This is a genomic window from Paenibacillus chartarius, from assembly GCF_042432825.1.
GTDB classification, from domain to species: domain Bacteria; phylum Bacillota; class Bacilli; order Paenibacillales; family NBRC-103111; genus Gordoniibacillus; species Gordoniibacillus chartarius.
This window is the reverse complement of the sequence record NZ_JBHLWN010000030.1, coordinates 1-44,036: the sequence shown is the minus strand read 5'-3', so window position 1 is coordinate 44,036 and position 44,036 is coordinate 1. Positions and strand designations below refer to the sequence as shown.

The 44,036-nt window shown below is 48.7% G+C and carries 39 protein-coding genes and 1 pseudogene; 8 read left to right on the top strand and 32 right to left on the bottom strand.

From position 1 onward, the window contains the following. A partial coding sequence (locus ACFFK0_RS08105; protein WP_377469582.1) for a DDE-type integrase/transposase/recombinase occupies nt 1–457 on the top strand: 457 nt, incomplete at its 5' end. Beyond that, nucleotides 399–584, top strand: a complete 186-nt coding sequence (locus tag ACFFK0_RS08100; protein WP_377469581.1) for an IS3 family transposase — start codon at nt 399–401, stop codon at nt 582–584. The genes ACFFK0_RS08105 and ACFFK0_RS08100, both read left to right, overlap by 59 nt. Nucleotides 585–660: 76 nt before the next feature. On the opposite strand, the gene ACFFK0_RS08095 is transcribed toward ACFFK0_RS08100, so the two are convergent. The 20 genes and pseudogenes from ACFFK0_RS08095 to ACFFK0_RS08000 form a co-directional block, all read right to left on the bottom strand. Then, a complete protein-coding gene (locus ACFFK0_RS08095; RefSeq protein WP_377469580.1) occupies nt 661–1,119 on the bottom strand; it encodes a dTDP-4-dehydrorhamnose 3,5-epimerase family protein in 459 nt (152 codons plus the stop codon). Further along, nucleotides 1,109–1,978 (bottom strand): dTDP-4-dehydrorhamnose reductase, encoded by an 870-nt coding sequence (gene rfbD / locus ACFFK0_RS08090; RefSeq protein WP_377469579.1) that lies wholly within the window; start codon nt 1,976–1,978, stop codon nt 1,109–1,111. Before rfbD ends, ACFFK0_RS08095 begins: the two co-directional genes overlap by 11 nt. A gap of 21 nt (nt 1,979–1,999) precedes the next feature. Further along, nucleotides 2,000–2,992, bottom strand: a complete 993-nt coding sequence (gene rfbB, locus ACFFK0_RS08085; protein ID WP_377469578.1) for a dTDP-glucose 4,6-dehydratase — start codon at nt 2,990–2,992, stop codon at nt 2,000–2,002. Then, nucleotides 2,989–3,717, bottom strand: a complete 729-nt coding sequence (locus tag ACFFK0_RS08080; RefSeq protein ID WP_377469577.1) for a sugar phosphate nucleotidyltransferase — start codon at nt 3,715–3,717, stop codon at nt 2,989–2,991. Before ACFFK0_RS08080 ends, rfbB begins: the two co-directional genes overlap by 4 nt. 281 nt (nt 3,718–3,998) lie before the next feature. Then, nucleotides 3,999–4,472 (bottom strand): hypothetical protein, encoded by a 474-nt coding sequence (locus ACFFK0_RS08075; protein ID WP_377469575.1) that lies wholly within the window; start codon nt 4,470–4,472, stop codon nt 3,999–4,001. Between the two features lie 68 nt (nt 4,473–4,540). Then, nucleotides 4,541–4,795 carry a hypothetical protein gene (locus ACFFK0_RS08070; protein WP_377469574.1) on the bottom strand — a complete coding sequence of 85 codons (255 nt, stop codon included), beginning with the start codon at nt 4,793–4,795 and terminating at the stop codon, nt 4,541–4,543. 171 nt (nt 4,796–4,966) lie between these two features. Further along, nucleotides 4,967–5,527 (bottom strand): GNAT family N-acetyltransferase, encoded by a 561-nt coding sequence (locus ACFFK0_RS08065; protein ID WP_377469573.1) that lies wholly within the window; start codon nt 5,525–5,527, stop codon nt 4,967–4,969. A gap of 269 nt (nt 5,528–5,796) precedes the next feature. Beyond that, nucleotides 5,797–8,775 (bottom strand): Calx-beta domain-containing protein, encoded by a 2,979-nt coding sequence (locus ACFFK0_RS08060; RefSeq protein ID WP_377469572.1) that lies wholly within the window; start codon nt 8,773–8,775, stop codon nt 5,797–5,799. A 293-nt stretch (nt 8,776–9,068) separates the two neighbouring features. Continuing rightward, nucleotides 9,069–9,659, bottom strand: coding sequence for an FkbM family methyltransferase (locus tag ACFFK0_RS08055; protein ID WP_377469570.1), 591 nt, complete (start codon nt 9,657–9,659; stop codon nt 9,069–9,071). Between the two features lie 388 nt (nt 9,660–10,047). Beyond that, entirely contained in the window at nt 10,048–10,896 is an 849-nt protein-coding gene (locus ACFFK0_RS08050; protein ID WP_377469569.1) for a carbohydrate ABC transporter permease, read from the bottom strand. A 5-nt stretch (nt 10,897–10,901) separates the two neighbouring features. Further along, nucleotides 10,902–11,795: a carbohydrate ABC transporter permease gene (locus ACFFK0_RS08045; RefSeq protein ID WP_377469583.1), complete on the bottom strand. Its 894-nt coding sequence runs from the start codon at nt 11,793–11,795 to the stop codon at nt 10,902–10,904. Between the two features lie 89 nt (nt 11,796–11,884). Next, nucleotides 11,885–13,219, bottom strand: a complete 1,335-nt coding sequence (locus tag ACFFK0_RS08040; protein ID WP_377469568.1) for an ABC transporter substrate-binding protein — start codon at nt 13,217–13,219, stop codon at nt 11,885–11,887. Nucleotides 13,220–13,450: 231 nt separating this feature from the next. Then, nucleotides 13,451–15,019, bottom strand: coding sequence for a response regulator transcription factor (locus ACFFK0_RS08035; RefSeq protein ID WP_377469567.1), 1,569 nt, complete (start codon nt 15,017–15,019; stop codon nt 13,451–13,453). Next, nucleotides 15,012–16,766 carry a cache domain-containing sensor histidine kinase gene (locus ACFFK0_RS08030; protein WP_377469566.1) on the bottom strand — a complete coding sequence of 585 codons (1,755 nt, stop codon included), beginning with the start codon at nt 16,764–16,766 and terminating at the stop codon, nt 15,012–15,014. The genes ACFFK0_RS08035 and ACFFK0_RS08030 overlap by 8 nt, the downstream gene beginning before the upstream one ends. A 131-nt stretch (nt 16,767–16,897) precedes the next feature. Continuing rightward, complete coding sequence (gene argC / locus ACFFK0_RS08025; RefSeq protein ID WP_377469564.1) at nt 16,898–17,842, bottom strand: N-acetyl-gamma-glutamyl-phosphate reductase; 945 nt, start codon at nt 17,840–17,842, stop codon at nt 16,898–16,900. Between the two features lie 179 nt (nt 17,843–18,021). Beyond that, the gene (locus ACFFK0_RS08020; protein ID WP_377469563.1) at nt 18,022–18,411 is read right to left on the bottom strand and encodes a carboxymuconolactone decarboxylase family protein; all 390 of its coding nucleotides are present in this window, start codon (nt 18,409–18,411) and stop codon (nt 18,022–18,024) included. Nucleotides 18,412–18,616: 205 nt separating this feature from the next. Then, a pseudogene (locus ACFFK0_RS08015) lies at nt 18,617–19,109 on the bottom strand (helicase C-terminal domain-containing protein); the annotation flags it as partial. A 56-nt stretch (nt 19,110–19,165) separates the two neighbouring features. Next, nucleotides 19,166–20,584 carry a M23 family metallopeptidase gene (locus ACFFK0_RS08010; RefSeq protein ID WP_377469562.1) on the bottom strand — a complete coding sequence of 473 codons (1,419 nt, stop codon included), beginning with the start codon at nt 20,582–20,584 and terminating at the stop codon, nt 19,166–19,168. 150 nt (nt 20,585–20,734) lie between these two features. Then, nucleotides 20,735–21,193, bottom strand: a complete 459-nt coding sequence (locus tag ACFFK0_RS08005) for a hypothetical protein (protein ID WP_377469561.1) — start codon at nt 21,191–21,193, stop codon at nt 20,735–20,737. 407 nt (nt 21,194–21,600) lie between these two features. Then, nucleotides 21,601–22,548 (bottom strand): aldo/keto reductase family protein, encoded by a 948-nt coding sequence (locus ACFFK0_RS08000; RefSeq protein WP_377469560.1) that lies wholly within the window; start codon nt 22,546–22,548, stop codon nt 21,601–21,603. Between the two features lie 266 nt (nt 22,549–22,814). Between ACFFK0_RS08000 and ACFFK0_RS07995 the strand changes: the two genes are divergently transcribed. Continuing rightward, nucleotides 22,815–23,684, top strand: coding sequence for an NAD-dependent epimerase/dehydratase family protein (locus ACFFK0_RS07995; protein ID WP_377469559.1), 870 nt, complete (start codon nt 22,815–22,817; stop codon nt 23,682–23,684). Nucleotides 23,685–23,910: 226 nt separating this feature from the next. Here ACFFK0_RS07995 and ACFFK0_RS07990 read toward each other — a convergent pair whose 3' ends face one another. The 3 genes from ACFFK0_RS07990 to ACFFK0_RS07980 are packed head-to-tail and all read right to left on the bottom strand — an operon-like array spanning nt 23,911 to nt 27,793. Further along, on the bottom strand, nt 23,911–25,152 hold the full coding sequence (locus ACFFK0_RS07990) for a Ger(x)C family spore germination protein (RefSeq protein ID WP_377469557.1): 1,242 nt from the start codon (nt 25,150–25,152) through the stop codon (nt 23,911–23,913). After that, nucleotides 25,149–26,240, bottom strand: a complete 1,092-nt coding sequence (locus ACFFK0_RS07985; protein ID WP_377469556.1) for a GerAB/ArcD/ProY family transporter — start codon at nt 26,238–26,240, stop codon at nt 25,149–25,151. The genes ACFFK0_RS07990 and ACFFK0_RS07985 overlap by 4 nt, the downstream gene beginning before the upstream one ends. A 2-nt stretch (nt 26,241–26,242) precedes the next feature. Then, nucleotides 26,243–27,793: a spore germination protein gene (locus tag ACFFK0_RS07980; protein ID WP_377469555.1), complete on the bottom strand. Its 1,551-nt coding sequence runs from the start codon at nt 27,791–27,793 to the stop codon at nt 26,243–26,245. A 191-nt stretch (nt 27,794–27,984) separates the two neighbouring features. Here ACFFK0_RS07980 and ACFFK0_RS07975 point away from each other — a divergent pair, with 191 nt between their 5' ends. Continuing rightward, nucleotides 27,985–28,695, top strand: coding sequence for a YczE/YyaS/YitT family protein (locus ACFFK0_RS07975; protein ID WP_377469553.1), 711 nt, complete (start codon nt 27,985–27,987; stop codon nt 28,693–28,695). A gap of 70 nt (nt 28,696–28,765) precedes the next feature. Here the strand turns inward: ACFFK0_RS07975 and ACFFK0_RS07970 are convergent, their stop codons facing one another. From ACFFK0_RS07970 to ACFFK0_RS07960, 3 genes are all read right to left on the bottom strand, one after another. Further along, entirely contained in the window at nt 28,766–30,439 is a 1,674-nt protein-coding gene (locus tag ACFFK0_RS07970) for an ABC1 kinase family protein (RefSeq protein ID WP_377469551.1), read from the bottom strand. Between the two features lie 6 nt (nt 30,440–30,445). Beyond that, nucleotides 30,446–30,742 (bottom strand): phasin family protein, encoded by a 297-nt coding sequence (locus tag ACFFK0_RS07965; RefSeq protein ID WP_377469550.1) that lies wholly within the window; start codon nt 30,740–30,742, stop codon nt 30,446–30,448. Nucleotides 30,743–30,903: 161 nt separating this feature from the next. Continuing rightward, nucleotides 30,904–31,824, bottom strand: coding sequence for a peptidoglycan DD-metalloendopeptidase family protein (locus tag ACFFK0_RS07960; RefSeq protein ID WP_377469548.1), 921 nt, complete (start codon nt 31,822–31,824; stop codon nt 30,904–30,906). Between the two features lie 282 nt (nt 31,825–32,106). On the opposite strand from ACFFK0_RS07960, the gene ACFFK0_RS07955 reads away from it, so the two are divergent. After that, nucleotides 32,107–33,606: a serine hydrolase domain-containing protein gene (locus tag ACFFK0_RS07955; RefSeq protein ID WP_377469547.1), complete on the top strand. Its 1,500-nt coding sequence runs from the start codon at nt 32,107–32,109 to the stop codon at nt 33,604–33,606. A 78-nt stretch (nt 33,607–33,684) separates the two neighbouring features. Next, nucleotides 33,685–34,092 carry a DoxX family protein gene (locus ACFFK0_RS07950; protein ID WP_377469546.1) on the top strand — a complete coding sequence of 136 codons (408 nt, stop codon included), beginning with the start codon at nt 33,685–33,687 and terminating at the stop codon, nt 34,090–34,092. Nucleotides 34,093–34,337: 245 nt separating this feature from the next. Here the strand turns inward: ACFFK0_RS07950 and ACFFK0_RS07945 are convergent, their stop codons facing one another. Continuing rightward, nucleotides 34,338–35,384 (bottom strand): LacI family DNA-binding transcriptional regulator, encoded by a 1,047-nt coding sequence (locus tag ACFFK0_RS07945; protein ID WP_377469545.1) that lies wholly within the window; start codon nt 35,382–35,384, stop codon nt 34,338–34,340. Between the two features lie 153 nt (nt 35,385–35,537). On the opposite strand from ACFFK0_RS07945, the gene ACFFK0_RS07940 reads away from it, so the two are divergent. Together ACFFK0_RS07940 and ACFFK0_RS07935 are read left to right on the top strand one after the other, a co-directional pair. Continuing rightward, on the top strand, nt 35,538–36,947 hold the full coding sequence (locus ACFFK0_RS07940; protein WP_377469544.1) for an FAD-dependent oxidoreductase: 1,410 nt from the start codon (nt 35,538–35,540) through the stop codon (nt 36,945–36,947). A gap of 17 nt (nt 36,948–36,964) precedes the next feature. After that, nucleotides 36,965–37,414 carry an SGNH/GDSL hydrolase family protein gene (locus tag ACFFK0_RS07935; RefSeq protein ID WP_377469543.1) on the top strand — a complete coding sequence of 150 codons (450 nt, stop codon included), beginning with the start codon at nt 36,965–36,967 and terminating at the stop codon, nt 37,412–37,414. On the opposite strand, the gene ACFFK0_RS07930 is transcribed toward ACFFK0_RS07935, so the two are convergent. From ACFFK0_RS07930 to ACFFK0_RS07910, 5 genes are all read right to left on the bottom strand, one after another. Beyond that, nucleotides 37,395–37,547 (bottom strand): hypothetical protein, encoded by a 153-nt coding sequence (locus ACFFK0_RS07930; RefSeq protein WP_377469542.1) that lies wholly within the window; start codon nt 37,545–37,547, stop codon nt 37,395–37,397. The two genes, ACFFK0_RS07935 and ACFFK0_RS07930, sit on opposite strands and share 20 nt — an antisense overlap. Nucleotides 37,548–37,935: 388 nt before the next feature. Continuing rightward, nucleotides 37,936–38,541, bottom strand: a complete 606-nt coding sequence (locus ACFFK0_RS07925) for a hypothetical protein (protein ID WP_377469541.1) — start codon at nt 38,539–38,541, stop codon at nt 37,936–37,938. 352 nt (nt 38,542–38,893) lie between these two features. Then, a complete protein-coding gene (locus tag ACFFK0_RS07920; RefSeq protein WP_377469540.1) occupies nt 38,894–41,728 on the bottom strand; it encodes an AAA family ATPase in 2,835 nt (944 codons plus the stop codon). Nucleotides 41,729–41,739: 11 nt separating this feature from the next. Next, entirely contained in the window at nt 41,740–42,255 is a 516-nt protein-coding gene (locus ACFFK0_RS07915) for a hypothetical protein (RefSeq protein ID WP_377469539.1), read from the bottom strand. A 4-nt stretch (nt 42,256–42,259) separates the two neighbouring features. Then, nucleotides 42,260–43,771 carry a hypothetical protein gene (locus ACFFK0_RS07910; RefSeq protein WP_377469537.1) on the bottom strand — a complete coding sequence of 504 codons (1,512 nt, stop codon included), beginning with the start codon at nt 43,769–43,771 and terminating at the stop codon, nt 42,260–42,262. Nucleotides 43,772–44,036: the final 265 nt, after the last annotated feature.

Here is a 44,036-nt window from a genome sequence, read left to right as displayed (position 1 = left end):
GTCGATTATACGCCGTAAACGCAAATCGAAGCCACAGGGAGATGGTTCTGTTCCTCGGGTAACTGAAAATCTACTGCAGCGTGACTTTACAGCGGAAGTACCTGACCAAAAGTGGGTGACCGACATCACGCAATATGCGGTCGGAGATACGTGGTTGTACCTGTCTGCCATTAAGGACTTGTGTACCAAAGAAATCGTAGCGTATCAAATGAGTTCCCGCAACGATACGACGCTTGTTTTAGAAACCTTTAAACAAGCATTAGTGAATAAAGAAGACGTGACTGGTTTGATCGTTCACAGCGATCAGGGATGCCAGTACACGTCTCGTGCATACCACGACATGCTGCCACAGGTTGGCGCCCAAATCAGCATGTCTCGCCGCGGCAATTGTTTTGACAATGGCCGCTATGGAGAGCTTTTTCTCGCATCTCAAAGCGGAAGCGCTCTATCCCTATGATATACGAACCGTGGACGAAGCACAAAGAAGAATTGAGGAGTTTATCCGGTTTTATAACGAAGAACGGATTCAATTGGAATTAAACAAGCTGACGCCGTTAGAGTACCGACGCCAGCTCGCAGCCTAGGGCTTTTTTCAATGTCTACAAAATTGGGGCTTGACCAATATGCCTTGCGGAGTCTTGTCATCGTTTTATTCAACCGTTACCGGAACTTGGTTCTCCAGTCAAAGCCGATTTCCGGATCGTCGTACGCGATACGGTACTCATCGGGATTGCCGGGATCGTAGGCCTCGTTCGTAAAATAAACAATCGTTGCCGGCCTTGCCCCAAGAACCCGGTAACCGTGCGCAACGCCGCGAGGGATGAACAGCAAATACGGATTATCTTCCCCCATATAATACACATTCGTCTCTCCGAACGTAGGCGAATCCGGCCTTTTGTCATGAAGCACGACCTGCGCGTTACCAACCGGGAAATACCAAATATCGTCTTGACGCTCATGATAATGAAACGCTTTAATGACTCCCGGATAGCTCATCGACATCGAAGCTTGCCCGAAACGGCCGAATATCGCATCGTCCTCACGCAGCAGCTCCATAAAGAAACCTCTGTCATCGCAATGCTTGATCAGCTTCTTGATCGCTACCCCTTCAATGGGCATACGAATCCCCCTTAGCTTCATAATCGTTGCGGATAAAATCGTGCAGCGCCGACCTCCAGTCCCGCAGCCTGGGCAGTCCGCGAAGCTGGGCTTCCCTATCGGCGAATGCCGAGTGCTGCGGACGAGAGGCCGTCTCCTTCAAATCGTTCACGCTGACGGTCTTGATCTCGATACCGGATAGACCGAGCGCCTTCACGATTTCCAAACCGAATTCGTATCGGGAGCACCAGCCCCGGTTCGAGGCATGGTAAATCCCGTAGTGCTCGGTTTCCAGCAGCCGGCCGATCCATTCGGCCAAATCGAACGTATATGTCGGCGAGCCGAATTGATCGTTAACCAAAGTCAATTTGCGTTCCTGTAGTGCCTTGGCTGCAACCTTGGTGACAAAATTGTTTCCGTGCTTGCCATACAGCCACGAAGTTCGCACGATGTAATGACGCGCACAGATCGCCTTCGTAATTTGTTCGCCCAGCAGCTTGGAGCTTCCATACACGTTCAGCGGGTTCGGCTTGTCGGTCTCCGCGTACGGCGAGCCCTTTCGGCCGTCGAACACATAGTCCGTGCTGACATACACGAGCTTGGCTCCGGTCTTGTGCGCCGCCACCGCCAAATTCCACGCGCTGTGCGCATTGACCCGGTAAGCGCTCCAGGCATCGCCCTCCGCTTGATCCACGTTCGTGTAGGCGGCCGAGTGGACGATGGCGTCGGGCCGAAGCCGGTCCACGGCTTCTCGTACCGCTTCTTCATCCGTTACATCCAGCGCCTTCCTGTCCATAGCACTCAGTTCATGCTCAGGAGACAGTACACGTGTCAAATCTCGACCCAGCTGCCCGCCGGCTCCGGTAATCAACAGCTTCATGGAACCTCTGCCTCCCTTCGCTTATGGCAGCAATTGCCGGTATCGTCCGCTCAAAATATCCTGCCACCAATCCGTATGCTTCACGTACCACTGCAGCGTTTTCTTCAGTCCGGTATCGAAGTTCTCCACGGCGCGCCAGCCGAGCTCGTTCTCGATTTTCGCCGCATCGATCGCATACCGCCTGTCATGACCAAGCCGGTCCGGTACGAATTTGATTAAGCTGTCCGGCTTGCCGAGCTCCCGGAGTATTCGCCTTGCGATATCGAGATTCGTATGCTCGTTGCGGCCTCCGATATTGTACACTTGCCCCGGCTCGCCTTTGAGCAGAACCAGCTCGATCGCGCTGCAGTGGTCTTCCACGTACAGCCAGTCGCGAATGTTGCGTCCGTCGCCGTAGATCGGAATGTCTTCATTGCGCAAAGCGCGCGTAATAATGGTCGGGATGAGCTTCTCCGGGAATTGGTATGGGCCATAGTTGTTCGAGCAGCGGGTGATCAGAACGGGCAAACCGAACGTTTCGAAATAAGCTCTCGCAAGCAAGTCTGCGGATGCTTTGCTTGCCGAGTACGGGCTGTTCGGCGCAAGCGGCGTCGTTTCGCTGAACAAGCCTTCCGGGCCAAGACTGCCGTATACTTCATCCGTCGAAATTTGCACATACCGTTTGATCCGGTGATTCAGCGACGCTTGCAGCAAGTGCTGTGTGCCCGCCACATTCGTCTTCACAAACCGGCCGGGATCGCGAATGCTGCGGTCTACATGCGATTCGGCGGCAAAATGCACCACGTAATCGAATTGCTCCGTCTCAAACAACCGGTCGATCCATCGGCGGGCTGCAGCGTCCCCCTGGATAAACCGGTGCTGCGGACGATCCCGCAGATCCTCTACATTCGCCGGGTTCCCTGCATAGGTCAGCTTGTCGAGATTCACCACCTCATCTTCCGGGTGTTTGTCCAGCCAGTATCGCACAAAGTTGCTTCCAATAAAGCCCATGCCGCCTGTCACCAATAGCTTCATCGGCCGTTCCGCTCCTTGCCTTGCAAATAATTGGATGCATCAAGCAGCGAAGCGAATGTACCGGCGTCCGTCCACCAGCCCTGTAAAATTTCGTAAGTCAACGAACCTTCGGCGGCATAAAGATTGTTGACATCGGTAATTTCCAGCTCTCCACGGCGCGAAGGACGAATGCTCCGGATTTTCTCGAACACAGTCCCGTCATACATGTAAATCCCTGTCACACAATAGGACGATTTCGGCTTGGAAGGCTTCTCCTCAATAAGCTTGATCTTGTCGCCCTCCAGCTCCGGTACGCCGAATCGCCGCGGATCATCCACTTGCTTGAGCAGCACCTTGGCTCCCTTCTCTTGACGGGCAAACGCCGCCAAATAAGCGCCAAGCGAGTCGTCGAACAGGTTGTCGCCAAGCAGGAGGACGAATTTATCCTGCGGCTGAACAAAGCCTTCCGCCAAGCCTAATGCGCCGGCAATGCCGTCGGCGTCCTCTTGGACACGGAAAGTGATGCGAACGCCAAACTGATCGCCTGAACCTACGTAATCGCAATATAAACCGGCCGACTGCTTGGAGATCAGCAGCAGAATATCTTTCACGCCGGCTTCCGCCAGTCTCTCAATCCCATAATGGATCATAGGATATTTTCCTATTGGCAGCAGATGCTTGTTCATGATCGACGTCATTGGAGCTAAGCGAGTTCCTTTGCCCCCCGCAAGAATAACCCCTTTCACAACGGCTTCCCTCCCAAAGTGAACATATATATATCGACTGTGCTAGATTATGCAAACTCTCTGGGAAGGAACCCGACGAATAGCCCTTACTTTCTATAAAATGAGACACATATCTTGATAGAGAAATAGAAAAAATCCTTTTCCTAGGATTGAAGGCCGTGCTTCTTCATATCCGGGGAAAAGGATTTGAATTGTTGAATTCACCTCATGGCAGCTTCTTTCGTATTCGGTTCACGCCGATTGATCTTTAAAAGTACGTTAAAGCTTTCCAGACCGCCCACCTATCCTTTCCGTCTATATCTCAGGATCAGAATCGCCCCAGCAAGGACGAAAGCTGACAACAACAAGATGAGAGAAGCCGGCAGGACGACCCATGCAATTGAAGCCCATGCGAATAGTAAAGCGACTGGGCTAACGGATCTAAGCAAAAGGTATAAGATTCTTCCCGACCCTCTGCGATGAATCGGCGTTGCCTCGATTAACAGCAGCAAAGGATTACAAACCGTACCAAAGATCAAAGGAACGATAATATACAGCGGGAATGCGGCATGCTGCGCATATTCAAGCAAATACACAAACGCAGCCGCAAAGGCTTGAGTGAAAAAATCGAGATGCGCCGATTTCAATTTCCGCGGATTCGTAAATATTTTCGTCCATTGCGGCGAGCTTTGATAATGCACCGCAGCAAGCGGAAGAGACAAAATCAGCCCCAGCATAAATGAGAATAAGCCCCATTGTAAAATTTGCACGTTCATTGTTGTCCTCCTAAACATCGATATGATGCTGTAAGCATGATGTCCTGCCCTTTCATGTCTTTCGTTATCTACCACTTATCCATAACTTCTCGGTCAAACCAGCATGCCGCCCCGGCAGAAAGAAGTACGCACAGAAGAAAGCCGCTATAGGCTTCCGTTGGGATCGGCGAGCCTTCCAGGTTTACATCGCTTCCCCGAAATTCGATGCGTTGAACAGCATGCTTCGCAGTTAATACGTCCTCATGCAGCGCCAAATCCTCGAGTTGACTTTCAAAAATAAAACGTTTTGCATGGCGAGTGCCGCTGCCGATAAGAGGAAACATAACAAGACCAACTCGATCACCATGGATAGCGCGCTGCTTTTGGTTTCTATAGGAATAGTAACCCAGCTGGGGTCATTGATTTCCGCAAATAATGACGTACGCCCACGCAAAAATTTGCGTGCCCTGCGCAAATAAAAAAAACTGCCAGATTATTGGCAGTTTCACTTAACCTTACACCGAAACGTTCCATTCTGTTCTTAGTAACGAAAAACATCGCTGATCGGCATATTCCCCGTGTATTAGCGAATATCCGCGCAATATCCCTTCCTCGGTAAAACCCAAGCTTTGCAAGAAATTGATCGAAGGTGCCGCATCTACATTCGTAAACGCCTCTATGCGGTACAATCCTAATGTATGGAATCCGAAATGGATGACACCCTTCAGAACTTCTGTCATGTAACCTTGCCGCCAATACGGCTTGCTTAAATCGTAAGCAATTTCGCCGCGTGAACCACGATTCACTTCCCAGCTATTGAAGCCGCAAGTTCCGATCAAAGCATGATCGTCTTTTTTTACGATCCCCCAACGAAATGCCTTTCTTTCTTCAAACAAGCCGTTCATATAATGAATTAATTCCAAAGCCTGATTTGTATCCGTAAATGGCTCGATTCCCATATCCTTCGTAACTTCGCCATCGGAGAAATGCTCGAAAACCGCTTGTGCATCGGATACGGTCATCTTCCGTAAAATAAACCGCTCCGTCTCAAGTGTTGGAAAAGTATCTAGTTTCACCCAATAGCCTCCTGAATATAAATATATAGTTGTTTACACAGCAGTTCATCCGACTCCTAGCCTCCCGGCGTGTGGCTCCTTCGAGCCAGCCTTGAATAACTCCTGCTCTATTCGTCCATCGTCCCGGGGGTAAGCGAGTCTATTATAATACATTTTCATCGACAAGAGGAAAAGAACGTGACCAAGCTAATTTTATTGCATCCTGAACAAAACAAGCACCGGCCATCAACGCATCGACGGCGGGTGCTTTGTTTTGACTTCATATCGCGTTATTCTACATCTTCATCCGATAAAAATGGATAGTGCGTGCCGGGTCTCCCCCGCCTGTCATCATCCCTGATGATCACGTTGGCCTGATCGGCAGGACCTAATTTCGCCCCGTTGGATGGAGCGGAAAGCCGGATGCTGAAACGCTTCAACGGTTCTATTTTGTTATCGTCGATTATATGGACCTGAATGGCTTTGCGGACCTCCCCGGCGCCAAATGTCAACGTTCCTGATGCGGCTATATAATCTTTGCCCGCCAGAGCGGAGCCGTCTTCCGTTGCATATTGAACCGTCAGCTCGCCCTGAGTGCTGCCGGAGCGCTCCACAACCAGCGAAACAGCCGCACCTTCGTTCTCTGTCACGGTATAAAGCGGCTTATCGAACTGAAGCTTCGTATTCCGGCTATACCAGCTGTCATTATCTGCAATACGTACGGTTGCCTGTGCGATAGCGCCTAACACCGCGCCGTTCGTAGGATGGCTAAGGGAAATCGTGAAATACTCCGGCAGCTCGAGAGTCGCATTGTCCCGAATCGGAATCGATATCGTCTTGGACGTTTCCCCTTCGGCATAATACAGCGTACCGGTTGCCGCTTCGAAATCTGCGCCAGATTCGGCCGTACCGTTGATTGTGGAATAATCCACGCTGACCTCCCCATCCGAGCCGTTCGTACGGTTAATGGTTAAGGTTAATGCACCTTCTCCTTCTATAATGTCATATATAGAATTGTCAAATTCGAACTGACCCGGGTAACGCTCAGGCTGAGGATCGTTGTCGATAATCGTTACTTCCGACGAAGTAATAGCGCCCAGCTCGGCTCCGCCTGTCGGTGTGCCCAGCGATACGTAGAACGTTTCATTTCCTTCATATTCACTATCGTCCAGGATCGGAACCTCGATAATCTTTGCAGTTTCCCCCTCAGCGAAGCTTAGTTCCCCGCCCGCGCCGATAAAGTCGGAACCTTCAGCAGCGCTGCCGCCGCCAATCCCGTAAGGAACCGTCACCGTGCCGCCCGCTCCGTTCGTTCGGATTACCGACAAGACTGCGTAGGAGCCGGTCTCATCTACGGAATAGGAGGAAGCTTCCAGCTGCAGCTGCCCCGGCGGATCAGGGATCCATTGATCGTTATCGAGCACGGTCACATCGATACTCGGAATCGAGCCTAACGCCGCGCCGTTGGTCGGGTTGCTCAAGGTTACCGTGAAATTCTCGTTATTCTCGATTTCCGAATCGTCGTAGACCGGTATTGTAACCGTCTTGGACGTTTCCCCGGACGCAAAGCGAATGGTACCGGTCGCAGCTTCGTAGTCGCTGCCGCTGGAAGCCGATCCGTCGCTTGTCGAATACGTAACGGCTATGTCACCGTCATAGCCTTCCACCCGGTTCACGATTAGCGTAACTGTTCCTTCCCCTTCCTGGACCCCGGCATTATCGCTGTCAAACTCCACTTTCCCGTGCAGCGGAGCAGGCGTGTCATTATCGGCAAGTGTAATTTGTGCCGTTTGCCATTCGCCTAACGTCGCGCCGTTGGTCGGATTCGTAATGAAGACGAAAAACTTTTCTTCGGCCTCGATTTGGTTATCGTCGATGAGGTTAACCGTAATCGTTTTACTCGTTTCACCGTCCGTAAACGTTAAGGTCCCGCCGTTAAGCCCGTAGTCACTGCCGTTCATGGCGGTATCGTTCGTCGGATAATAGTCCACGCTGACTTCACCGGCAGATCCGAGCTCTCGCTTTACCGTTAACGTTAACGTACCGTCACCCTCGCCTGCTTGATAGTATACCGTTTCAAACTGGAGTTCACCGGCGCCGCTTGGCGGCGGATCGTTATCGGTAATCGTTACGGTCGAGCTGGTGATCGAGCCGAGACTGCCGTCGGAAGGCGGTCCGAGTGAAACATGGAACGTCTCGTCGCCCTCGTACTCCCCGTCGTCGTAGATCGGAACGTCGATAGCTTTCCAGGTCTCTCCTTCGTTAAAAGTCACCGAGCCGCCTACACTGCCGTAATCCGACCCTTCCGACGCGCTTCCGCCGCTGACTCCGTAAGGTACCGAAACCGTTCCGCCTGCTCCGTTCGTCCGGGTAACGATCAGCGTCGCCGACGTTCCTCCTTCGTTCACCGTATACGTTTCGGACTCCAGTTGGAATTGACCTGGAGGATCCGGCATCCAATTATCGTTGTCGATAATTTGGAAATCCGCAGACGGTGAATCTCCCAATATTGCTCCGTTCGTTGGATTGCTCAAAGCGATCGTAAAGCTTTCGTCGCCTTCGGTTTCACCGTCGTCGTAAATGACGATATCGACCGTTTTACTGATTTCCCCCGGAGCGAAAGTGACCGTGCTGTGAAAGGACTCGTAGTCGGACCCTTCGGTTGCAGAGCCGCTGACGGAATTCATTTCGACGCTCACTTCCCCGTCGGAACCGTCCGTACGAAGGATGGTGACGCCAGTAGAGCCGATATCTTCACCCGCGCTGTAATAAGAATGCTCAAGCGACAACCGGCCAGGTCCAACCGCAGCATCATTGTCGGTGACGGTAACGCCCGCCTTCGCGATCGAGCCGATGACAGCATTGACCGGATTGCTGAGTTCCACTTCGAACGACTCCTCCGATTCGTGCTGGGCGTCATTGATAAGAGGAACGACAATGGATTTCGAGGTTTCACCTGGCCCGAAGGTAAGCGTGCCGGAGGAGGCAATGAAATCGCTCCCTGCCACTGCGGTACCGCCCTTTGCTGCAAAATCGACGCTGACCGATCCGGATGTCGGATTGGACCGGGTCACGGTCATCACGACCGCTTCATCCGATTCGTCAACCGTATAATGAGGGACGTACAATGAGATCACATCGACTGCCTCGGCAGCCTGCACCGACGCAGCTCCGATTGAAGCCGGAGCAATCGACAGCAGGACTGTCAGCATCGACGTCAACGTCTTGCTGGCTCGCCTCTTTGTCGTAGGCGAAAGTGTCTTGCGCATAGGAAATGCCTCCTGTTTTGTGATTGATACATTATGTATCATAATGCTGTCAAAAAAATAAAACCCCTTTGATCAAAGGATTTACTACCATGATAATCCTTTTTCCCATTTATCCAATAGCTCAAGAATCGTGAATATTTTTCTACATCATCTGGATATTTAGTTCTAAGCCCAAGTGACTTGTCACGGTACATCTTGCCATTGCAAAAAAACTTCCTGCATTTCGAGACATGCCTTCATGCAGGAAGCCGATATTCGCAACGAGCGCCAGACGATCAATTGACCCCATAGACCTACGCCCAATTCAAATCGATATGAGTAATTCCTTTGGCCTGTATTTTTTTATTGATATTATCCAGTTTTTGCTGCATGTCGGGCATGAGCCACTCGTGGGTCTCTACAACGATTTTATCGATAGTGGTATGCAAATTCAGATCGATGATTTTGTCCAGCAGCTCAAACTCCGCCCCTTCAATGTCTATTTTTATCAGTTTGACTCTTCGATGAAGACTTTTGATAAATTCAGTTAAATCAATCACTTCAATATCTACATAAAAATTCGGATCAATGATGGGGTTATTGCCAAAAATCGAGGATGCAAACGCATACCCTGCCCGATCTATGATGGACCCGGGATGCAGATATAAGCGCATATGTCCATTTCTGTCCCAGACCCCCTTGTTCATGCAAACTACGTTCGGATACTGCATATATCTGTTCTGCAGGATTGCAAACATAGCCGGATTCGGTTCAAAAGCAAAGACGGTTGCGCCCCGCTCTGCCATTTTCCAAGTAACGTCCCCTGCATTGGCTCCGCAATCGATGGCGATATCTCCGGGTCCAAGGTTTTCAAACACTTCTTTGCTGTCCGGGGTCAGCTTCATCTTCAGGCATACCTCCTGTCCATCTCAATGACTTATTCATCAGTATGTCTGCTATGAACGAGATGGAACGGTATTTGACTTAACGTAGCGCCCGATCATCAGCACCCCATCAAAATTATTGATAAACAATCTCATGTAACCATTGTTGACACGTTTCGTAAATGGATCTATAATTTGACTTAACAGCACAACGTGGTGCTCACAATAATCGAGGCAAAGACGCCTATCCGATGCGGATAGGCGTTTTCTGTCTTTATGGGGAAGGAGAGAGCTCACATGAAATGGTTGTCCGAGTTAGGTAAGTTCCTCTTGTGTCTTCCGCTCGTATTGCGCTGGTACTGATAGGTTTTCTGACATGGCTACAAAGAGGGGGACTGAAGACCACGCCTTATCCCTTCAACCCGGTTGTACTGATTCCATCGACAATATATCTTTGGAAAATAAAAAATACGATAATCGGCGGCAGCAAAGAGAGGCTGGCCATGGCGAACATTGCGGACCAATCGGTTTGGGAGCTGGGGTCCGCAAACAGCCGCAGCGCTACGCTGACCGTGTACAGCTTCGGCTTGCCCAAATAAACCATGGCTTCATAAAACTTATCCCACGTCCAGTAAAATTCAAAGATCGCCGAAGTCACAAGCGCCGGTGTAACCAGGGGAATGATGATTTTGCTGAAAATACCGAAGCGGCTGCAGCCGTCGATCTTCGCCGACTCATCCAGCTCATACGGAATCGTTCGGATAAACTGCATGATGAGAAAAATAAAAAATGCGCTGCCGAAGAAGGTCGGTACCACTAAGGGCAAAATCGTATTCACCCAGTTCATTTGGTAAAAAATAATATATTGCGGGATCAGTACGATTTGCGAAGGCAGCAGCATCGTCACCATTACGGTCGCAAACCAAAACCCTTTGAAACGAAATTTGATTCGCGCGAAGCCGTAGGCGATCAAGGAGCATGATAATAAAGTGCCTAACGTAGAAAGCAGTACAATGAAGACCGTATTTGTAAAGAACGTTGCGAATGAAATTCCCGCAAAGCCTCTCCAGCCCCTTGCGTAATTCGAAAAGTTCCATATTTGGGGTATCAGGGAGTGGGCTTCGGCAAAAACCCGGGAAGCTTCCTTAAAGGAGCTGGAGAACATCCACACCACCGGATAGAGCGATAGCGCAGCGATGAGAGCGCATATAACGTGGAACCCGATTCCAGGCAGTAACGATTTGTGAGCTGTTGTCATATCCCTTACCCCTTCGACTCGTAATGAACCCAAGCATTCGACGTTTTGAATACGATTCCCGTAAGGATCGCTACGATCACGAGCAAAATGCAGGACAAAGCTGAGGCGTAGCCCATTTCGAAAAATTCAAAGCCTCTTCGGTATACATACAGCTGGTAGAACAACGTTTGGTCTAAAGGGCCGCCTCCGGTGATAATCAGACCTTGTGTAAACGTCATAAAACCGCCGATCGTTTGCATAACCAGATTGAAGAAAATGACCGGACTGAGCAGCGGAATCGTAACGCGAACAAATCGCTGCCAGCCGTTAGCGCCGTCCACTACCGCCGCCTCATAGTACGAGGAAGGAATATTTTTCAAGCCGGCAAGGAAAATCACCATCGGAGACCCAAATTGCCAGATAGCAAGCAGCACGATCGAGCCCAAAGCCGTATCAGGGTCCGCTACCCAAGATATGTCGGGACTCCAGCCAAACAGCCAGCCGAACAGCGAGTTGACGGCCCCCGTTCTGGAGAACAGCAGCCCCCACATGACGGCAACGGCGACACTGCCCCCGATAATGGAAGGAATATAAAATAGCGTGCGATACACGCCGATCAGCCGATGCTTCGTATTGAGCAGCAGCGCAATACCGAGCGCGACGACCAGACGGGCCGGCATCGCGACGAGTACGTAGAGGAACGTAACTTGTAAAGCTTGCCAAAACTTCGGGTCATTCGTCAGGATAGCCGTATAATTGTCTAACCCCAGCCATCTGGGGGAAGATAACAAATCGTACTTCGTGAACGAGAAATAAAGCAGACAAAGCAGCGGTATCAACGTAAAGGATACGAATCCGATAATCCAAGGCAAAATAAACATGTAGCCTGACGCATTTTCGAAATCCGAGCGTACCGTCATTTTTTTCATGACTCTCTCACCTCTTCCGACTTGCTTAGGTAAAGCGGGAGTCTCGGCTTCAAAGCCGAAGCCTCCCGCACCTCTGTTGATTATTTTTTATTTTTTTCCAGAATTTTCACCGCTTCGCTCTTCAGCGTTGCATAGGCTTGCTGAGGCGTCGTCTTGTTGTACAGGATTTGCTGCTCCAAATCCAGCATCAGCTTTTCGATTTCCGTTGAGCCGGATGGAGGCTGCGGATCCATAGGCGAGCTCGCCTTGGATACCTTATCGATATAATCCGCTGCCACCTTCTGCTCAGGCGTAAATCCGGCTTTGATGGCCTCTCTCACTTTGCCGGCTACCGGCATCCCCCGCTCGGCATTCAGCACTTTATTCGCCTCAACGTTGTTAATAAAGTAACTGATGAATTTGGCCGCTTCTTCCTTGTTCGCCGAGCTGACCGGAATCGAAAAATGATTACCCGGCCGCAAATCCATCGCTTTAGTCGCGTTAGGCCCCGGAAGAGGGATCAGCTTCAATTCTCTGCCCGCCGCCTTGGAAATGCTCGGAAATTGGTTCGTATAGACGATATTTATCGCGGATTTCTTCTTGACGAGATTCGATTCTTCCGGCGATTTGATCGAAAGGATGACATCGATAGGCGGGAGCAATCCCTCTTGGATCCAATTTTTCTTCATCGTATAGAAATCGACGTACGTTTTCTCGTCGAAGCCGATTCCGGTTTGGTCCGCATATTGAACTTGACCGAACTGCCTTGCGTAGTAGGGGAAAGTGAAGTTTTCGCCCAAGAGATCGTCTGCTCCGTAAGCCCCCGTAACCGACTTCAGCTTGGCCAAATCTTTCCCTAGCTCCTCCCACGAAGCATATCCGTTCTCCGGAATGGTCAAGCCTGCCTTTTGGTACATTTCGGGGTCTACTGCCATGGCTTTCGCGTTCACGCCAAGCGGGATTCCGTACAGCTTGCCGCCAAGCTTGCCGGTAGACAGCGCACTTTCGCTAACATCGCTGACATCGATCAGCTTCTTCGCTACCAGATCGTCAAGCGGAGCAATCAAATTTTTGTCCATGAACTGCTGCGTGTCTCCCGAACCTACGTAGAATTGCAGCACGTCAGGCATATTGTTGGTAGCGGCTTGCAGCGTAAACTTCTGCCAATAGCCGTCAAAGCCCTGAAATTCGGGCTGGAATGTCACGTGGGGATTTTCCTTCTTATACATCTCCAGCACTTTATTCGTAGCATCGTGTCTCGGCTGGGAACCCCACCAAAATACGCGTAAATTCGCCGGTTTGTTGCCCCCTGCCGTGTCCGTCGTCCCCGAAGACGGCGCGGGCGAACCGGTGTCCGGGGTTCCCCCTGCACAGCCCGCAAGAGCCAGCGCTGCTGCCAAGCTAACGATTATCGGCGGTATGGCTTTATATCTCATCTAGTAACCCTCCTGTACTGTTCCATTCCCAATCGTTGGCGACCGATTGCTTGCTCCCGGGCCCTGGAAACGTTAATCGGCTTGTTCTCATCGTACCTCTACAGAGCTTCGGGAACAATGGAATAACTCGATGACCTCCATGAAAAAAATCGACTTTTTGCCGTGCAAAAAAAAGACTGCCGGAGCCGGCAGCCTGCGATCTATTATGAACTTCAGCATTTCTGCAGCGTTTCATGCGAACCCTCTTTCATCATAATTCCGCTTATATTCGGAAGGCGTGAAGCCCGTATATTTTTTAAACACTTTGCTGAAGTACTGCGTATCTTCCCGAAACCCTGTCAATTTGGATATCTCGTAAATTTTCATTTCCCCATCTTGTTCGATCAAGCCGATTGCCTTCTCCATTCTACGCTCCAGAACATATTGCGAAAATTTCACACCGGTCTCTCTGGAAAATAATCTGCCCAAATAATCTACGTTCACATAGAGAAGCTCTTTTCCGATCCAGGTTAGCGACAGGTCAGGATTGGCAAGATGTTCGTCGATGATGCGAAGCACGGACGAAATCATTCTGTTTTGTTGATTGGACGATTCCTGATAATTCGATAAGGCGACTTCTTCCGCTACCGTACGCAGGAACGCAAGCGTAGCATGCAGCGTATCCAATTCTTGAAATTTGACGACTTGGAACAGCTTTTCCGCCGCCGGAGCCTGCTGTCCTTGACGAATGACGATCATATACAATTCCATGCAGTGCGACTTCACCTCGTTGATCTCCATCCGATGTTCCTCAAAGAGGTTGAACAACGACTGAAGCCTATAGGTGACATCGCTCACATCCCCCGCCTTCACCGATGAAGCGATGGCTTCAAAGATCGCGTTGAAATCGACCTGCCACGCTGCCTTCTCATAATCCTGGACATCTTCCCGGGTGAGAATGCATCCTTCTGAAAAATAGAACCGATACCGTAAAATATCATGAACCTCTCTATACAACCTCCGGATATCCTTGAAGCCCCCGACACCGCTGACGCCGATAAATAGTTCGAGCTTATAATAGGACTTATATATATTTCTAACCTCATCTAGCAGGTTTGCAAGCTCGCGGAACTCCATGCTTTGCCCGAGGAGCAGCACGCTTTCTTCAACAACGGTGCTCAAATACAGCCGGTCCGAAGTAAATAGATCTTCGGCAATATTTTTCAAAGCGAACCTCTCCAAGTAACCGCAGCGGTCGCCAAACTGTACGAGCACAAGCTGAAACGATTGCACGCTGATTTGAAACATTCCCATAAATTCTTCAAAATCCCGCTGATTATAGGCGCCGGTCAGCGCGATATCCCTAAGAAACTGTTCCTTCACCTGCGGCAGCACGCGATGGAAATTGTGATTCAGCTTGATGAAGAACTCCCGCTCCTTGCTGGCACTCGCAATCTCCCGCTTGATTTCGCTCAAGATCTCGATAATTTGGAGCTCGTTACAAGGTTTAAGCAAATAATGCTTGATGCCGTAACGCATCGCTTCGCTCATATACTCATACTCGTCGTAGCCGGAAACAACGACAAATACGGTGTCGCTCCGGATTTCTTTCACCTTGCCGATCAGCTCAAGACCGCTCATCATGGGCATCTTGATGTCGGTGATAATAATATCCGGCTGTTCGGCTTCCACCCGCTGCAGAGCTTCGAATCCGTTCTTGGCAGCTCCCACTAAGTGCAGACCGTGGTCTTCCCAATGGATTAAGCTGGCTATGCTGTCTCTGGATAGCTTCTCGTCATCAACCAAAAGAACTTTATACATTCGTCTCTCCCACTTTCGGAAGCTTGATGGTAACCTGCGTTCCTTGCCCTAACGAACTATGGAAGCGAAGTCCCGCCGACTCGCCGAACATCAGCTGCAGGCGTTCATGAATATTCTTCAATCCGATTCCCGATCCCTTGGATGGAATCGTAAACGCTCTTAATTGTTCCAAGGCTGCCTCATCCATGCCGGGACCGTTGTCCGCAACAGTAATTTCTATAGATTCATCCCCTGTAACGGCAGTGACCGTTATCGTACAGTCTCCCAGCATATTTTCCAAGCCATGGATGATCGCATTCTCAACGATGGGCTGCAAGGACATCTTGGGAATCCGGTACGAATGGATGCGCTCGTCCATATCGAGTACAAAGTGCAGCTCGCTCTCAAATCTCATCTGTTGAATATGCATATAATCTTGGAGCAAGCCTATCTCTTCACCGATGCTTATGACGTGCACCTGATTGCCGATCGCATTGCGCAGCAATCTGCTGAGGGCTTCCACCATACCGGAAATAGCCCCTTGCCCGTTGACCCGAGCCATCCAATTGATTGAAGTCAGTGTGTTGTATAAGAAATGGGGATTAATTTGCGCCTGCAGCGCCCTGTACTCCGTATCTTTTAACATCAATTGCCGGGTATAGTTCTCCTCGATTAAAGAGTCTATTCTTTGGATCATAATGAGAAACCGTTTTTGCAAATACCCGACTTCATCGGACCGGTCCGTCTCCGGCGCCCCTGTAACAATCTTGTCGAAATCGCCTCTTTCCGCGTGCTTCATCTGGAGCGTCAACCGTTCGATCGGCTTCGTAATGCCTCGGGCCAACCAGTAAGCGACCGCTACAACGGTAACAAGTAAAAAAATGACAACAACGAGAAGCGCAAAGCGCAAATCATTCTTTTTCTTGAAAATATCGTCATAGGATAAGACACTGTAATACGTCCATCCTGTTTCTTTCGAAGTCGTGTATGCGATAAAACGGCTCGTCCCCTCGATTTCTTGGATTTGGTACCCTTGGCTCGAGCCTATGATCGAGCTTCCCGGCTGAAACCGGCTATCAGGTGCATAAATCGGTTGATTGCGCTTCCATAAATACAGCTCCCCGCCATCCGTGGTGAACGCTTGATGCTGCCGTACGACCGATTCCAAATTCACCTGAAACATTAGCGTACCGAGAGGCTCCAGCATATTCGCACCGGTTGAGCGGATTTCTCTTGCAGCCAGCAAGTAAGGGTGCCCGGCATCCGGCTCTACCCACACAATCGCCCCTTTCGCTTCCCTCGCTTGCGCTACCGCCTCCTCCTTCCTGCTCTCCTCCGGTATTTGTGCGCTTTGGCCCACCATCAGATCATACCCGAAATCAGTAACGAATCGGATCGAGGAGATATGCTTTTCCGTCAGCATATATACAAATATTTTATTTTTGAAATCCGTTAATACCTGCGCACGGTCGTATTCATTGGTCATTTCTCTAGCTTTCGTTAGCTGATCCTGAATTCGCGCGTCCGCTGCGATGGTCAGCGAAAGCTTTTCAATATTACGGATTTCGTTCTCAATATCGCCGATTGAATTATTGATCGTTCGAGCGGATTGACTGTATAACATGTCATCGTACGACCGGAAAATGAATTGCAAGCAAATCACGACTACGGCGCAAAAGCAAAGGATCAACATCATCATGACGATCATCAGCTTATGCTTGATCTTCATGTCCTTGAGCGCAATTCGATGAAACCGGCCTGCAGCCAAGTTGCCCTCCTCCTTCAGGGTAGCGGGAATAGACACTGTCCACGAGCGGTCAGTGTCTATTCCAGAATATACGAAGATGAAGCCGATTCCCATAAAATAATTCGAGGTTTGTTATGTATTTTTCCGACTTGTTACTGGAGTCCGGTACTTTCGTCAAAGCCAAGCATGATGTTCATATTTTGTATCGCTGCCCCCGAGGCGCCTTTGCCTAAATTATCAAATCTGGAAACCAGCAAAATCTGCTCATTATGACCAAATACAAAAATATCTACGTTATTTGTATCATTGCATTGCATCAGATTGAAATAGCCTTCTTCGAGATAAGCCTCAGAGTCGTAGGGGATCACTCGAACAAAACGCTCATCTTCGTAATACGCGGCAAGAAGCTCCTGAACCTCCCTTGCCGTTACGTTCTTCGTAAACAGCCTAGGAAAGAGAGGAATACAAACTGCATCACCCTTATAGTAGTTGCCGACGATTGGGGTGAACAGCGGCGCCGAGCTTAACCCGGAATACAGCTGCATTTCCGGAAGATGCTTATGGTTAAGGTGAAGGGCATATGGTCTTGGCGCAAATAATTGTTCTCGATTTGAGTTCTGATACTCGGCTATAAGCTTCTTCCCTCCGCCGCTATATCCCGTAAGCGCATAACAAGTCGAAGGATAATCTCCCGGTATAACTCCTTCTGCGATCAATGGCTGTATAGCCAAAATAAATCCTGTCGCATGACAGCCTGGGACAGACACCCTGGAGGAATGTTGGATTTTGCTTCTTTGATTTTTATTCAGTTCCGGTAACCCGTAGCTCCACTCCGGATGGGTCCTAAACGCCGTACTGGCATCTAAGATTTTGGTCTTATTGTTACTTAGCATAGATACGGCTTCCCTTGAAGCGGAATCCGGAAGGCAAAGAAATACGAGATCTGCTTCATTGATTAAAGCTTTGCGGGCTTCGTAATCTTTTCGCTTCTCCGGCTCGATTGTAAGTACTTCTATGTTAGAAATCTTGGATAAGTAGTCATGTATTTGTAAGCCTGTTGTCCCTTCCTGACCGTCCACAAATATGGTATATGTCATGGTTCCACTCCTCGCACCAGTCTTTATGTATAATTATACATTATAACGTATATATATTCAATTAATGGCATGTTGTTCTTCTGACCAATCCGGTGCATAAAAAAGAGACCCGCTGCAACAAGCCGCGGACCTCCGTAATCGAATCGCATAAAGCTCACGATTTCTCGGACACTTGTAAGTTAACAAAAGCACTCAGGCCCGGGTTGAGGACGCTTCTCTTCCGCTTCCGAATGCTTCTCGCAGTTGTCTTCATAAGAGAGTAGAGCATGCGTTGCATGGGAAAGGATTGCCCCTGCTCGGGTAGATGCCGCCACAAGAACAGCCTCCAGGATTTCCTCCTGCGTTCCGCCAAGCTCTTTATATTTCCTGACATGCACGTCAATGCAGTAAGGGCAGCCTGTTACATGTGCAACGGCGATAGCTATTAATTCTTTCATCTTGACCGGTACCGCTCCTTGGTCATGAAATACGTCACGCTCAAAAGCCAAAAACGATTTGGAAGCTCCCGGAGCGAGCTTGATCAGTTCGGGGATCTTGTTTAAGTTCGACCTTAGATAATATTGTTCCATCTGAATAACCTCCCGCGATATTGAGTTGTTGATGACGTCATTTTACCAACACGCGGAAGGATAATCCGTGATAAAGTCACACAACGGTTATAACGCCTGAATCGACGCTATGCGGTTATCTGTCCATAATATCCTTAAACAATTGATCCCTTTCCTCGCACTTGCCTTGATTGGTTTATAGTACAAACCGTATTCACTATAAATTTCATAGCGGCAATATCGTAGAATCCCGCCATTCTTCCGGCAGCAAGCGCTGATACTTTGGCTGCAGGTAGCGGTCGTCAATGAGCAGCAGCACGCCGCGGTCCGTTTTCGATCGAATCAGACGTCCTCCCGCCTGTTGCACTTTGTTCATCCCCGGGTAGACATACGCGTAATCGTAGCCATTTTTTCCAACATGGTCCATATACGTCTTGATCAAATTCCTCTCCGGTCCAAGCTGCGGCAGGCCGACTCTAACAACGACAACTCCTGTCAAGCAGTCTCCGACAAGGTCGATGCCTTCCGAAAATATGCCGCCCAATATGGCAAAGCCGATTAACGTCCCGGCTCCGCTCACGGTCTTGATAACGCGTCGACCAAGGCTGAATGAAAACCTCGAGCTGCTCTTTGGAAAACGGTGTAGGCACCGAGATCGAGTAATCCTCCTCCCCCGCTCCAAGCACGTCCATGTAGTATGCTAACGGAGAAAGCGTCGCCGGCGGCCGGAGACAGAAAGAAACACCGGCCCTCAAGAGAGCGGGTGTTCCTATCGTCACTTGGCCTTCAACCACTGAAACGGCGTCGTATTGAAAAAAAGGTTCGGGTTGACCGGTACATTGTGCGCCCAAAAAGTGAAGTGCAGATGCGGACCCGTCGAGAAGCCGGTGGTGCCTACGAGGCCGATGATATCGCCCTGCTTCACTCGATCCCCTGCTTTGACCCGCAGCTCGGAGAGATGAGCATACTGCGAGAACAGCCCCATGCCATGGTCGATATAGATGGAATTTCCGGTAAGATACAGACTGTCGGCCAGTGCGACGACACCGTCGTTCGCTGCCTTGATCGGTGTGCCTTCCTTCGCAGCCAGATCAATGGCCGTATGGGAGCTGTCGTATTTCCCGTTCACATACCGGGTGTAGCCATAAGGCGTCGTTAAAATCCCTTCAACCGGCTGAACAAACGGGCCTTTAAACAGAAACTCCGGCGCCGACTTGCTTCGCGCAAGATCGATTTTCTTCTGATCCGCCTGAATGCGCTGCGTATCCTGACGCATACTCTCCATTTGCCGGGTTACTTTCAGCTGCTGCGTCTCGAACGTCTTCGCTTCAATCGTCAGCGTCCGGTCGCCGATCGGATACTTCCCCGGCTTGGTCGCCATCGTGATCGGAAGGTAAGTGAAGTAGCCGTCTCCATAGGGCTGCAACGTATAGGCTTTCCCCAACCACTCGACCGTTCCGGGCTTGCTATGGCGAACAAGCACGACATCTCCAGGCGCGGAGGTTTCCGGCAGCAGTGTCCAATCCGAGCGGAATACGTCTTTCGCGATATCGGCTGATGCGTATAAAGCCGCCTCCTGTCTTATTCGCTGGAGCCGCTCCTTCTCTTCCTTCATGGTTGCGCGAATGGCAGGCGTGACTTCAGTGCTCCAGGTCTCTCCCCCATCGGCCGTCACCAGGATCGGGGGCTGCAGCTCCTTTGTATCCTCGATAAGTGCCCACCCGATGCGGTCCGTCAGGAACTGAAACTGCTTTACTGGAAACGCTATCGATCCGACCGTTACTGTACTAGGCTGTGGCTGCTTACTCAGGTCAAGCAATCCGAATGCCGCTGCAGCCGCGGCGGCATCGTTCGCAGCCGGCTCGTTAGGCAGGCTTGCCTCCGTCTCCTGCCAGTGCACGCCCCCATCCTCCGTCTTCACCACACCGTCCGTATATCTCAGCCAGCCGCGGTCAAAATCCAGCATGCGAAAATCGAGCGCATGCCGATGAATCGGCTCCTCCGCTTGCCCGACCACGGCATCCGCAAGCTGTGCCTCATTTTGCTGAAGTGCCGGCGTCAAATGAAACGGTTGTCTTCCGAAGTACAAGACGCCGAAGGCCGCCAGGGAGCAGATGCTTACAAGCAGAATCCAATATTTCGGCGAGTGCAGAAGCGAAGCTCGGCGCTCGTGACGCATCTTACGCGGTTTCATCCAGACCTCTCCCATTCGCGGATAAGTGAATAGACAGACTATGACTTTATGATATCACATTACCTGCCTAGCGCGGCTCAGTAGTTACATGCGATCTCTCTGGTTGCCTTGGTCCGAACAGCTCCCTTCACAGAAAGATTCATACTTTACTTAGGGCATTTTCATGGTTCTCCAAGGCGATCCGGAATCGTACTCCGTGATTAGCCAGCCCGTCTCCCTCTTTTCGATAGTAACTTTGTCAGCGTAGGTTTGTTCGGTACCGTATCCATCTAAAGCTATAACTGCAACTTCAGCCCTTCTTTTGTTTATGCCTCTCCAATGTATGTTTCTTAAATCATATCTCTTGATTTCGCCATACCAATGTCGATCGTCATTTAATAAGCTGTGTGCCAATCCTGCCTTGCCTTCATTCGTCAAAACCGGATCTTGAGCATATTTGCTGAAATCGGTGTACTTATACATATTTGTATAGTCTTGATCAATAAATGTACCGTAGAACCCTTCAATTACTGGAACTATGTATTTATTATCCATACTCTTAACCCAAAAGATCGCTACAATAGTTACAACTATCAATACACTCGATATGGAGTAAACCTTTATTTTCATAGCTTCCCTCCCCTGCACAATGTAAGACTCAAGATATGTAAAAATGTTGCAGAGGAATGCCGTTGAAGGAATGGCCTTGTCATTTTTCTGCGGGGGCATGGCGTGGATATTGCGGTTCGTTAGCGGTTTTGGAGGGCCTTATTTTACCGCTATCATACTTTTCATTCAATATAGCGGACTTTGGCGGCGCTATCGAATCCAATTGATGAAATTTGGCTTGATTTTTACCGAATCATGGAAAATAACGCCCTGAAAATCCGCTAAACTTGGTGGACATCAAGTCTCGAGCAAAATAACGGTTTCGGAAACCGTTATGGCCCGCAAGGTTTCCGCATAGCACTTTAAAACAACGCAAAAATGACGCCAAAGAGGTCATCCTTCGCGCCATCATGTGATTACATCGCGATTCACTTCGTCTCACCAATCACACTCTCAATACGCTCCAGCACTTCCGGCTGCAGCACAATCCCCGAAGCTTTTGCGTTCTCCTCCACCTGCTCCGGACGGCTCGCACCGATCAAAGCGCTGGCGACGTTCGGCTGGCGAAGGATCCAGGCGAGAGCAAGCTGGCCGACGGAGATGCCTAGCTCATCCGCAATGCCCGATAATTGGTTTACTTTCTCGATCTTCTCGGCCGTAATATTTTTACGCATGCCTTCCTTCTTGGCGGCACGGCTATCTTGCGGAATGTCGGTTACGGACTTGTATTTACCGCTGAGCAGCCCCTGGGCGAGCGGAGAAAACACGACTTGCCCGATCCCCTTGGACTGTCCGAGCGGAATGATCTCCTTCTCGATATATCGGTTAAACATATTGTACACAGGCTGATTAACCACGATGCGGTCCAGCAAGTATTTGTCTGCTACGGCTAGCGCTTCGGTCATCTGCGCGGCTGTCCACTCGCTAACTCCGACATAGAGGACTTTTCCCTGACGCACCAGATCGTCAATCGTTCTGAGTGTCTCCTCGATCGGGGTTTCCGGGTCGAAGCGATGGCAGTAATAAATGTCGACGTAATCCGTTCCCAGCCGTTTCAAGCTGGCGTGGCACTGCTCCATCACGTGCTTGCGGGACAATCCGCGGTCGTTGGGACCGTCGCCCATCTGCCCAAACACCTTGGTCGCCAGCACATAGGAATCCCGGGGATATTGCTTAAGCGCTTCCCCTACTACGACCTCAGCGGCTCCGCGCTCATACACATTGGCCGTATCGAAGAAGTTGATGCCAAGCTCGTACGCCTTGTGAATCGATGTAACCGCGTTATCCTGCTCCACGTAGCCACCGTAGGTGAGCCAGCTGCCTAAGCTAATCTCACTGACCTTCAAGCCTGTCCTGCCTAATTTGCGGTATTGCATATGCTTAACCTCCTGGATGATTAGTATGGGAACCCGGCGGATTTATTCAGAAAACTCGTGTCAAATCTCTCTCATTATAGAATCAAATACAAAATCATGTAAGAACTGAGTTAAATATGAGTTGCTTTCCTCCAGTTCAGTACATTGCATTTATGTAATTTCATTAACATTTTTTCACTACTTTCCATACGAGAGAACAAGAGGTAGTATCTTACTATCTGCCAGTTGAGGCAGTGATTCCATTCGTTCACGTCGGAGGAGATACTTTGAAAGAGACTAAACGAATTATTATTACCGGCGGCAGCGGGAAAGCCGGCCGATGGATTGTTAAAGAATTTATCGAGCAAGGGTACGAAGTATTGAACCTTGATTCCCGCATGCCGGACAAGCCTGAATGCCCGACGCTCATCGTTGATTTGAATGACAGCGGGCAGGTTCATAACGCCTTGTCTGCACATGCGCTGCGCGACCGCACGCCGGTGGAAGCGGTTGTTCATTTTGCTGCTATTCCGGTTGCATTCCGTTATCCGAACGATGTGACATTCCGCAACAACGTCATGAGCACCTACAACATCCTGGAAGCTGCCGCCAACTTCGGCATCAAGAAGGCCGTGATCGCGTCCAGCGAATCGTCTTACGGGATCGTATTTGCCCAACATTTTTTCGCACCCCGGTATGTGCCGATCGACGAAAAGCATCCTCAGCTGCCCGAGGACAGCTACGGTCTATCCAAGGTCGTGAACGAAGTCACCGCGGAGGCGTTCCATCGGCGGACCGGTATGCAAGTGGTTTCATTCCGGCTCGGCAACATCTTGGATCCGGACGATTATGAACGGGTGAAGAGCGGTTTTGCCCGGCCGGAAGAAAGAGCCCGGATCCTATGGTCTTATATTGATGCTCGCGACGTAGCGTCAGCATGCCGTCTGGCTGTCGAACGTGAAGGCTTGGGGGCAGTACCGCTAATTTTGGCGGCGGACGATACGTCGTCGGACATTCCGTCACAAGAGCTGATCGAGCGTTACATGCCGGGAGTTGAAAGAAGGGACGCATTGGACGGTCGTCGGTCGTTCCTTGATAACAGCCAGGTCAAGCGTGTGCTTGGTTGGGAGCAGAAATTCCGCATTATGGAACAATAAATCCGCCCGACGCGAGCGATGACGTTTAACAATGGGGCGAGCACATGTCTTTCGTGTCTGCCCCATTGTACAGTTTACTTAACAACGAACACGGTCAGCGGCAGGAAGCTCGCGGATAATAAGTAAATAAACACTCCCCCTAATTTGTTGCCTCCCTTCCATTCTTTTAGCCCAAAATTTATCGTGTAAACCGTCAAGAAAAGCGCTAAGCCTATAAAAAACAATTTCATTCGGATCCAGCCCCCACCTCAACCTGCGGTGAATCTATTTGCTTGCCGAAGCTTTCCAGCTTCATATCGAACTGAATCTTTACATCCGCTTTCGGAAACTGCTTACTCCAATCATACGCTTCGAATTGTTCTCTCGTCCAAAACTCGTGTCTGGCGCTTAAATTCCAGAGGAACGGGTCCCCCTTGAACTCACGCTGACATTTCTTCACAAGCTCCATCATGTCCTTATTCAGCTCCTGCTGAATACTTTCAGTCAGCAGCTCTTGTTTCTGCGTGTCCAGTGCATAATTCACAAAGCTGGGAATCGACAGGAGCTGCAGCCTGAGAGGAACGGTTACTTGAATAGCTGCAGGCTCCTTCGTCACGTCGACTTTCACTTTCGTGTTACCGCTCTTAATCATTCGGACGGACACTTGATACCGGTCATCCACCGGATCGGGAAGTGTCGAAATAAAGGAATGGGCCAGCGATCTGTGCCGAAGCAGCAATACATATCTGGTTTCCTCGCCGGTGAGCATACCGATCATTCGCCCCCCCTTGAAAACCGCGGAGCCGATTAATTGAGTAGGATCTCCGCTTTCTTGAGGAAAGTTGCCCGCCAAGTAATCATCCTCGTTTTTTTTCGGCTTTTGATTGTTCTTTTCCGTAGTAGCGAGAATCGACAAAAACAGCGTATCTTCGGTTAGACGCGTAAAATAACGATTCAGCGTGGAATACGGAACAAGGCCCGTATCCCTCCATCTCTCCTGCATAAAGGCGAAATACTTGTGCGGACGGGTTTCCAGCTTCGGCTTGTTTTTGTGTATAAACTCACTGGCATTTTCTTTGGATACAATGAGATGGACTTCGCGGCGCATTTCCGGATCCCTCATGGAGGTACTTAGAATGCGATGGAACAAGGCATCTTTAGCGAACTCCTGGCAGACGACCAAGGTTCTTAAATGTGCAAAGCTGATTTTACGTGTGACTACAGCGTTTGCCATTTCTTTGGCTGATAAAATATCCGGGGTGGTAAACGAAATCGTATCGCTGGACGGTTCGTTCGGCGCACTTCCCGTATCGCTGGAGCCTACCTGCGGATTCGCGATCTGAAACGTAACCTTGACCAAACCGTCTCCTGCTTTATCCAAACCGAGAACGACCGTATAAGCTTGCTCTTCGAGCTCCAGCTTGTCCCAACAGCCCATCAGTATCGTGGAAAGGAACGCAATCGGCAGCAGCGGCTTCATCCACTTCATGCGATCCTCCTCCGCTTCCACTTATCCAGCGCCCATAGAACGAACGGGAATATTATGTACATCAAGGAGATCCCTTGAATCAACATCCCTCGGTATATGTCGACCTTGCTGATGTTTTCCGGCAGCATTCCCATCAAGACGACAAGGCCCGTAAGAGGCATAATCAAGGGCTTAAATTGCTCAATTCGCATAGTACGGGCAAAGAAGAAGGCAATTACATGTAAGTAAACGGCAAAATGAACGACAGCGCTGATCAACCAGAAGAAGAGGAAAACCGATTCGACATGGATGAACGCCTGACCGATCTGTACGGTTCGTGTCAACTGTTGAAACGGATAGGCTAAATCCACAACCGTCGGATAATCAAAAACAGCAATATATAGAGCCGTTGCCAAAACCATGTTCAACACCGACAGGCCATACCCGGCGACAGAGGCCATGCGGAAGTTTTTGGCGGTTCGAACATACGGGATCAAAGCGGCCAAGAAAAACATTTCTCCAAAGAGGGAAGTGTGGAATACGCTTTCCTTTACAAGCTTATACATCCCCGGGCCTGCAACCGGAGCCAGATGCTGCCAATCGGCTGTCCGCCAAACAATAAAGATCAACAGGAAAAACAGAGCGTAAACATACGGAAGTACAATCCAAGCCACTCTGCCGATCGTTTCCAAGCCGCGGCTCGCCACATAGCAGGCCGACGCCATCAATAAGAGGAAAAGTACGGGAAGCGGAGTCCTTTGGTAAACCATGACATTAACGATATCCACATAGCTGCGGCCGTTAACGGCGGTAACCATCAGAATGATGACAAACAGCAGGAAGCTGATGACAAAGCCTGCATATTTGCCGGTCAGTTCAAAAATTAAATCGATAACTCCCTTACCCGGATTATTATGAAGAACGGACAGCAGTACAAAAAAGGCTGCAGCAAATATAAGGCCGGAGAGGAGCGGAACCATCCAAGCGGCATTTCCCCCGGCCCGAAAAAGAAAAGTCGGCGTCGTATCCGTTATTTTCAAGCCGATTGTCAGCAATACAATCGAACCGAATTCTCTTGTTCCGCTTTTCCCATCCGACAATTTGATCATGGTTATGAATTTCCTTTCGGCTTTTGGCTTCGCTCCGGATCTTGCGGATTCATATTTTGCGGACGGAGCCATTGCTTCCTGATTGGCGGGCGAATAATCAAGTCCTTGGACGAGCGGAAATGCGGCGACAGCGGCGATAAGAAAGGGACGCCGTACGATTCGAACGACGCCATGTAAGCTATCACACAGGTCAGCGTAAGGGCAATCCCGTAAAACCCCATAAAATTAGCGGATAGGAGCATGAAAAATCGCATAATCCGAACAACGAAGTTAAAGCTGATCTCGGGTATGGCAAAGGAAGACAAACCTGTCATCGCCACGATAATGACCAAAATCGGACTGATGATATTGGCCTCAACCGCAGCCTGACCAAGGATAAGGGCGCCGACGATACCAATCGTAGGTCCGATCGCCCGTGGAATGCGAATCCCCGCCTCTCTCACTAGCTCAAAGGTAACCTCCATAATCATCACCTCAAGAAAAGCAGGAAAGGGCACTCTCTCTCGAGTCGAGGCGATAGCGAGCAGCAAGTCCGTCGGCAGCATTTCCTCATGATAAGTACTCACCGCAAGGTAGAGCGAAGGAGTCATTAAGGCAACGAAAACGGCCATGATCCGGATAACCCGGATGAAGATCCCGTAAGCCCACCGGAGATGCATATCTTCGGAAGTATGAAACAATGCCCAAAAAGTAACGGGCAGCACCATGGCCAAGGGGGAATTATCCATGAGGAGCACGACATGGCCTTCATGCAGAAAGGAACAAGCCCGGTCCGGCCGCTCGGTTAATAATGAAGCGGGAAGGAGGGAATATTGCCTTTCTTCGATAAACTGCTCCAGCAAAGATATGCTCTGCACCAAATCGCTGTTGGTTTGCCGGAGCTTGTCCTTTATCTTCTCGACAAGCGCCGGGTCGGCTACTTCCTTGAGATATAAGATGCTTACTTCTCTAAGACTCTTATCCCCGATGTTGACGACCTCTGTCATCAAGCGTACGTCTTTGATTTGTTTGCGGATCAAGGAACGGTTGGCGGCCGCGGATTCGATGAACGATTCCTTCGGGCCCTTCAGCACATTCTCGTTGGTCGGCTCCGAAATCGCACGGGATTCAAAGCCCGGTGTCTCGATCGATAATGCTTCGGAATGACCTTGAATACAAATAATCGTATTCCCTTTAAGCAGATCACGTATGATTTCATCAAACAAGCTGGCCTTTTGTCCCCCGGCTGTGGACAAAATTCTTTTCATCAACTCGGATAAAATACCGTCCGGTGCCGGCTCCGGCGTGATCCCGGTTTGCGCCATGATCGGCTCCAGGATATGTTCTTCCAGTGTCTTGGTATCGGCGGCTCCCTCTAAAAACAGTATCGTTCCTTCCCTGCCGATAAACGGAATAAACACGTCACGCACGATAAGCGCTTTATTCTGCGGATAAGAAAACTCATCTTTAATCCGATTCACATTAGCGTTCAAATCATTCGAGAGACGATTGCTGTCATTCGTGGAGTTGCTCATATTCACGTTGGTTTTTTTGAGGAACCATTTTACGTCCATATCGCCTCCACCTTTCTCAACGTTCCCCGGTATAGTTTTTTCCAAAATGGCTATTTTTATGTGGCGCTCCCAGTTCGGCAGCGGGCCATGGATACGCGGCAGATTGCAGGTATAATTAACAAGCTTGTTCGATACATTGGTAAGGAACTGCGGCAAGGACCATTCCTGAGGAGAGGAAGTAGACGAACGGGATGAAATCGGCATTACGCGCAATAACCGCAAAATCAGCTCCAGCCCTCAATGACGCCCCTCGCCAGTCAGTCCGCTCCCGGAACGGAAGCGTTCTGCTGATCATCGGGCGAACCTTCGTTTTTCTGTTTGGCTTGGCGATGATGGCCTACGGCATCGTCCTGCTCGTCCAGGCGAAATTCGGTGCAGCCCCGTGGGACGTCATGCATTTGGGGGTCGTGCGGTGGACAGGCTTATCGTTCGGTCGTGTCCGGCAGGCCGTCGGTCTCATCGTCGTCGTCGTCGGCTGCCTCATGCTGCTCAAGTGGCCGACAATTGGCATGATCGCCAACATGGTGCTGGTCGGAGAATTTTGCAACTGGTTTACGGTGCTTCACCTCGTTCCTTCCCCAACCGATTTGACTACTCGCATCTTGTCCTTCGCCGCCGGCATGGTCATCTGGGGGTTCGGCACGGGTGTATATATTCAATCCGGACTGGGCGCGGGACCGCGCGACCTTCTCATGTTAGCCATTCATGCGAGGACCAGGTGGCCGATCCGCTGGGTTCGCTCCATGATTGAAGTAGCTGCCGTTCTAATCGGTATTGCCCTCGGCGGTCCGTTCGCTATCGGCACGATCGTCTATTCGCTGGCAATCGGACACATTACCGAGTATGGCATGAAGCTGTCCCGCTTCTTCCTCCGCCCATTAACGGAGGGGAAAGAAATTTAGCGTGATGTTAAAAAAAGCCTGAGAGGCTCTTTGCTCCCAGGCTTAGCAGTCATTGATTTCTATGCCTTCGTTAGAACCTCCCCGACTTAAAAATCGCCAGCAGGAGCCAAACCAGCATCAGCGCAGCAACCAAAAATCCCGCCTCGATCGCAGGCACATTCATGAGGAAGGTCCTTCGTCCGGCAATGGAGGTGCCGATGATAAGTCCCATCATAATCAAACTGAAAGACAGCAGCACGATGCTGAACGCGATCCGGTTGCCGATTCGATCCAGCTTTCCTATAATTTCATCGAGCTCCGGTATGCCGACGTTCAAATGCAGCCTGCCCTTCTTGATCATCGAGATGAGCTCCCGGCTCTGTTTCGGCACATTCGCCAGCTGTTCTCCGAACTCCGTCACATCCCTAATGAAGTCCGCTGCCCAAACGTTAGGGTGAAACCGCTTCATCAGCAGCTGCAGTCCGAATGGCTCCGCCAGAGTCACGATACTGATCGTCGGGTCTAACCGGACGACAACCCCTTCGAGCGTCAGCAGGGTTTTCCCCAGCAGGATAAAATCCGGAGGCACACGAATCCGGTGCTTGTAGGCCACTTCAAAAAGATCGTTGACGATCCCTCCGAGACTGACCTGGCTAAGCGGGACGCCGTAATACCGAGTTCGGAGCCAGTCGATGTCCTCTCTTAGCTCCGTTATGTTGACTTCATCATCCATAAGGCCTATTCGGGAGATCGCTTTCATGACCCCGTCGGTGTTTTGGCGCATCAAGGAGATGATCAAGCCGGAAAAATGATGCTTCATCTCCGGAGTGAGTCGCCCGACCATGCCGAAATCCAGAAAGGCGATGATTTCGCCCGGCATGATTACAAGATTTCCGGGGTGGGGATCAGCATGGAACAGCCCTTCTACGAAGATTTGTTGAAACATCGCCTGAATGAGCCGCCGTGCGATGCGCACCCGATCGAAGCCATGTGCAAGCAGCTGATCCTCCTGGTTCAACCGGATCCCTTCGACGTACTGCATGGTTATGACTTTTTTCGAGCTGTAGGGCAAATATACGGCCGGAACAAAAATATGGGCTACACCCTTACTTTGTGAGGCAATATGTTCCGTATTTCTCGCTTCTTTGGTATAATCCAGCTCGTCTCTAAGCGATCGGCCGAATTCCGCAATCATCGTTTCCACCTGAAGCCGCTTCGCCCAAGCAAACCGGCGTTCGGCGAGCGCAGCCAAGTCGGCCAGTATCTCCAGATCGGTGCGAATGGATTCCGCAGCTTGAGGACGCTGAATTTTCACGGCGACTTGCTCGCCGGTAGTCAATACGCCCCGATGTACTTGCCCAATCGATGCCGCGGCAAGCGGCTGCCGTTCCAGGCTGGCAAACAATTCTTCTATGCTTCGTCCGAGCTCCGATTCGATCGTATCGCGCACCTGCTCGAAGGGAAAGGGCTCCACTTGATCCTGAAGCTTTTCCAGCTGTTCGACAATGTCTTTCGGAAGCAGATCCGAGCGGGTACTGGCGATTTGCCCCAGCTTGATGAAGGTAGGCCCCAGCTCCTGAATCACGTTCCTGATGCGCAGCCCCACCGTTTTACGGTCCGTGTCGTCCTCGATGACGGTACCTCTCAGAGGAATGCGAAGACGCTGCAGCAGATCGGACTCCCCTACCAGGAAACCGAATCCATGACGTACGAACACAACTGCAATATCCCGGTATCGCTGCAGGTGCCGTATCCTTCTCCTCATCGCAGATTACGCCTGCGTGCGCGCTTCAAGCTGCTCGATGCGCTGCTCCAGCTGCCGGAAATCTTCCTTGGTCGCCACGTCCAGATCCCTAAGCAGCTTCTGCAGCTGCTCGCGGACCATTCGTTTGAGCTCGTCCTGCTGCTCCTCGCCTTTCTGGATCAGTCTTGCCGCCAGGTCCTTCGACTCTTCGGGGGCAATCTCCCCCCTTGCCACTAATTCGTTTACATAACCCTCGAGTTTTTCTTTGGTTGTCAAGGTGATGCCCAGCCCGAGCGAGATAGCTTTCTTCATGAAATCAGTCATCGCGTGTCGCTCCTTTGCGATCAATTATAGCTTTATCCTCTCCACGATCTACCATCGGTATGTATGGGCTCCAGCCCTTTCGAAGCAGGCTCATGTACGCTTGAATCTATTTGCATAGCAAAAATCCGCCCAGAGAGCGGATTTCAGCGTAAATGAATATATTAGTAGGATGCCGTTAGAGAAGTCCTCTCCCAATATTTTAGATGATTGTAGGGGTCTACGGGCTTAAATCCGTTGGTCAAATCATACATGCCAAAGTGCAAATGCGGATCAAACGCGCCCTCGGTACCTTCCGTACCGTAACCCGTATTCCCTACATAGCCGATCAGCTGACCTTTTTTAATGAAGCTTCCCAGCTCTATATTGGCGGCATAGGCCGACATGTGCGCGTAATACAAGGCTGTTTTTCCGTCCGGTGTTTTCACAGTCAGCCGCCAGCCACCCAGGGTGCTCCAGCCTTTGTTTATGACCGTACCGTCATAAGCGCTGTACACGGGAGTGCCTTTGGCTGCCATCATATCGTTGCCTTCATGCAGACGCTGCTGGGTGCCGTCGGAGTTATACGATCGGCCGTCCCCGTATGTATTCACAAATGGGTTGTATGTACCAGGCTTCAACGGAAATTTCCCGTCCGCCAAATATGCCGGTGCTTGAACAGTAGTAACGGACATCGTGCTCTCGGCCGGAATATTGATTTTCTGCCCCACGAACATATTGGAAGGATTCACCGTCGGATTCGCAGCGACTAAACGGCTCCAATTCACATTGAACTTCTGACTGATGAGCCAAAAATGATCTCCCGGCTGAACCGTGTAGGCAGAGGCTGTTGTATTCGTCAGGACGTCCGCTTTGGGCGTTTCCGCTGCCGGAATATTGATTTTCAAGCCTTCGTAAACGTTGTTCGGGTTCACTTGCGGATTCGCTGCCAACAGACCGGCAAGACTCCTATTCAGTTTTTGCGATACCATCCACAGCGTTTCCCCTCTTTGCACCGTATACGAAGTATACGTCTCAGCGGACACCATGTTTCCCATAAGCAGAGTAGCGGTCAAAGCCAGACTGAACATTGATGTTTTTTTCATATGACCCTCCCTGGAAGCATTGATGATGGAATGAAGGACAACATGCAGCATTCATCCATTTGAACCTTAATTTGATAATACTAGCACAAGTGAGGTCATTTCATTAATCAAAAATTGGAAGCGTTTTTTTCGCAGGTGACAATATCGTTATGCAAACACAGGGAATTGTCATTCGAATCGATGGATGCGGTGTAAATCGCCTTTTATACTTATTCTTGTTCGGCAAACGAGCCGCATCAATTTAATCGAGGAGAATCGAAAATGAGATTACTGTCAACCCTGTTGGCCGCTGTCATCGTCATTTTGCTCGGGTTGAGTCCCTATTCGTCAGCTGTCACAGGCCCAGTAACCAATGAGACGACGAAAAAGATCGAGCGTTTTGTCGAGGAGCAAATGAAGGCGGGTAAAATTCCGGGAAGCTCTGTTGTAATTGTGGAGAAAGGAAAGACGGTCTATCAACAAAGCTTCGGTTACGCCGATGTCAGAGCGAAAAAGCCGGTCAATAACGATACGTTATTTGAAATCGGCTCGACCACGAAAGCATTCACTGCATTCGCCATTTTGCAATTGGAGAAGGAAGGCTTAGTAAACCGGAACGACGATGTCAGGAAGTACCTCCCCTGGCTCGAGCTGACTTATAACGGCGAACCGCAAATCATTACTGTAAATCAGCTTCTTCACCATACAAGCGGAATCAATTCCGACACCATCACGCGTATCCCTGAGAGTCAGGCTGATAACGCCATGGAGCTGACGGTCAAAACATTGCTCGACCAACCGCTGAACCGCATGCCTGGAAGCTCATTCGAATATGCGACAATTAACTATGATGTTTTAGGCCTCATCATTGAGACCGTAAGCAAAAAATCTTATGAGCGGTATATGAAGGAATATATTCTGGACCCGCTAGGAATGAAACAATCGTTTGTCGGAGCGCAGCAAACCCACTCAACGCTTATGGCAGCCGGATATAAAATCGGCTTCTTAAAGGCGCATGCCTATACACCGCCCGTGTATCGGGGGAATTCACCAGCCGGTTATCTGATCAGCAGTACGAATGATTTGGGAAAATGGATGAATGCGCAGCTCGGAACCGCCACGGATCGTTCGGTAGATCAACGGCTCATTACCGAATCGCATATCCCTGATGAATCGGTAGAGCCCCTCGATGTCAACACGCGCTATGCTCTGGGATGGGGGATCCTGCAAGAGAACGATAAGAAGTACGTCCTGCACGCGGGGTCAAATCCAACGTACTCATCTTACTTCATTATGCGGCCCGATACTCAAGTTGGGGTAGCGGTGCTGGCCAATATGAAGACGAGCATGACGACGTCGATCGGCCAAGGTATCATGGATTTATGGGAGGGGAACGATGCCGAAGAACCTCCAATGGACATTTACCAGAAGATAGATCAATACGCAACGGCCGCATGTATGGTCATCGTTGTCCTCGGCTGTCTTTTCTTGTGGCTATCGCTAACCATCTTGAAGAAGCTATCTCGTAATCAGCGGAAATGGTCACCCTTAACCGGAAAGAGAATCGTTCTGCTCATTATTCATTTCTTGATTGCCTCGGGCTTCATGACGTTTATCCTCATGGTTCCGCAGTTATTTCTTGGAGGTACGCCGTGGTCTTACATTCGAGTATGGGCTCCAAGCTCGATTTGGATGACTCTCCTTTGTTTTCTTGCCGTATGCGTGACCTACTTTAGCTTTGGACTTGTACTCACTTGTACAAAAAAAGTTAATAAAGGGACAGGTATGGATGCGCTGAAATAGCAATTCATAAGAAGCGCACCGCCCCCTATTGTGATAAGATAAAGTCATAAAAAAATAAAGATAGGTGGGAATCATCAGATGGGTAACGGAATTTCGAAAGGGAGCTTATGGACGGGGCGCATTATGAGCTGGCTGACGATTGCATTCATGCTGCTGGACAGTGTGATGAAGCTGGTCAAGCCGCCGGAAGTGGTGGAAGGAACCCTTACCCTCGGTTTTGCGGAGCATCATATTACCGTGATTGGTATTCTGGGGTTGGCGGCTACGATTTTGTACGCAATTCCCCGCACTTCCTTCCTGGGCGTGCTTCTGCTCACCGGATACTTCGGCGGCGTCATCGCGACGCACTTGCGCATGGATGCTCCACTGTTTACCCACTTGCTGTTCCCGGTGTATTTGGCTGTATTGGCGTGGGGCGGCATTTGGCTGAGAGATCGCAGGGTGCGGAACCTTATTCCCTTGAGCGGCAAAGAACTGCAGCAGTAATCGAAAACACGGAAACAGCCCTCATTCGAGCGGCTGTTTCTTTGTTAAATCGCGGATCTCCCGGCTGCAAAACAACGGCAGTCCGTCTCAGGAAGGAGAACGGACTGCCGGGCGGCGTCACTCCCATACACGGCCGTACCGTCGGCTCGTCGTCCACGATGACCAGCTTATACATACGTTGGCCGCCCCCTTGCCCTGCAAGCGTTTCCCTATATGATAACGCGGAGGGAAGCATCCGGCCTTCTTTACTGATAAGGCTGTCTGGCTGCTGTCGTCTGCCCGACGCAGAAGTCGCCCTGGATGCGAATATGCTCGTAAGGCAGCGTAGGATTCGCGATGCGCCACAGCATTCGGTCAGCCGCGCGGTAGCCGGTCTGGCGAATCGGCAGCAGCGGCCGGGTAAAGAGCGGCAGCGTATCCGGCTGCTCGTTCAGGAAGCCGACCAGCGATACGTCCCCGGGTACCCTCCACCCCAGTTCGCAGCAAATGCCGTATACAATGCTCACTTCGTTGTCGACGCCGCAAACGATCGCGGTCGGCGAGTGCCGGACCATGAGCTGCCGCAGCTCTTCGCGCCACTTCGGATGTGCATTTCGCTCGCTGATGGAATGAGCGGACGGCTCGGCCTCTGCGCCGAACAAGCTCATCGCGTGGCAGAACGCTTGCCAGCGCAGGATGAAGCCTGGATGCAGATGTACGTCCCCTACATACATGATCCGCTCGTGCCCTAAGCTTCGCAAATAGGCGACCGATTGAAACGCCGCTTCGTATACGTCCCAAATAACGCTGTCGATCTTCACCCCGTTCGGTGGAAAGCTGAGCAGAATGCGCGGCAAAGGCAGCCCGAACAAATGCGGCTCCCACGCTTTCGGCGTCAAGCCTGGGGAGATAAAGATACCGTCCGAATAGGCGATGCCGCTGTCTTCGATCCAACCGGGCATGTCCTCCGTTTTGATGTTGCGCGGCAGCGGCAGCAGCTCGATCCGATGGCCGAAAGACGCAAAGCGATCGTGCAGCCCTTGCAGAAGCAGCCGATTGTAGACTGCCCCTTCTTTAGTCTGCACCAGCAGGAAACGCAATCGCTCATTCGGGTAAGGCGCAATATGCTCGAACCGGAGGCTGCGGATTTGTTCCTTCGTATAGTAGCCCTGCTTAACAGCGGTTTGGACAACCAGCTGCCGGGTCGCCTCGGACATACCGGGCTTACCTTTAAGCGCCTTCGACACCGTCTGAACGGTCAAGCCGAGCTCGGCGGCGATCGTTCGCAGCGTCGCTTGTTTGCGGATCGGCATGTTCGGGCGCACCTCCGTTGATCCTCATGTTGCGTTCATCGTACCATGATTTCATTTTTTAGTGAAACTAAAGTGAAACTAGTTCCTCCCCATCAGCCGGCTATAATGAACCTTAACAGCTTAACAATCTTTCGAACCAGGAGGGCGTTATGTATGAGAAATGAAGCGCTTCAGGCCGTTACGATTCCGGCCCAGCAGCTGCCCGTAAGCCATACCCCGGACGTCGTCGTTGTAGGAGGCGGCGCCTCGGGCGTAGCCGCTGCCATCTCCGCATCCCGGAGCGGCGCCGATACGCTGCTGATCGAGCAGCGCGGATATATGGGCGGTATGGGAACAGCCGCGCTGGTACCCGCCTTCTGTCCGTACACGGACGGCGAGAAGCCGGTCATTCGCGGTATCGGTCTCGAACTGCTGGAGAAGATGAAACACGCTGCCGGCGACGGCTTCCTGAACAGATACAAGGATCAGCTCGATTGGGTGCCGATTGATGTTGAGACGCTCAAACGCGTTTACGACGATGCCGTGCTCGCCAGCGGGGCCAAGGTGCTGTTCCATACGGTAGCCGATCAAGTGCTGCTCGAAGGCGAACGCATAGACGGGCTTGTGATCAGCAATAAATCCGGACGTTCGGTAGTCAAGGCCAAGCTGTACATCGATGCTTCGGGGGATGCGGACTTGGCCGCTCTCGCAGGCGTTCCGTTCCATATCGGCGGCGATTCCGGCGAGCTACAGCCGGGCACGATGTGCTACGTCGTGACCGGGGCCGACAGAGCACGCTTTCACCAGTTTCTTGAGAACACCGGCGAGCACCCGCAGCTGGAAGGACTCGTTATCGAAGCCCAGAAGAACGGCGATCTGCCGGAAGGACGCAAACGAATATCGGGAATGGCTTGGATAACGGACTCGGTGGTCGGGTTTAATTTCGGCCATATTTTCGGCGTGGACGGCACGAACGCGGCAAGCTTAACCAGCGCCGCTATCGAAGGACGCCGTCTGATCGACACGCAAATCCGTTTTCTGCGCCAATACGTACCTGGCTTCGAGCACATTCACCTCGTTCATTCCGGCGATCAGATCGGCATTCGCGAAACTCGCCGCATTGTCGGGGATTATACGCTCGTCGTCGAAGATTTCCTGTCAATGCGAACGTTTGAGGACGATATCGCACGTAACTCCTACTATATCGATATTCACTTGGCGAACGCCGGCAGCACGATGACGATCAAGCATTTGCCGAAGGGCGAATCGCACGGCGTGCCGTATCGGTGCATGCTGCCGCAAGGCAAGTCCAATCTGATCGTGGCGGGTCGCTCGGTCTCCTCCGACCGTCCGGTGCAGGGCTCGCTTCGCGTCATGCCCAACTGCTTCGCGATGGGGGAAGCCGCCGGCACGGCAGCAGCCATGGCGGCCGAAGCCGACTGCGGCTTCCGCGAGGTACCGGTCCGCGAGCTGCAGCGCAAACTGATCGAGCAAGGTGCATGGCTGGGCGGGCGTCCGGGCGAAGCAAGTCCCGTACCACTCGCAGCGGTAAGCGCCGTCACCTTCGACGACGAATGCAAGTGAAGCAAGGAGGACTTGCAATGCCAGCCAAGTGGCAAGGGAAAACATGGGGAACTCTCGGCGACAGCATAACGGCAGCGGGGGGCTACCAGCCCCTCGTGCAAGCGGTTCTTGGCTTCGCTCAAGTGAACAATTACGGCAAAGGCGGTTGCCCGATGACCGCCGGCGGCGACCGCGACTACGGAGCTACGACCCGCATCGGTAAATCGATAGCTACCGGTTTGGACTGCGTCACCGTCTTCGCCGGCGTCAACGATTTTCGCTTGGACAAACCGCTCGGCGAATTAGGCTCCACCGATATTTACACCTTTAACGGAGCGTATGCCACTCTCATTAAGCACATCTTAACGGTCAATCCGCGCTGCCGGCTCAATCTCTGGACACCGCGCAGCGGGATATGGACGGATATGATATATTCTATACGAACGCAGCCGGACACCGGCTGTACGATTACGTGGCAGCCATCGTAGAGATCGGACGCCTGTAAGCGCTGCCCGTGCTGAACCTGTACGAGCAAAGCGGGTTCAACCGGTTGACGCTGCCCGTCTTCACGTCGGACGGCCTGCATCCGAACGGTGAGGGGCACCGACGAATTGCCGACATGGCAATCCCTTTCCTGGCCGGGCTGTAAGAGATGATGCTGATGCACTTGAACCGGGGCTTCCACTTTGTTTGCACACTCATTTGGAACTTTGCCAACTGATAATTGACAATGAGAGGTCATGAACTAGCTACTTAGCCCACGTTAGAACGAATGATAAAGCAGGAAAAGCCCGTACCATCAAGGCACGGGCCAGCAACATTTATGTTCAAACTCAACGACATTTTATGTTTATATTTGAAAATAATAAATGACATTGCCCTTCCGGGTGGCTTTCCTATTACGAGCATTTTTTAATACGTGTACAAAATGTGTATATACATGTTAATTCTCAATTAAGATAAAGATTTTCTCCCGATTCATCACAATATATACACATGTATATAAATCCTATTCTAATAAATTATTTATCTGTCCCTTTATTTTAGTGATTCTATTTAATGCTAAGTCACCAAGTGTTGCAGCCCATTTATAACCGGACTCATTTGGACTGTTTTCTTTAAATTGTTCAGTCCTATTACGCATTGATAATATAACATTTTCAAAAGAATCCAATTCATTAATTAATTCAGTCGGAATGAGATTATTTTTGCTAATTCCAGTTATTAACCTATCAAGATTAAACTCATCAAGATCTATTAATTCGCTATTTATATATTCATTATGCTTACTGTTATCTTCTCGATTCTCATGCACTTTCTCCCTTAAAAACTCAATTTCCTCCACCAGTTTTTGATTTGTTTTTTTCTCTTCATCTATTTTTTTGCTCAACTTCTCAATTTCCATTTCAAGTATTTCAATTTGACTTGCCCCTTTTCTATTATTAATGAATTTCTTTACTTCTTTTTCTTCAAACCAAACTCCTTTTTTTCTAGAGTCAATTTTAGCTTTTATAAAACCATTTCTTTTCCACCTGAGAACAATCTGTTTATCTTTTGCAGATGTTAACCCTGCGTCTTTTAATATCTGGAACACTTCATCCGAAGAAAGTAACATAATATGTTCTCCTAGATTTTTCATTACTCTTATCTTTACTAATAAAATATATCATTTTAGCTGTAATATCAATATAAATAGCATATTATTCTTTACTCAATAATTAACTCCACTTGAGAATCTAATTGACATATTGTCAAAATGTGTTCTGCTTTCGCCAGAGATTTAATTCTTCTAGCCATGCAGCTCAGCCGAGACAGTCATGGTTAATAAAAAATAACCCGTATTCCTACAATATGTGGGGAACGGGTTACTTTATTTATTTGATCTAGCCTGTATCTTTACCAGCAATTTCCGTCCAAAATATTGCCGCATCCTCGCTCAATATACTAATTCGTCCTACCATTTCGACTCAATCATGTTTTCTAACTACAGGTCCTTCTGGTCCATAACCTTCAATAAAATACTGCGATACATTTTTGTTTCTCATCTTAACTGCTAACAATTCAGCGAAATTATCATCGTGAGTTGAAATGATAAACCGTTTTTTGTTTGATTCGGAATTCAACACAGCTCTTAGTACGTCGATAAATGCCAAAACATTCACATCATCCATACTTTGTATTGGGTCATCTAGGAATAGTTGATCTAAACTGCTATACTGTTGAGTCAATCCAATCCCTATAAAGGTACTTAAAGCCAAAATATTTAGTTGTGCCTGACTAAATATCTGGTCTAAATATAGGTTATTCTGAATTTCTTCACTTGTGAAATGAGTGCCTTGATGATTAACTATCACCTTAAGATCCTTATATTGAGTGTGTGGATTAATAGCACTATATACCCAGGCTATTACAGGATGTCCATGTAATTGATCACCAAGGATTTGATTTTGCTTAGTAACAAGCTCTAAATGTTTAAGTCTCACTTGTTGTTGATATGTATCGATTAAATCGATTTTTTCAGTATGCTGTCTTATCGCAGCATCCAACTGTTCGTACCTTGAGAAGAAATCGTTATATTCACCAGGAACCCTAAGTTTCAATAAATCATCGAGTCGCTTGATTAACAATTCGATCATTAAGAAAGTGCGATTGTTCGATATTTGATTCTTATCTAATTGAACTAAGTTAGTTGGATAATAGTCTGCAACTTCTTTTTCGTTGCGTATTAATAATATTTTACTTGTTATCTCTTCCAGATTGGGCTCGTATTCAAAACCGATTTTTTGCATGTTCCCCTCGAACCATTGACTTTTACTTACCATCAAACTATCCAATGCTTCCACTTTAATATTTTTTAGTTCAACGTCATCACCAAACAATACCCTTGTGGATTCTCTAAGCCTTTCCCAAAGTTCTTCAGCGTCTCTGCCTCTTTCAATCAGTTGGTTCTCTAATGTACGTGACTCCCTTTGCTGCTTTTCTATAGTGCTTTTAACTTCGCGGTAACAAACCAAAAACTTTTCACGAACAGACTGCAACCAACTAATTAGTGGTACGATCACTTCTATAGCGATCGAACTATTAAGTTCTACAATTTTACTGTTCAGTAGAGCCGCCTCGTCAGACAATGCTTCCAGAACCTTATCTCCATTTGATACGGTTTTATCAATTATTGATGTTATATTGAAGGATATGCTACTTTCAGGATGTAATCCAAGTTCATTATTATAACGTGCTGATGTAAAATCCTCATTCAAGCACACGGGACAAGAGGTAATAGACTCGGTATGGTTTTGGATATACTCTTTAACTTGATTTAACATGTGTTTATACTGACTATTTAATGAAGATAGGCTGTTTTTCTTTTCATTAGTGCTTCTTATGTTGTCAGCTATTTGTTGACGTTCACCATCAAGCGAGACAAAATGTGTTTGCCAATACGATAACTTTTCTTCATCATGCACAGGGACAGATAATCCTTCCTGCTCGATTATCTCCTGAAACTCTTGCTCAAAAAGTCGCAAACGATCAAAACCATCTCTAATTGCTTTCCACACATCCAAATTAATATTTTTATTTGTATTATCTATTTGATCTGAAATTGAGTCGAACAGCTGTTCAAACCCAATAACCTTACTAAGTTGGTCTGCTGACGCTCTTTTTGATTGCTCGACAAGCAATTTGTGTCTTTCTATTTCCTCGGTTGTCTTTTGAAGTCCCTCAATGTCCCCATCCTTCAAAGAACGAGCATGGTTACTTTTTCTAATCCATTGTTCTGCTTGATATAAAAAATCAAGAGATTTCACATGACCTCTTATTGTCTGGAGTTCCGCATGCCGCGCTTGTAATTTTCCCTTTTCAGTTACAGCCTTTTCGTATACTTGAGCGGCACTTTGAAGTAATTTTGAATAATCTGTTGCTTCAAACACACCTTCATGTATAAGTAAATTTATAGAGAGATTTGAAAACCGGGATGCCCGTTTTACAAAAGGTAAAAGTTGAACAAACAATACATGAAACTGAGTCTTGTAACTTTCAAAATCAGCATAACCTATATTCTGCAAAAATCCATTAATCTTCTGCTGTTGCGAATTCAGTTCAGTTTTCTTTCCTTCGTGCTCTGTTTTTTTTCTACTTAAAACGTTGCCCCCGTTCAAGTAAAGCCGCAAACGTGCAATATGATCAGAAAGGCCCTCTTGTTGCAAGTAACGCATGAACAAAGATTTTCGTTCATCAGGAGATGTTTTTCTTACAAAATCAGTGATGCCTTCTTGAGCCAATACGTGAGCTCGGATAAAACTACTGCCATCATTTGATCTCGTAGCAAAGTATTCTAACAGCTCATTATTGCTAATATTCTTTGGTTCTTTACCTTTCTCAATAAATTCAAGGCTAGAATCATAATCTGAGCTGTCGCTAATCGATAAAATCCGACTGTTACTTCTTCTAATGACTCGTGTTCCGTTATCGAATAAGAGCTCAACAACCACTTCCCGTTCTTCGACAGGGCGTCTTCTTTGGTTTGAAACGCTTGCAGAGAATTTTAAATAATGACTTCGATTTAAATCATTGGCTGTATATGCCCCACCGTGATCTGCTTTATAAAGCCGCTCTAGACGAGCGACAGTATCGGTCAAACACCATTCGATTGCTTCAAAGAATGACGTCTTACCATGACCATTAAAGCCATGAAATACAACTAAAGGACTGTCCAATTCGTCAAAGATATAATAATGATCAGAACGATTGGGATTTTCACCATAGCCCCGAAAATTTTTGATTTTCACTTCACTTAGATACAATGACTACTCACCTACCTTACGATCTCATTTATTTTTGAAAGTAGCCCTTCAATTTCTTCCGGCTGATAATCAGATCCTTGATTAACATACGTTTGCAAAAGTTTGTTTAAAGTTCTTTCTGGAAGCACCAGCTGATCAAAGTGGGCCTTTAGTTCTTCATCGTCCGTATACTCAATGATGATTTTCCGGGCCACAAATCGATTTCGTTGAAATTTTGCAACATCTATTTCATTGAATTTCTCTTCCTCGTGCTCGATATGATGTAAGCCAATTACATACATATCCCATAGAAACTTTGAGAGGTGTAAATCTTCAACTTCCGCCGTATTTTGAATATTGATAATACTTTCTCGTAGTTTTTCTTTGAGCCGTGGAAGTGTGTAAACCAACTCTTGAACCTCTTCGAGCATCGTAATTTTTTTTATGATCAATACTTTATCCTGATTTAGATTGCACACGAATGCACCATTTAGTTCTTCAAACATATGGATATCGCTGAGTTCCAACAATTTTGCTAGTTGCTCCAAAACACTAATCCCCCTTTAACTCTTGAAGAAACGGGCACTTGCCCATAAAGGATAACTTTAAGCATTTCGTACACCTGTATCGAAACGATTTATAAAACTCTTGGTGCTGTTTATTGTCCTTGACTTTATAAATATCTATTATTGTATTATTGATCTGATCTAGTGGTAATTGACAGATATCGCTATCGGTATCAAAAATAATCGTTTCTCCGCCCATTGCCTTCGACATTTCAAAGTTTTCTTGGGTATGATCAATAAAATTATTCATAATTAGATTAGCATCAGAACGAGCCGATCTAGCCGCGGGGAGAGTACGAAGTGAGAAACGTAACTTCTCACCAATCTGCATGTTATTTAGATGCTCAACATCAACAACACTTGCTGATTCATCGTGCCTGTTAGTCTTTACCATCATTTCTGTAATAGACTGAAACAATCGCATAACCTCAAGTGGATATGACCGTCTCGCCATAACAAAACGTCTTAACACCTTATCGGCACCAAACTGATCCATTTCAGAGTGAAGTTGTTCTTTTAAGCCAATCAGGATAGACATAATGTCATCAACATATTCGCTATACTCACTCTTTCTTAATATGTATTCATAATCAGAAAGTTCTTGCTCAATTTCTTTAATCAGCTCTTGATATTCTTCTTTATAAAAATGCCTCAAAGGTTGTGTTTGATGATTTGCGATAATTGCTTTACAATCAGCAAGTTTTATTGTTCTCACATTCGAGTCAGCTGTCACAGTTGAATCAAGGAACGCCTCAAGCAGAAGAAGCATTATTTTATTCCTTTCTTCAGCAGTGAGGCTTCCATTATATTTTGTTAGTTCCAAATCTATTGAGTTTTTTAAATTCGCAATGGACTCATACTTAGATACCTTGGCTTGTGGGAAATCAAAATCGATTTGTTGAATAAATCTTGTTAACTCGGGATCATCAAATATTAAGCTTGGAATAATGTACTTTACATATTCTGCAGGATCAGACTGAGCAGCTAAATGCTTAATAAGGGCTTGTTTATAATGCGGTTTTTTCTTTTTTGGATACATGGAGTCATAGTACATTTGGAAGCTTTTAAATTCACCATCTTTAATGGGATCTCTTCCAACTGACTCATATACGAAACACTCTTTTATGTATTTAACTTTCTCAGTAATTTCAGTGGGTGTTATCCATCCGCCGAAAAATTGTAAGTCTTTGACGTTCGCCGGCACGTTACATTTAAATCGATATCTCACCTGAGACGTAGATCCCTTAAATGAAACAAAGAAATTATAGATGCTATGCGTAATAGCCTCTTTATACCTTGTAAATGTATTGTCATTATAAAATTTGGCCTCCATTCGGATATCTTTATCATCGTATATCCTTACATCGGCCCCATATTCTACAGCGACATAACTTTCGTCTGATGTTGACATGTTTAATAAGAGTGCCAGTTCTTTACAAGCTAACATAACCTGATAATAAAAACCGGCAATTGAATGTTTTACGTCAGTTGAACTCATTATTCCACTTCCTTTGTTTAATCCGATTGAGCGATCAGCCAAGTTTCAAATACTAATAGTACCAATTCTACAAATGTCTTCTTTATTAATTCTATTGTAGGTAATAAATCCCTCCCATTTTATCGAAATTAGTCGAATACTGAAATGAAAGAGGCACAATGAGTGCGCATTTAAATTGATAAAACAAGTACTTTATTTTTAAGAATTTGAATATCAAGTTAGCTCCGCTAAGGTCATGATGTGAGCTTCTGGTAGGTGATGGTGT

Coding starts and splice junctions, on each gene's coding strand:
- ACFFK0_RS07940 (WP_377469544.1), top strand. CDS start 35,538: ATGAGAAATGAAGCGCTTCAGGCCGTTACGATTCCGGCCCAGCAGCTG.
- argC (WP_377469564.1), bottom strand. CDS start 17,842: ATGACATATACCATATTTGTGGACGGTCAGGAAGGGACAACAGGCTTA.
- ACFFK0_RS08010 (WP_377469562.1), bottom strand. CDS start 20,584: ATGAAACCGCGTAAGATGCGTCACGAGCGCCGAGCTTCGCTTCTGCAC.
- ACFFK0_RS08040 (WP_377469568.1), bottom strand. CDS start 13,219: ATGAGATATAAAGCCATACCGCCGATAATCGTTAGCTTGGCAGCAGCG.
- ACFFK0_RS07910 (WP_377469537.1), bottom strand. CDS start 43,771: ATGAGTTCAACTGACGTAAAACATTCAATTGCCGGTTTTTATTATCAG.
- ACFFK0_RS08035 (WP_377469567.1), bottom strand. CDS start 15,019: ATGTATAAAGTTCTTTTGGTTGATGACGAGAAGCTATCCAGAGACAGC.
- ACFFK0_RS08060 (WP_377469572.1), bottom strand. CDS start 8,775: ATGCGCAAGACACTTTCGCCTACGACAAAGAGGCGAGCCAGCAAGACG.
- ACFFK0_RS08100 (WP_377469581.1), top strand. CDS start 399: ATGGCCGCTATGGAGAGCTTTTTCTCGCATCTCAAAGCGGAAGCGCTC.
- ACFFK0_RS07970 (WP_377469551.1), bottom strand. CDS start 30,439: ATGAGGAGAAGGATACGGCACCTGCAGCGATACCGGGATATTGCAGTT.
- ACFFK0_RS07985 (WP_377469556.1), bottom strand. CDS start 26,240: ATGATCAAATTGTCGGATGGGAAAAGCGGAACAAGAGAATTCGGTTCG.
- ACFFK0_RS07930 (WP_377469542.1), bottom strand. CDS start 37,547: ATGTCGGCAATTCGTCGGTGCCCCTCACCGTTCGGATGCAGGCCGTCC.
- ACFFK0_RS08005 (WP_377469561.1), bottom strand. CDS start 21,193: ATGAAAATAAAGGTTTACTCCATATCGAGTGTATTGATAGTTGTAACT.
- ACFFK0_RS07990 (WP_377469557.1), bottom strand. CDS start 25,152: ATGAAGTGGATGAAGCCGCTGCTGCCGATTGCGTTCCTTTCCACGATA.
- ACFFK0_RS08095 (WP_377469580.1), bottom strand. CDS start 1,119: ATGCCCATTGAAGGGGTAGCGATCAAGAAGCTGATCAAGCATTGCGAT.
- ACFFK0_RS07960 (WP_377469548.1), bottom strand. CDS start 31,824: ATGAAAAAAACATCAATGTTCAGTCTGGCTTTGACCGCTACTCTGCTT.
- ACFFK0_RS07935 (WP_377469543.1), top strand. CDS start 36,965: ATGCCAGCCAAGTGGCAAGGGAAAACATGGGGAACTCTCGGCGACAGC.
- ACFFK0_RS08055 (WP_377469570.1), bottom strand. CDS start 9,659: ATGAAGCTGACCCCGGACAGCAAAGAAGTGTTTGAAAACCTTGGACCC.
- ACFFK0_RS08050 (WP_377469569.1), bottom strand. CDS start 10,896: ATGACAACAGCTCACAAATCGTTACTGCCTGGAATCGGGTTCCACGTT.
- rfbB (WP_377469578.1), bottom strand. CDS start 2,992: ATGAAGCTATTGGTGACAGGCGGCATGGGCTTTATTGGAAGCAACTTT.
- rfbD (WP_377469579.1), bottom strand. CDS start 1,978: ATGAAGCTGTTGATTACCGGAGCCGGCGGGCAGCTGGGTCGAGATTTG.
- ACFFK0_RS08000 (WP_377469560.1), bottom strand. CDS start 22,548: ATGCAATACCGCAAATTAGGCAGGACAGGCTTGAAGGTCAGTGAGATT.
- ACFFK0_RS07925 (WP_377469541.1), bottom strand. CDS start 38,541: ATGTTACTTTCTTCGGATGAAGTGTTCCAGATATTAAAAGACGCAGGG.
- ACFFK0_RS07975 (WP_377469553.1), top strand. CDS start 27,985: ATGAAATCGGCATTACGCGCAATAACCGCAAAATCAGCTCCAGCCCTC.
- ACFFK0_RS08070 (WP_377469574.1), bottom strand. CDS start 4,795: ATGTTTCCTCTTATCGGCAGCGGCACTCGCCATGCAAAACGTTTTATT.
- ACFFK0_RS07950 (WP_377469546.1), top strand. CDS start 33,685: ATGGGTAACGGAATTTCGAAAGGGAGCTTATGGACGGGGCGCATTATG.
- ACFFK0_RS07980 (WP_377469555.1), bottom strand. CDS start 27,793: ATGGACGTAAAATGGTTCCTCAAAAAAACCAACGTGAATATGAGCAAC.
- ACFFK0_RS08045 (WP_377469583.1), bottom strand. CDS start 11,795: ATGACGGTACGCTCGGATTTCGAAAATGCGTCAGGCTACATGTTTATT.
- ACFFK0_RS07945 (WP_377469545.1), bottom strand. CDS start 35,384: ATGCCGATCCGCAAACAAGCGACGCTGCGAACGATCGCCGCCGAGCTC.
- ACFFK0_RS08020 (WP_377469563.1), bottom strand. CDS start 18,411: ATGGAACAATATTATCTAAGGTCGAACTTAAACAAGATCCCCGAACTG.
- ACFFK0_RS07965 (WP_377469550.1), bottom strand. CDS start 30,742: ATGACTGATTTCATGAAGAAAGCTATCTCGCTCGGGCTGGGCATCACC.
- ACFFK0_RS08075 (WP_377469575.1), bottom strand. CDS start 4,472: ATGAACGTGCAAATTTTACAATGGGGCTTATTCTCATTTATGCTGGGG.